At 60.3% G+C, this 57,042-nt stretch carries 53 protein-coding genes and 1 tRNA gene (1 of these 54 running past the window's edge); 26 read left to right on the top strand and 28 right to left on the bottom strand.

The genetic code is table 11. The features are described from left to right. Positions 1-318: 318 nt before the first annotated feature. Both CCANI_RS04085 and CCANI_RS04080 read right to left on the bottom strand, forming a co-directional pair. The gene (locus CCANI_RS04085) at positions 319-2,022 is read right to left on the bottom strand and encodes an amino acid ABC transporter ATP-binding/permease protein (RefSeq protein WP_146325185.1); all 1,704 of its coding nucleotides are present in this window, start codon (positions 2,020-2,022) and stop codon (positions 319-321) included. After that, the gene (locus tag CCANI_RS04080; protein ID WP_246118278.1) at positions 2,019-3,665 is read right to left on the bottom strand and encodes an ABC transporter ATP-binding protein/permease; all 1,647 of its coding nucleotides are present in this window, start codon (positions 3,663-3,665) and stop codon (positions 2,019-2,021) included. The genes CCANI_RS04085 and CCANI_RS04080 overlap by 4 nt, the downstream gene beginning before the upstream one ends. A gap of 2,105 nt (positions 3,666-5,770) precedes the next feature. Here CCANI_RS04080 and CCANI_RS04075 point away from each other — a divergent pair. Beyond that, the gene (locus CCANI_RS04075) at positions 5,771-6,595 is read left to right on the top strand and encodes an SDR family oxidoreductase (RefSeq protein WP_146325183.1); all 825 of its coding nucleotides are present in this window, start codon (positions 5,771-5,773) and stop codon (positions 6,593-6,595) included. Positions 6,596-6,618: 23 nt separating this feature from the next. Here CCANI_RS04075 and CCANI_RS04070 read toward each other — a convergent pair whose 3' ends face one another. Then, positions 6,619-7,680, bottom strand: coding sequence for a glycoside hydrolase family 16 protein (locus CCANI_RS04070; RefSeq protein WP_290211539.1), 1,062 nt, complete (start codon positions 7,678-7,680; stop codon positions 6,619-6,621). A 243-nt stretch (positions 7,681-7,923) separates the two neighbouring features. Between CCANI_RS04070 and CCANI_RS04065 the strand changes: the two genes are divergently transcribed. The 3 genes from CCANI_RS04065 to CCANI_RS04055 are packed head-to-tail and all read left to right on the top strand — an operon-like array spanning position 7,924 to position 9,939. Then, complete coding sequence (locus tag CCANI_RS04065; RefSeq protein WP_146325179.1) at positions 7,924-8,469, top strand: TetR/AcrR family transcriptional regulator; 546 nt, start codon at positions 7,924-7,926, stop codon at positions 8,467-8,469. A 1-nt stretch (position 8,470) separates the two neighbouring features. After that, on the top strand, positions 8,471-9,190 hold the full coding sequence (locus CCANI_RS04060; RefSeq protein ID WP_146325177.1) for an ABC transporter ATP-binding protein: 720 nt from the start codon (positions 8,471-8,473) through the stop codon (positions 9,188-9,190). Continuing rightward, complete coding sequence (locus tag CCANI_RS04055) at positions 9,187-9,939, top strand: ABC transporter permease (RefSeq protein ID WP_146325175.1); 753 nt, start codon at positions 9,187-9,189, stop codon at positions 9,937-9,939. The genes CCANI_RS04060 and CCANI_RS04055 overlap by 4 nt, the downstream gene beginning before the upstream one ends. Here the strand turns inward: CCANI_RS04055 and istA are convergent. After that, entirely contained in the window at positions 9,855-11,204 is a 1,350-nt protein-coding gene (gene istA / locus CCANI_RS04050; protein WP_290211538.1) for an IS21 family transposase, read from the bottom strand. The two genes, CCANI_RS04055 and istA, sit on opposite strands and share 85 nt — an antisense overlap. A 433-nt stretch (positions 11,205-11,637) precedes the next feature. Here istA and CCANI_RS04045 point away from each other — a divergent pair, with 433 nt between their 5' ends. From CCANI_RS04045 to CCANI_RS04020, 6 genes are all read left to right on the top strand, one after another. Continuing rightward, complete coding sequence (locus CCANI_RS04045) at positions 11,638-11,973, top strand: ArsR/SmtB family transcription factor (RefSeq protein ID WP_146323927.1); 336 nt, start codon at positions 11,638-11,640, stop codon at positions 11,971-11,973. After that, the gene (locus CCANI_RS04040) at positions 11,966-12,400 is read left to right on the top strand and encodes an SRPBCC family protein (RefSeq protein WP_146323928.1); all 435 of its coding nucleotides are present in this window, start codon (positions 11,966-11,968) and stop codon (positions 12,398-12,400) included. Before CCANI_RS04045 ends, CCANI_RS04040 begins: the two co-directional genes overlap by 8 nt. Positions 12,401-12,426: 26 nt before the next feature. Continuing rightward, complete coding sequence (locus tag CCANI_RS04035) at positions 12,427-12,786, top strand: nuclear transport factor 2 family protein (protein WP_146323929.1); 360 nt, start codon at positions 12,427-12,429, stop codon at positions 12,784-12,786. Between the two features lie 5 nt (positions 12,787-12,791). Beyond that, the gene (locus tag CCANI_RS04030; RefSeq protein WP_146323930.1) at positions 12,792-13,148 is read left to right on the top strand and encodes a TfoX/Sxy family protein; all 357 of its coding nucleotides are present in this window, start codon (positions 12,792-12,794) and stop codon (positions 13,146-13,148) included. 119 nt (positions 13,149-13,267) lie between these two features. Beyond that, positions 13,268-13,612 (top strand): VOC family protein, encoded by a 345-nt coding sequence (locus CCANI_RS04025; protein ID WP_186750160.1) that lies wholly within the window; start codon positions 13,268-13,270, stop codon positions 13,610-13,612. Positions 13,613-13,796: 184 nt separating this feature from the next. Beyond that, positions 13,797-14,954, top strand: a complete 1,158-nt coding sequence (locus CCANI_RS04020; RefSeq protein WP_146323931.1) for a glycerate kinase — start codon at positions 13,797-13,799, stop codon at positions 14,952-14,954. A gap of 729 nt (positions 14,955-15,683) precedes the next feature. Here CCANI_RS04020 and CCANI_RS04015 read toward each other — a convergent pair. From CCANI_RS04015 to CCANI_RS03995, 5 genes are all read right to left on the bottom strand, one after another. Next, positions 15,684-15,756 (bottom strand) — tRNA-Ala (locus tag CCANI_RS04015). Between the two features lie 145 nt (positions 15,757-15,901). Then, positions 15,902-16,954: a divisome protein SepX/GlpR gene (gene sepX, locus CCANI_RS04010; RefSeq protein WP_146323932.1), complete on the bottom strand. Its 1,053-nt coding sequence runs from the start codon at positions 16,952-16,954 to the stop codon at positions 15,902-15,904. A gap of 199 nt (positions 16,955-17,153) precedes the next feature. Next, positions 17,154-17,834 carry a GNAT family N-acetyltransferase gene (locus CCANI_RS04005; protein ID WP_146323933.1) on the bottom strand — a complete coding sequence of 227 codons (681 nt, stop codon included), beginning with the start codon at positions 17,832-17,834 and terminating at the stop codon, positions 17,154-17,156. Beyond that, positions 17,834-19,111 (bottom strand): molybdotransferase-like divisome protein Glp, encoded by a 1,278-nt coding sequence (gene glp / locus CCANI_RS04000; RefSeq protein WP_146323934.1) that lies wholly within the window; start codon positions 19,109-19,111, stop codon positions 17,834-17,836. The genes CCANI_RS04005 and glp overlap by 1 nt, the downstream gene beginning before the upstream one ends. Positions 19,112-19,152: 41 nt before the next feature. After that, complete coding sequence (locus tag CCANI_RS03995) at positions 19,153-20,070, bottom strand: UTP--glucose-1-phosphate uridylyltransferase (RefSeq protein ID WP_146323935.1); 918 nt, start codon at positions 20,068-20,070, stop codon at positions 19,153-19,155. An 82-nt stretch (positions 20,071-20,152) separates the two neighbouring features. Between CCANI_RS03995 and CCANI_RS03990 the strand changes: the two genes are divergently transcribed. The 3 genes from CCANI_RS03990 (at position 20,153) to mscL (ending at position 21,956) form a co-directional block, all read left to right on the top strand. Then, positions 20,153-20,719: a 5-formyltetrahydrofolate cyclo-ligase gene (locus CCANI_RS03990; protein ID WP_186750162.1), complete on the top strand. Its 567-nt coding sequence runs from the start codon at positions 20,153-20,155 to the stop codon at positions 20,717-20,719. 93 nt (positions 20,720-20,812) lie between these two features. Beyond that, positions 20,813-21,415: an SAF domain-containing protein gene (locus CCANI_RS03985; protein WP_186750164.1), complete on the top strand. Its 603-nt coding sequence runs from the start codon at positions 20,813-20,815 to the stop codon at positions 21,413-21,415. Between the two features lie 112 nt (positions 21,416-21,527). Then, positions 21,528-21,956 carry a large conductance mechanosensitive channel protein MscL gene (gene mscL / locus CCANI_RS03980; RefSeq protein WP_146323938.1) on the top strand — a complete coding sequence of 143 codons (429 nt, stop codon included), beginning with the start codon at positions 21,528-21,530 and terminating at the stop codon, positions 21,954-21,956. 1,256 nt (positions 21,957-23,212) lie between these two features. Here mscL and CCANI_RS03975 read toward each other — a convergent pair. From CCANI_RS03975 to rpmB, 9 genes are all read right to left on the bottom strand, one after another. Further along, entirely contained in the window at positions 23,213-23,536 is a 324-nt protein-coding gene (locus tag CCANI_RS03975) for a hypothetical protein (protein WP_146323939.1), read from the bottom strand. Continuing rightward, positions 23,536-24,090: a MogA/MoaB family molybdenum cofactor biosynthesis protein gene (locus CCANI_RS03970; RefSeq protein WP_146323940.1), complete on the bottom strand. Its 555-nt coding sequence runs from the start codon at positions 24,088-24,090 to the stop codon at positions 23,536-23,538. Before CCANI_RS03970 ends, CCANI_RS03975 begins: the two co-directional genes overlap by 1 nt. A gap of 30 nt (positions 24,091-24,120) precedes the next feature. Then, positions 24,121-25,980 (bottom strand): S1C family serine protease, encoded by a 1,860-nt coding sequence (locus tag CCANI_RS03965; RefSeq protein WP_246118183.1) that lies wholly within the window; start codon positions 25,978-25,980, stop codon positions 24,121-24,123. Positions 25,981-26,062: 82 nt separating this feature from the next. Continuing rightward, complete coding sequence (locus tag CCANI_RS03960; RefSeq protein ID WP_246118184.1) at positions 26,063-27,637, bottom strand: HAMP domain-containing sensor histidine kinase; 1,575 nt, start codon at positions 27,635-27,637, stop codon at positions 26,063-26,065. Beyond that, on the bottom strand, positions 27,634-28,326 hold the full coding sequence (locus CCANI_RS03955; protein WP_146323941.1) for a response regulator transcription factor: 693 nt from the start codon (positions 28,324-28,326) through the stop codon (positions 27,634-27,636). Before CCANI_RS03955 ends, CCANI_RS03960 begins: the two co-directional genes overlap by 4 nt. A gap of 378 nt (positions 28,327-28,704) precedes the next feature. Then, positions 28,705-28,953, bottom strand: coding sequence for a 30S ribosomal protein S18 (gene rpsR / locus CCANI_RS03950; RefSeq protein ID WP_146323942.1), 249 nt, complete (start codon positions 28,951-28,953; stop codon positions 28,705-28,707). Positions 28,954-28,965: 12 nt separating this feature from the next. Further along, positions 28,966-29,271, bottom strand: a complete 306-nt coding sequence (gene rpsN, locus CCANI_RS03945; protein ID WP_146323943.1) for a 30S ribosomal protein S14 — start codon at positions 29,269-29,271, stop codon at positions 28,966-28,968. A gap of 3 nt (positions 29,272-29,274) precedes the next feature. Then, a complete protein-coding gene (rpmG, locus tag CCANI_RS03940) occupies positions 29,275-29,439 on the bottom strand; it encodes a 50S ribosomal protein L33 (RefSeq protein WP_146323944.1) in 165 nt (54 codons plus the stop codon). Positions 29,440-29,442: 3 nt separating this feature from the next. After that, positions 29,443-29,679: a 50S ribosomal protein L28 gene (gene rpmB / locus CCANI_RS03935; RefSeq protein WP_146323945.1), complete on the bottom strand. Its 237-nt coding sequence runs from the start codon at positions 29,677-29,679 to the stop codon at positions 29,443-29,445. Positions 29,680-30,325: 646 nt separating this feature from the next. On the opposite strand from rpmB, the gene CCANI_RS03930 reads away from it, so the two are divergent. From CCANI_RS03930 to CCANI_RS03905, 6 genes are all read left to right on the top strand, one after another. Then, positions 30,326-30,592: a type B 50S ribosomal protein L31 gene (locus CCANI_RS03930; RefSeq protein WP_146323946.1), complete on the top strand. Its 267-nt coding sequence runs from the start codon at positions 30,326-30,328 to the stop codon at positions 30,590-30,592. Between the two features lie 15 nt (positions 30,593-30,607). After that, on the top strand, positions 30,608-30,781 hold the full coding sequence (rpmF, locus tag CCANI_RS03925; protein WP_146323947.1) for a 50S ribosomal protein L32: 174 nt from the start codon (positions 30,608-30,610) through the stop codon (positions 30,779-30,781). Between the two features lie 124 nt (positions 30,782-30,905). Next, a complete protein-coding gene (locus CCANI_RS03920; protein ID WP_146323948.1) occupies positions 30,906-31,829 on the top strand; it encodes a putative nucleotidyltransferase substrate binding domain-containing protein in 924 nt (307 codons plus the stop codon). Between the two features lie 53 nt (positions 31,830-31,882). Beyond that, the gene (locus CCANI_RS03915) at positions 31,883-32,545 is read left to right on the top strand and encodes a TetR/AcrR family transcriptional regulator (RefSeq protein ID WP_146323949.1); all 663 of its coding nucleotides are present in this window, start codon (positions 31,883-31,885) and stop codon (positions 32,543-32,545) included. Positions 32,546-32,647: 102 nt separating this feature from the next. Then, a complete protein-coding gene (locus CCANI_RS13625) occupies positions 32,648-32,845 on the top strand; it encodes a DUF8730 family Cys-rich protein (protein ID WP_146323950.1) in 198 nt (65 codons plus the stop codon). A gap of 3 nt (positions 32,846-32,848) precedes the next feature. After that, entirely contained in the window at positions 32,849-34,573 is a 1,725-nt protein-coding gene (locus CCANI_RS03905) for an FAD-dependent oxidoreductase (RefSeq protein WP_146323951.1), read from the top strand. On the opposite strand, the gene CCANI_RS03900 is transcribed toward CCANI_RS03905, so the two are convergent. Together CCANI_RS03900 and aldA are read right to left on the bottom strand one after the other, a co-directional pair. Beyond that, a complete protein-coding gene (locus CCANI_RS03900; RefSeq protein WP_146323952.1) occupies positions 34,570-35,442 on the bottom strand; it encodes an HpcH/HpaI aldolase/citrate lyase family protein in 873 nt (290 codons plus the stop codon). The genes CCANI_RS03905 and CCANI_RS03900 overlap by 4 nt on opposite strands. Positions 35,443-35,492: 50 nt before the next feature. After that, positions 35,493-36,932, bottom strand: coding sequence for an aldehyde dehydrogenase (aldA, locus tag CCANI_RS03895; protein ID WP_146323953.1), 1,440 nt, complete (start codon positions 36,930-36,932; stop codon positions 35,493-35,495). 380 nt (positions 36,933-37,312) lie between these two features. On the opposite strand from aldA, the gene CCANI_RS03890 reads away from it, so the two are divergent. Then, a complete protein-coding gene (locus CCANI_RS03890; protein ID WP_146323954.1) occupies positions 37,313-38,305 on the top strand; it encodes a putative endonuclease domain-containing protein in 993 nt (330 codons plus the stop codon). A gap of 1,107 nt (positions 38,306-39,412) precedes the next feature. Here the strand turns inward: CCANI_RS03890 and purH are convergent. The 3 genes from purH to CCANI_RS03875 all read right to left on the bottom strand — a co-directional run bounded on the left by purH (position 39,413) and on the right by CCANI_RS03875 (position 43,219). Further along, positions 39,413-40,990 (bottom strand): bifunctional phosphoribosylaminoimidazolecarboxamide formyltransferase/IMP cyclohydrolase, encoded by a 1,578-nt coding sequence (purH, locus tag CCANI_RS03885; protein ID WP_146323955.1) that lies wholly within the window; start codon positions 40,988-40,990, stop codon positions 39,413-39,415. A gap of 152 nt (positions 40,991-41,142) precedes the next feature. Continuing rightward, complete coding sequence (gene purN, locus CCANI_RS03880) at positions 41,143-41,724, bottom strand: phosphoribosylglycinamide formyltransferase (protein WP_146324016.1); 582 nt, start codon at positions 41,722-41,724, stop codon at positions 41,143-41,145. 31 nt (positions 41,725-41,755) lie between these two features. Next, on the bottom strand, positions 41,756-43,219 hold the full coding sequence (locus CCANI_RS03875) for a cell division protein PerM (protein WP_146323956.1): 1,464 nt from the start codon (positions 43,217-43,219) through the stop codon (positions 41,756-41,758). A gap of 314 nt (positions 43,220-43,533) precedes the next feature. Here CCANI_RS03875 and CCANI_RS03870 point away from each other — a divergent pair, with 314 nt between their 5' ends. Further along, the gene (locus CCANI_RS03870) at positions 43,534-44,265 is read left to right on the top strand and encodes a M23 family metallopeptidase (RefSeq protein ID WP_146323957.1); all 732 of its coding nucleotides are present in this window, start codon (positions 43,534-43,536) and stop codon (positions 44,263-44,265) included. Positions 44,266-44,356: 91 nt separating this feature from the next. Here CCANI_RS03870 and CCANI_RS03865 read toward each other — a convergent pair whose 3' ends face one another. After that, positions 44,357-46,837, bottom strand: a complete 2,481-nt coding sequence (locus CCANI_RS03865; protein WP_146323958.1) for a UvrD-helicase domain-containing protein — start codon at positions 46,835-46,837, stop codon at positions 44,357-44,359. A gap of 44 nt (positions 46,838-46,881) precedes the next feature. Between CCANI_RS03865 and CCANI_RS03860 the strand changes: the two genes are divergently transcribed. Continuing rightward, entirely contained in the window at positions 46,882-47,199 is a 318-nt protein-coding gene (locus CCANI_RS03860) for a chorismate mutase (protein ID WP_146323959.1), read from the top strand. Between the two features lie 157 nt (positions 47,200-47,356). Further along, a complete protein-coding gene (locus CCANI_RS03855) occupies positions 47,357-48,001 on the top strand; it encodes a DUF7822 domain-containing protein (RefSeq protein ID WP_146323960.1) in 645 nt (214 codons plus the stop codon). A gap of 1,066 nt (positions 48,002-49,067) precedes the next feature. Here CCANI_RS03855 and CCANI_RS03850 read toward each other — a convergent pair. Then, complete coding sequence (locus CCANI_RS03850) at positions 49,068-50,546, bottom strand: NAD-dependent succinate-semialdehyde dehydrogenase (RefSeq protein ID WP_146323961.1); 1,479 nt, start codon at positions 50,544-50,546, stop codon at positions 49,068-49,070. Between the two features lie 77 nt (positions 50,547-50,623). On the opposite strand from CCANI_RS03850, the gene pgi reads away from it, so the two are divergent. Together pgi and CCANI_RS03840 are read left to right on the top strand one after the other, a co-directional pair. Further along, positions 50,624-52,264 (top strand): glucose-6-phosphate isomerase, encoded by a 1,641-nt coding sequence (gene pgi / locus CCANI_RS03845; protein WP_146323962.1) that lies wholly within the window; start codon positions 50,624-50,626, stop codon positions 52,262-52,264. Between the two features lie 494 nt (positions 52,265-52,758). Next, the gene (locus CCANI_RS03840) at positions 52,759-54,270 is read left to right on the top strand and encodes a hypothetical protein (protein ID WP_146323963.1); all 1,512 of its coding nucleotides are present in this window, start codon (positions 52,759-52,761) and stop codon (positions 54,268-54,270) included. Between the two features lie 210 nt (positions 54,271-54,480). Here the strand turns inward: CCANI_RS03840 and CCANI_RS03835 are convergent, their stop codons facing one another. Together CCANI_RS03835 and CCANI_RS03830 are read right to left on the bottom strand one after the other, a co-directional pair. After that, entirely contained in the window at positions 54,481-54,867 is a 387-nt protein-coding gene (locus CCANI_RS03835) for a YccF domain-containing protein (protein ID WP_146323964.1), read from the bottom strand. A gap of 15 nt (positions 54,868-54,882) precedes the next feature. Then, positions 54,883-55,422, bottom strand: coding sequence for a lipoprotein LpqH (locus tag CCANI_RS03830; RefSeq protein WP_146323965.1), 540 nt, complete (start codon positions 55,420-55,422; stop codon positions 54,883-54,885). Positions 55,423-55,583: 161 nt separating this feature from the next. Between CCANI_RS03830 and CCANI_RS03825 the strand changes: the two genes are divergently transcribed. Continuing rightward, the gene (locus CCANI_RS03825) at positions 55,584-56,765 is read left to right on the top strand and encodes an MFS transporter (RefSeq protein ID WP_246118185.1); all 1,182 of its coding nucleotides are present in this window, start codon (positions 55,584-55,586) and stop codon (positions 56,763-56,765) included. Here the strand turns inward: CCANI_RS03825 and CCANI_RS03820 are convergent. Then, on the bottom strand, positions 56,715-57,042 hold the 3' portion of the coding sequence (locus CCANI_RS03820; protein ID WP_146323966.1) for a PadR family transcriptional regulator. 191 nt of this gene lie beyond the right edge of the window; the window shows 328 of its 519 coding nt (coding positions 192-519); its start codon lies off the right edge, out of view; its stop codon occupies positions 56,715-56,717. The two genes, CCANI_RS03825 and CCANI_RS03820, sit on opposite strands and share 51 nt — an antisense overlap.

The following is a 57,042-nucleotide window of genomic DNA, read 5'->3' as shown; positions in this document are numbered from 1 at the left end:
AGCCTCCACCCTAGAAGTTCTTCAACAATCAAGGGGCTTCGTGCCGCCCCACCGCACATCGTTTCTACAACAAGCTTTCCGCAGGCTTCCCCCGCGTACACAGTAAGGCGCACCACAGCGGGCAAATTAGCGAGGTAGCTTTTGTCTGGGTTACGCGTTGTGGAAAGCACAACAACATTCGAAATTTGCTTCGCTAGAACGGCAGCCGCCATGCCTACAGGCGAGGTCCCGCCCCGAATCAGGATTCGATCTCTAGGCTGAATATCCATACCCATAGTGAGTGACCCGTAAGCTGCTTGCAGCATTTGCGGCGGCGTATTATTCCGGCCAATCGCGGTGCAGCAAATGGTGCAATACGCCCCGCCGGGCCTGCAATTCTTGGGGTTTGCCCTGCTCCACGATCACGCCCTGATCCATCACGGCGACCCAGCTCGCGGCGCCGATATTGTCCAGGTCGTGGGCAATTTCAATCACCGTGACCTCGGGGAACGCCGCTTGTAGGCGGGATCGCACCCGCCCGACCAGCGTCGGATTCAGGTGGGCCGTGAATTCATCCAGCACCAAAACGCGGCCGCCGCGCAGCAACGCCTGGGCCAGGGAGAGGCGTTGCCGTTGCCCGCCGGAAAGCGCGGCTCCGCCCTCGCCTACGGGATCGGAAAGCTCAACTTCCCCATCGAGGCAGGCTACATACAAGGCATCGGTCAATTCCGCATCGCTGGCATCCGGCGCGGCTAACCTTAGGTTTTCCGCCACCGTCGCATTGATTGGGCGAATGTCCTGGGTGACCACCGCTACCACCGCCCGCAGGGCATCAACGTTGTAATCGCGAATATCTCTGCCATCCAGCAGCACCGCGCCGGAATCCACATCCCAATAGCGCAACAGCAATTTGGCGATGGTGGATTTGCCGGAACCCGTGGAACCAACCACCGTGGTCCAAGAACCCGGCGCGACCGTTAAATCAATATTGCGCACCACGGGTTTAAGTGCGCCATCGTACGTGAAGCTGACGTCGCGCCATTGCACGCCAACGCCGGGCCCGTGGGCTTCGATAAGCTCACCCCCATCCGGCAAATTCAAACCTGCGTGCGAAAGGCCCCACACTCGGCGCGCGGCCGCAAGTGATTGCGAAAGATGGTTACCTAAATCGGTAACTTCATTGATCATGTCCCAGCAACGCAATACCGCAAACATGGACGAAACGCTTAATGCCAAGTTATCGGTGGGCGGCAACAGCATCAGCACCACGGACATCCGAGCGGCCGCGATCAGCCCACCCCGCGCGCCCACGATGCCGCTGCGGCGAACAATGCTTGCTACCAGCGGGTTCTCCAATTCGGCCAGCTCGCGGTGCCGACGTTCCGCCGCCCCATAGCCCGTGACTTCGGCCACGCCGCCAATGGAATCCGTCACGTGCTGGGCGATCACGCCGCGCGCCCCGGTAACACCAACGGCATACCTATATGCGCTGGTATCCACGCTAATCGCCGCCGCCAACAGCAGAATCGCCGCGGCGACGAGCCCCTGCCATGGCTGCACCACGGCCACCCCGATCACCACCGCGATAGGCACCACCAAAGCGGAAATCACCGGCGCCGTCGTATGGGCGAAAAACACCTCGATCTGCGAGATATCGCGAGTGAGCCGAGTAAGCATATCCCCGCTACCCACCGCCTTATCGCCCGTACGTGCCATGATCGCGGGCGCTTGCGGATAAATATCGCGGAACACACGAATGCGTATCAGTTCGAGCGCTTTAAACGCCACCAAGTGCCCGAAATAATGTTCGAGGTACCGGAGGAATGCCTTAGCCAGCGCCAGTACAACCATGGTAATCACCACTGCGCGTAGGCTCAGGTTCCGCGCGATCAGCGCATACACCGGCACCACAAACAATGCGATCCCCAGCACCTGATTAGCAATCCGGCACAACGTGGACACGCCCAGCGGCGCCAGCACCGGTCGCGTGATACCGATTAACCACAGCACAAGTTGCCGCACGGTCGGGTTGGTAGTATTCATGACGCTTCCTCGATTTCCCCATGTTCCACGCGCAGCACACGATCCATATGGCGCAACGAACTGGTGCGATGCGTGACCATGACCAGCGTGTACTCCCGTCCGAGGCCAGTGATCGCCGCCAGGATTTCCCGCTCCGAGGCCAAATCTACGTGCGAAGTCGGCTCGTCGAGCAGCACCACGCGACGCCCCGAGACAATCGCACGTGCGAGCGAAATGCGTTGCGCTTGCCCGCCGGAAATACCGAGCCCCTGCTCGCCCAGCTCCGTATCCAGCCCAAGCGGAAACCGCCGAATCTCATCCGCCACGTGCGCGCGTTCCAGCGCCTCCCACATCTGCTCCTCGGTGGCATCCGCACGCGCAATACGCAAGTTATCGGCAATGGTTCCGCTAAACAGCCACGTCGTCTGCGCCACGCTTGCCGACGCCGCGCGCAACCCATCCCCCGTCTCACCCGCCACCACAACACCTCCCGCCTGTGGACGCAGATCCCCTTTAAGCAGCGACAATAACGTCGACTTGCCCTGGCCGGAAGGCCCCACGATGGCCACCCGCTCGCCCTGATTAATGGCGAAACTCACGCCTGCGAACAAGGGTTGCCCATAACCAAAGTGCAGATCCGATACCATAACAGCGGGCTCTGCGGGCGCTTGGTCCGCAGTGGGTCTTGGGTCTTTCGATGCGGTCGACTCGACGGTGCCGGGGCGCGCCCGCAGGAATGCAAAGATCCCGCGCTGGGCGCCAAGCCCGCTCATACCAACATAGAAAAACGCCCCGATTTGATCCATAGGTTCGAGAAGCAGAATGCTAAGGGCAATAAGGCAAATCGCTTGCCCTGTCGAATAATCCCCAGACATCGCCAGGGCGGCCGCGGTAGTGACCAACGCTAGGCTGCACGCGGCGTCGATAACCAACAAAATCAGCTGATTGCCCTTAAGCAACTGCATGATAGCCACACGGTTGCGCTCGCCGGTTTGCGCCAACTGCTCAGACACCCGGCCCGCAGCGCCCAAAAGCTGCAACGTGCTCAACGACTTCAACGCATCCATATACGCCGCAGCCAGCGCCTTACGAGCATCCTGCGAACCCGAAGACACCCGAGAAGCCAACTTCCGGAACCCCGCCACCAGCACTGGAACGATCAACAGCATGACCAAGAGCACCAGCGCCGGATACGAGCCGACATATGCTGCGATCACCGCGATGACCAGCAACGGAGCGGAAAACGAGGCAATCACCTGCCCCACAAAACCCACCCGCATCAACATCATCTTCTCGGCGAGCTCCGTGGCCAACGCCACCGTCGAACCGGTGCTAGTCGAGGCAGACTTGGCAGGGCCGGCGGCAAACACGGCATCAATAATTCGGTGCCGAATGCGGCTCTCCTCCAAAATCTGGCCGCGTGCGACGAAAACGTTACGAGCCAGGACGGCGACAAAAATTAAAACAAGGCCGAAAATGATGGGGAGTAACGACGGGCGCGCTGGGTAGGCGTCAATAATACTGCCCGCCCCGACCAAAGTCAGGCACATACCAAAAACGGACAGCCAAGTTAACACAACACTGATCGAAATTGTGCAAAGCGCCTGCTTACTCAGGCGATAAGGCGGCGGTTGATGAGCGCCTTTGGCTTGCCTAACTTTCATGGCCTCATGATAAATGAGCACTTCATTGCGAATTACACTTCCGCAAACTTTCAGCCAACTACGTTCTAAAACTTTCGATGGGTAGAAGATGGGTCAGCATAGTATCGAGCTGTTCGAATAGGCCTGCGTAAAAGTATTGGGCGGGTTTGGCCGGGGAAGGATGAACGCTTGGGCGAAGGCGGGGTGGGGTTGGGGCCGGTTGGGGTTGTGGCCGGTTGAAGCTGTGGCCGGTTGGGGCTGGGGTGCGTGGCCGGTTGGTGCGTGGCCGGTTGGGGTTGTGGCCGGTTGGGGCTATTGGGTTTCGTGAGGTCGTTGGGGCTATTGGGTTGTCCGAGTTTCTTGAGGTGCCAATTTCGACAGGGATCCCTATAAACCACGTGCGGCGATATCGGCGCGGGACGCGAAACACAGGGCTAGGATGCTGCGAGGGACGTAATGACAGCAGGTCGGCAGGCTAGGGAATAGATTGTGTGCTGCGCATGAAGTTTTTTACACACGAATCCCGGATTCTGTGTAATTTTCATCGTTGAGGGCAGCCCGAGGCCGCCGGCGCGATATTTTTTACACAGATTTCGGGATTTTGATGTAAAAAATATCGGTAGACACCGTTCAACTCCGAGCATGCCGATTAGTTGCGTGCAGCATACCATATCAAAATGGCGCGATTAACGGAAGTCGCCCATAGTTGACCAAGGGTAGCGAGTTTCGAGACCCCAGAGAGGCTGCTACAGCGAACATTTCAGTTGGTCAAAATATATAGCTTTACATGTGATGCTAGGCCGGAAACGACGCGACCAGAATTAGGTTTGGCGGGCGTTCGGCGGACGTCCGGCGGGACTGACGTCCGGTGGGACTCGGCCTGTCGGATTTTGTCGGGTTTCTAGCGCCGCCAATCTCACAACGCCAACCCTAGCGCCACATGCTATGAATTCATAGCCTTTATCGAAACCTGCGGCCTCTTATGGCATCGACAACACAAAATGAGGAACATATCCTGCCACCTCGGCGAGTTGACCGGCGGACCATCAACAGGAGCGACGCGAATCCACCCGTCGACGGATGGAAGCAATAGGTCGCGCACTTCACATGAAGTTTTTTACACACGAATCCCGGATTCTGTGTAATTTTCATCATCTGAAGCCGCCCAGGGCCGCCGGCGCGATATTTTTTACACAGATTTCGGGATTTTGATGTAAAAAATATCGGTAGACAACGTTCAACTCCGGCCATGGGAATGGATTGCCCACAACGAATGCGCGCTTCTTTTCGTCACTGTGACGTAATTCGGCCATACTTTAATATCCGGCGGGCAAACTGAAGGCCACAGCGGGCTTATTTAAACTGAGCACAAAATAGTAACGAGCTTTATTTCTAAAGACGCCGTCCGGCACCAACTCACCCACCACACATCCTACAGATTAAATTATGTATCCATATTGATTATGGCCGGTTGCCCACCTACCAATTGCCGGAACCGCAAAAGCCACACCCTTCTGCAAACACTACCTCGGCAAATACCCCCTCCATAGACACTCCCCCAGCGGAACAGGTCTACGCCACGGAACTCACCGCAACATAGACACCGACAACATAGACGAGTAATCGAGTTCTAACTAAAGGCCGCGCACGCCCCGCATGGAATTCTTGAAACACAAGCTTCGGATTCCACTGGCCAGCGCGGCGGACAAAGAACTCCCCCAACGGACAATCCACCCCAACTGACAATCCACCCGAACAGACAACCCGCACCCAGCGAACAAACCCACCCCCAATAGACAAAAAATACCCCTCCAACCTGCAAAAACATGCTGGAGGGGTGAGTTTTAGTTACTTAGCAGCCATCGGGGGCGCGATCAGGTCCAGCAGTTCATCCAGATCCCAAATGAGCTCCCAATCAAAGCTACCGAAATAGAAATTAAGCAACCAGGACATATGATCCTCCAGATCAAATTTTGAATTAGGACGATCTTAATAATAATCCTCGTCGATAATACGTGCCAAATTTGACACGTCATAAACCTACCCCGCCAGCCACCCACGCAAAATGCTCCACTGCCTTCCCCAATCTCCTCGCGCACCCCAAACGGTTTTGCTTTACTGGAGTTATGTCGTCCAACCTCGCCCGAGATCCGTTTCCATTGCGCGGTAAGAACGTTGTAATTACGGGGGTGAGCCGTCGCGCGGGTATTGGATTTGCCACCGCTTGTAGGCTTGCCGCTTTTGGCGCGAATGTGTTTTGCCATCATTTTTCCCCGCATGATGCCGAGCAACCGTGGGGCGCCGACAGCATTGACGCCGTGATGCGCGGAGTTCGGGCGCACTTGACGCCTGGTGCGCGTGGCGTCGATATGCACGCTGACCTCGCCGCCCCCGAAGCTCCCGAACGTGTTATCGAAGCCGCCGTCGCGGAGTTCGGCCAGCTTGACGCGCTCGTTTGCAATCAGGCGTTGTCGGGCGCGGACGGGACTCTCGAAAAAGTGAGCGCAGCGGAGCTTGACCTTCATTGGCGTATCGACGCCCGCGCCTCCCTCCTGTTAGCTCAAGCGTTCGCCGCTCGGCACGCCCAAGGCCGTCCCGCTTCCATTGTGTTCCTCACCTCCGGCCAGGGCCTTGGACCGCTGCCAGGCGAGGTAGCATGCGCCGCCGCGAAAGCTGCTCTAGCTGGCGTAACGGTGACCATTGCGGATGAGCTCGCGGACCGCGGGATCCGAGTGAACACCGTCAACCCAGGCCCGGTGGATACCGAATACCTCACCGAAGACATGTTCAATTATGTGCGGCCGATGTTTCCGTTCGGCCGCTTTGGCGAGCCCGACGACCCCGCCCGTTTGATCGCTTGGCTGGTTACCGAAGAAGCCTCGTGGATCACTGGGCAAATCATCAATACGGAAGGCGGATTCGCTAGGTGGCGGCCCCGCGGCACCGAATAAGTTTTCGGTATCCGAACGAGCGGCTATCGCTGCCAGACGCGTACCCAGTCGACCTCAAAGGGGCGGCCCGTGCCGGTGCCGAGGATGACGTTCATCTCGTTTTCCTGATCAAACATTGAGAAGGGGTTGCCCCGCGAGGTGTCGTTGCCATCGGCGTCGATGGGCTGCTGCATGTTTTCCTTTGCCTTTTCGCCGGTCCAATGCTGTTCGGCGATCAATTCGCCGTCAAGATACCATTGGACTTTCCCGGGTGCCCACAGCGTGCCGTAGGTGTGCCATTCAGAAAGGTCTAGGCCTTCCGCAGTGTGGGTGTTTTTCCTATTGCGTATTTTGTCCGGGTTTTCTTTCCCGTGCCAGGCCCAAATAGTGGACAATACTTCATTCGGGCGTTGCGACTCCGCGAAATCCAATTCGCAATAAGGGATTTTGTTTTCAGAGATCCTCTTGTGCGAAAAACTCCAAAACGCCGGCCAGCTATACCCGTTATCATCGGTGCCTTCCGTGACCTTAGGCACGTCTGTACGCGCTTCCCACCGCATGCGCGCCTCGAAGTACCCCTGCCCGAAGGACTGCCCCTCGCCTGTATTGGGGTCCCGGGTGGCAAAATTGTAGTTAAAGGTGCGGTGCTTGGGGTCGATGCGCAACACGGAATTGCTTACCGAATACTCGTCCTTAGTCGTATCCTTTTTCGACCACGCATCGATCCCCGCCGGGTACCACAGGAATCCCGAATCACCGGTGAGTTCGGTGTCGATGGTCTTGGTGGAATCGAAGCTATCATCCAACGCCAATCGCCGAAAGCCCTCGTCGGCGGCGACCGACGGGACCGCCTGATTATTCGGGCTCTTCGGGGATTGCTGCTTGCCGGGATTATTCCGGCTGGAAACCTGTTTGCCAAGGCCGCCGGATTGGCTCAGGCCCGTAGCAACCATTTCGGGAGATATCGTCTCCGAGACGGCCGGACTATAGCCTGCGATGCCGAAACAGAGGGCTGCGGACAAGAGCGGAACGACGATTCGGGTTTTCAAACGACGCATGGTCATAGACTCCTCATTGCCGCTCGGGGCCGGGGGGACGAACGGCATCTCTGCACTATGTCTCACATGTGCTTCCCACATGCGTCTCACATGCTACATCGCGTCGGGTATCAGCCCTGGTGCAACACGCTGAGGCCAACGCTTAAGGCCCGCATGCCCGCTCAGCTGGGTTTTACCGGACGGAAATCATCTATCAGCGGTAGAAAGCGTCCATTTATGGGAACAGATATGTGAACCACTGATTCGTGAGCGGATTGACATACGTATTGTTAGTGACTAACATTTTGAGCTATGGGACGATGGGAGCAGACGCATAAGTCGCTGCGAAAGGCTGCCCTAGAATTGTTCGCCGAGCAAGGCTACGAGGCAACCGCTACGGCTCAAGTAGCCGAACGTGCGGGCGTGAGCGAGATGACTCTATTCCGGCACTTCCCAACCAAGGAGATGCTGTTACTGGCGGACCCGTTCGACCCGCTCATGGCGGAGGCAGTACGAGCACGGCCCGAGCATGAGCCTGCAATGCGGGCGTTGGCCGAGGGCGTCCGTGAGGCGTGGAAGCAAGTTGATGTTGAAGATGCGCGGGCGCTTCGCGATCTCTTGCGGATTGTTGCTTGCACACCTAACCTACGAGGGGCGATCGAGCGCAACAGTGGCGAGACTGCGGAGGCACTGAGGGGCGCGTTGGTTGATCGCGGAGTGAGCGAGATGCAGGCGCATGTTGCTGTATCGGCGGTCATCGCTGGATTGAGTGCGGCGCTGCTGGAGTGGGCGCAATCAGAGCAGTCCTCATTGGATGCCACACTCACTCAGGCTCTCGATCTGCTGGGGGGTGCCTGACATGATCACGTTTAAGAACGTCAGCCGCGTATTCCCTGGCGGCGTGGGTGTGAGTGATTTGACGTTCACCATCGAGCCGGGAGAGATTGTCGCCCTAGTTGGACTGAACGGTGCAGGGAAAACGACGCTGATGCGACTGTCGCTGGGGATGCTTCGCCCGCAACGAGGTTCAGCAAGCGTTCTCGGGCACCCTCTAGACACAGTGCCTGCTAGGGCCTGGGCGCAGGTAGGTGCACTCATGGAGGTGCCGCTAGCCTATCCCGAACTGACCGTACGGCAGAACCTCCGCATCGCCTGCCTCCTGCGCGAGGCAGACCCCAGCCGCGTGCAGAAATCTCTCGCCGCGTGGGGACTCGATCCAGTCGCCGATCGCAGGTTCCGCCACCTCTCTCTGGGAAACCGGCAACGAGTCGGCCTGGTAGCCGCTATGCAGCACGATCCCCGGCTAATCGTACTGGACGAGCCGAGCAACGCACTCGACCCCGCCTCTGTGATTCTGTTGCGCGAACAACTGATCCATCGCGCTCAGCATAGTGCAGCGATCCTTGTTAGCAGCCACCACCTCGACGAGGTTGCCCGCATCGCCAATCGCGTGTTGCTGATGAACGCGGGGCGACTCATCGGAGAACTCGACACCACCGGGAATGACCTGGAACGCGCGTTTTTCAAGCGCATCCGCCAGGACGACGAACGACGACTGAGCGTGGAGGCCGTGCGATGAAAGTTGCCATCGAGATCGAAGCCCTAAAACTGATGCGCTCACCAATCGGGGTGATTGCCGCCCTGGCCATTGTGCTCGGTGTCTTCGCCCTGCTCGGTGGCATCACCGCTGGCGTTGCGGGTGGGAACCCGGAGTTGATCGCAAAGGCTGGTCCTGCGGCCACTTTAGATTGGAACGGCCTCCTTGCTGGGGCTGCGCAGATCATCGCTGTTGTCAGCATCCTCGGCTTCGGGATCGTGCTCGCCTGGATCTTCGGCCGCGAGTTTGCGGATGGCACCATCACTGGCCTATTCGCCTTACCCGTGCGTCGTGCCAAGATCGCATTGGCGAAGCTGACAGTGTACGCGCTGTGGGCCATCTCCGTCAGCGTTGCGCTCACGCTCGGGGTATTAATTCTCGGGCTCGCCTTCTCCTACGGCCCGCCGAGTGCCGAGGTCTGGGCGGCGCTTGGGAGACTACTCATCCTGGGGGTGCTCTCCACGGGCCTTGCTGTACCGGTTGCCTGGGTTGCTACGCTCACTCGTTCGCTGCCCGCGGCGGTCGGCTGCACGATCGCACTCGTCGTCATCGCCCAAGTTGGCGCCCTTGCCGGAGCAGGCGGCTGGATGCCGTTCGCCGCTCCCGCGCTCTGGGCTATGTCCAACGGTAGCGTAGTCACCGCGACTCAGCTCGGGCTGACTTTAGCCGTTCCTCTTGTGTTTGTGACGCTCACCTGCGTCGCTTGGTCACGCCTCCAACTCGACCGATAACCTGCGACCAAAGGAAGTGCGGATGAGGCTGTCCACAGGTTCTTGACATGGGCATGCGCTGGCGGACGATGGGCATCATCGATGATGTGACGTCGACGGCGGGAGTAGACACGCGTATGCGTTGCTACGACGTTATTGTTGTCGATGACCATGACCGAGCCCCTGGTGAGCTTGACCATGACCTTCCTGCCGACCAGCTTGTACGGCACAGAATAGAAGTGCTTGTCGACTTGAACGCAGATATTGCGTTGGACGGTGCGCTCGAGGTACTCCACGTCGGAATACGGCTCCTTGGGCAAGGCGGTCATAACCGGCAACTCATCTTCAACGAAGATCTCATACCGGGTAGTGCCATCGGCATGGGTGAAATCCTTGTTCAGCGCCTCGACACGCTCAGCAAGTGCCTCGCGCAGTTCGGCGAGGGTATGAAAGATTTCCTGCTCTAGATATCCCAGAACCCGCCGGTAGGAGATCCCCACGGAATTTTCGACAGCCCCTTTTTGCGTCGGTGACCACACATCGGTGGGAAAGACCGCCAAACCGTAATGCTTACACACTCGCGCGTACCTATCGGTCACAGCCCTGATGGTCTGGTTCCCATCGCGACGTGGCACGGTGGCGGTGCGGGCGTTATCGGAAATCAACAACTTTGGAGTCGCCCCGAAATACTCAAAGGCGGCAATATGCCCGCCGACCCACGCATCCATTTTCTCATTCAGCCACGCCGAAATATGGATCAACCCGGAATGCGGCAACGTTGCTACGAACAAATGAACCGGGGACTTTGCCCCGGTCACAGCATCAACAAGATACGCATAATCACCTGCCCAATCGACAAAAACCGCATAACCCGGCTTATGCGACAACACGGCCGCTAACGACGATTTCCCAGCAAAACGGGAAAACTGCGAGCAAAACGCCGAGTACGAATACTTCGCCAAACCCTCCCGGGCAGGCGGTGCAGCACAATAATTCTCCCACGCAAGACCCACCGTATGGTGCGGATACTTCCGCAAAGCCTGCACAACCGCAGCAAAATCCGGCTGGTCATACTTCTGCGAAACAACCTTACGTCCATCAGGCCGTAACGCATCGATATCATCCTGCGACAACGACCGAAACGATTCCCTAGTAATCCCCTCAGCAGCAATGATCTTACGAGCAGCAGAAACGTCCCGGTTCGAACACGACACCAACGACGTAATATCCGCGACCGTAAACCCGTCCAAGATCAAACCAATGATCTTCCCGAATTTCTCGGACAATGAACTCTCCCCACAATCAAGGAGCCAGTCACGGCGACATCGAATCTAGCCGCCGCCACTGTCAAGAATCCCGAAAAACAGGGTTACCAACAACGAATAATCGCCTTACCAGCTACGTCCAAACCCCTTACCAAAAAGCTGGTTCCTCCACCCGGACCTCAACCAATACCTGCCAATTCCACCCACGACAACGTCGACTAGGTCCACAACAACTGGACAGCGCTCGGCTTCCCCATCACGCTGGAAACCACCACCTTCGCGTTTGGCTACTCGTTCGTCGCCACCAACCCCGACGGAGACCGCCTCCGCGTCTGCAACACCAACGCCACTGGGTTCGCCTGAATATAGAGCACCTCTAGCGTCGGTATTCACATGTACTTGAGTACAAATATTCATTTGTGTTATCGTGGTTCACGAAATTTGGAGGTGACAAGTGGGCACGGCAAAGGCAATCGATGTTGACTTAGCGTTGCGCGCGCTGGCCGACGCCAACCGTCGCGCGATCATGAAGGTCATCCGTTCAGACCCCCAGCCAGTGGGCAAGGTGGCCCAGGTGGTGGGCTTGTCGCAGCAGACGACCTCCCACCACCTGCGAACGTTAGAACGTGCGGGTCTGGCCACGATCACGGCTGATCGTACTCGTCACCTGTACGCGCTGAACACGGACGGCCTAGCGGCTGTGCAGTCGTATTTGAATGGCTTCTGGCCTGGGAAGCTGGCTGCATTGAAGTCCGTCATCGAACAGCGAGAAGCAGACCAACATGGCTGAGTTTCGAGACTGGATCGAGATCGCGGCATCGCCTGAGACTGTGTTCGCGTACCTCACGACAAACGAGGGCATGACGGCATGGATGGGTCAGTATGCCGATCTTGACCCCACTCCCGGCGGCCAGTTCGCCGTCGACATTGCCGGCTACCCCGTCCGCGGTGAGTATCTAGCGCTCGAACCGCACCGACGCGTAGTGGTTTCGTGGGGCTTCCCCGGCAACGATGAACTTCCGGCCGGGGCCTCCATAGTCGAGTTCGAGCTGACCCCGACCGCGACGGGAACCCGTGTCGATCTACGGCACTTCAACCTGCCGGAGGTTGCCGTTCGTGGCCACACTGATGGTTGGGCTAACTTCCTACCACGCCTGCGCTTGGCTGGTGCAGGCCTCGACGCGGGCCCCGACCACTGGCGTCCTCTCACTAACTGACACGGATCACGAAAGGAACCCCACGCATGACATCACCGACTCCCTATGACATCGTCACGAGCTACCACCGGGCCTGGACCACATGCGACATCGAGACCGCCATGTCCTATGTTGCCGACGATATTACCTGCCGAGCCCCCGGCGTCGATCTGAACGGCAAGCAGGCCTACCAAGACTATATTGCTGCCTTCGCGCCCAACCTGACCGGGATCAGCGACATTGCCGAGTTCGCAGACGGTGATCGTGTGGCGTTGTTCTACTACCCACAGACCGCGACCACCGACACGACACCAGCCGCTGAGTGCTTCACGGTCCATGACGGCAAAATCGTCGACAGCGTGCTGATCTTCGACCCGCTCTCCTACCGCCCACCCGCCCAAGGTTGATACTGATGGCTGCTCCAACCCCGCCGCAACACGCTCTCCTGCAGCGGGTACATGACCTGATTGTCGCCGAGCCCGACGTGCGTGAAGTGTCGATGTTCGGCGGTCGCGCGATCATGGTCAACAACAAAATAATCGTCAGCGTCGGCAAGGACGGCAACCTCCTAGTCCGCGTCGACCCCACCAACCACGAGTCATTGCTGAACCAGCCAGGTGCCGCTCAAGCCGAGATGGGTGCGGGGAGAACCATGGGCCGTGGCTGGATCTCCGTCTACCCCGAAGCGCTCGAAGACGACCACCACCTCGCCTCCTGGCTTAGCACCGCCTTAATCTACAACCGCACCAACACAGGTGCCCAGTCATAAACGACTTCAGTGGCTTCCAAACGGGCCCATTTGAGTCCTTCACCGACCTCAGCCGCGACAACTCGAAAAGCTTTTAGAAAGCCAACCGGGATAGATGGCAGCAAGACGAGAAGGCACCCATGGCAGCGTTGATCGAAAAACTTGCCGCAGACTTCGGACCGCTGGGCGAGGGGCTCGAGGAATACAACCTCATCCCGTCCGACCCTAATGAGGAAACCACCCAGTTTTCTCTGGGCATTTACGTACCGGATGTCGATCGTGTCGTCGAGGCTGCTATCGCCCGCGGTGCGTTCCTGCGTGAGCCGATTGCGAATTTTGTATCAGGTGATCGGTTCGGCTCGATTCGCGATCCCTTCGGTATCCGATGGTCGGTCATAACTCGCGTCGAAGATCTCAGCGACGATGAATCCGCCCGCAGAGTCACCGCCTGGCTTGCGGAGTCAAGTAACCAGAAGCCTGAATAGGCAATGCTTACAAGCAGCCTTAAAAGCTAGGTGCATCCGTCAAGACATGCTATGACCCGCCCCACTCTCGACGCCGCGGAAACCACGACGTGACCGAATACGAGCGCATGAGCGTCGAATTCACGTCCAACCGAGCTGGGCCGCAGCACAGTACATTAGAGGTAACGGAGAGTGAGGAACCCCGATGAGGAAGATCGTGCTCGCGCCGGACTCCTTCAAGGAGTCGATGACGGCGCTTCAGGCTGCCCAAGCCATGCAGCGGGGAGTACAGCGGGTGCACCCAGACGCCGCATGCACTCTGGTGCCGATGGCTGACGGCGGCGAGGGCACCACGGGCGCAATTGTCGACGCCCTGGGGGGCCAGCTGCTTGACATCCCCACCGTGGACGCTTTAGGACGTCCTATCCTCGGCACCATCGGTCTGATCGAGGCGGAGTCGACCGTCGTTCTCGAGATCGCCTCGGCCGCGGGCATCGATCTCATCGCTCCAAAAGAACGTGACGTAGAGTTTGCGACGTCGCGCGGTGTCGCCGACCTAATCACCGCCACTCTTGAGACTGGTGCGAAGCGCCTAATCGTCGGTCTTGGTGGCTCCGTCACCAATGATGGCGGCGCCGGGATGCTCACCGGGCTCGGCGCGAGACTCCTAGACGCCGACGGCAACGAGCTCCCTCCGCAGCCGCGCGCCCTCAAGCATGTCGACCAGATCGACCTCAGCGAGCTTGATCCGCGCCTATCCCGAGTCCGGATCGATCTCGCTTGCGATGTCACGAACCCGCTGCTCGGCCCAGAGGGAGCAAGTGCCGTCTTCGGGCCGCAGAAAGGTGCCTCCCCGGAACAGATCCCTCGTCTAGATCACGCCCTCGAGGTGTACGCCACGGCGCTCGAGAGAGCCGTCGGGCACCGGGTACGCGACCACAAGGGTGCGGGTGCAGCTGGCGGGATCGGCTTCGCACTGCTCGCGCTGGGCGCTCATCAACGTGAGGGGGTCGGGCTCGTCGCCGAAGCCGTGGGTCTGAGTAAGCAGCTCGAGGGTGCCGACCTCGTTCTCACAGGAGAGGGCGCCATAGATGCCCAGACCCTCTCCGGCAAAACTCCCGCAGGCGTGGCCCGCCTCGCCCGCGCCGCAAACATCCCAGTGATCGCCTTCGCCGGCCGTGTCGACCCATCGGCAGACGCACTACTCGAACACGGCTTCATCGCCATCGTCCCCATCCTCCAAGCAGTGAGTGATCTCAACACAGCTCTCACCGAAGCCCCCGAAAACCTCGAACGCTCCGTCGCAACCTGCATGCGCCTTCTTGCAGCGGGCGCGACATGGGGCAATTCGTGCCCCGCATAATGAAGTAGCAACACGGCCTTCAGCCGACCCCGAAGGCTCCGGTACCCGGCAATCGGTAGAACCTGGCCCGGCCTGCAGCCCTGAATCCGGTCGGGCAGCCGAACTCCTCCACTAGGTCCAGCACAACTAGCTCGAAGTCCAATGCCTCACCCACTGCGCCCTGACTTTTTGGTGCGCTAGTCAGTGGGCCCAGATTCGGGTGCTCAGTGTCGATGATCTCGGAGTCCCCCATTCACGGTGCTCGTTTGAGTGAAGCATGAACGCCTAAAAAATACCGCCAGGATCAACTCGTTGTTGCTGCCGCGATAGGTGACGACCGCGTGCCGAAACCGTGAAAACGACATCGATTGTGCGCCACCAAAGCCCGCAGGAAACAGCCATGTACGATCTGCCTGCCTCCGTAGGATCTGCCTTGCTTTTCGAATCGGATTTACCTGGGAAAATGCGGCCGTGAAGGATCTGCCTCAGGCACATTTGCACACGATGAATAGCAGATATGAAGCAGCGTTTCACGCGGAGCTGTTTCGAATCGTACCCGACGTGCTCGACTTTGATGGCGAAGCGGAGGCCACCGTAGGCGGCGACTATGTAATCCGGTGCCAAACGCTTCGTTATATGTGGTGTCGCACCACAACGCGGGCCGTATTCACCCAAACAAGTCCATAACAAACAACAAGGCCCGCACCGAAGCCATCAAAGATGGCAAAAGTACGGGCCTTATCTAAGGAGTGGAGCTAAGGGGAATCGAACCCCTGACCTTCTCGATGCGAACGAGACGCGCTACCAACTGCGCCATAGCCCCAGTGGTTGTAAAGTTTACGCCTGCTGGCTGCCGGATAAAAATCTGCAGCCTAGCAGGCGTTTTCGGGCACCGCGCGGGCGTTAGACCACGACGGCGCGGGCGTTAGCTCACAATCGCGCGGGCACTAACCCACAAGACGCGAACGCTAACTAACACGGCGCGGGGTGCGGTAGTCATAGTCATCGTCGGTGTAGTAATCGGAGGACCTTGTGTATTCCAGGTATTCGAAGTCGGGGCTTTCATCGTCTGCTTCCAGCACCACGGCACCGGGGCGGCGGAGCCGCGCGGGGATGCCTAGTTCCTCGTCGTGGGCGTTGCGGACGCCGAGGCGGGCGCGGCGGAGTTGGCGGATTCGCCGTTCGCGGAGCTGGTTTTCGGCGCGCACCTGCTGGCGCAAAACGAACAGGTAGATCACGATTAAGCTCGCGGCGATGCTCGGGGCGATCCATGCCATGCCGCCGACGATGGCACCGATGATCGTGGTAATCACCAATCCGGCGATCAGGATCATAAAGGTGCGCTGGCGGCGTTGGTAGCGGCTGGTGCGGTTCGCGGCGTCGGCAACTGGGTCGTAGCCCCCGCGGCCACGGCGACGTTCGGCAAACGCCCGGTCCTCCTCGGTGAGTTCGAGCTCTTGTTCGTCGTCGGCGTAGGCTTCGGACTCGTCGAAGTAGTCCACCGGCTCGTCTTCGTCTGCGGCGGGGTGCAGGTAATCGGCGGGCGAGGTGTAGGCATCGTCGTAGCCATAGGGCTCGTCGCCATCCTCCCACTCGTCGGCGAGCTCCACGCGCTCGGTGACGCCTTCGGCGGCGTCCTGGGCGGCCACCTCTTCCGCGAGCTCCGCTTGGAATTCCTCTTCGATTTCCTCCGGCTGCTCGCGGTCGCGCTTGCCGGTGACTGCGGCGAGGAGTCGGCGGGCGCGCACGCTATGGGTCGGCTCGCCCTCGATAATCACCTCGGGCTCTTCGAAAGTCTCTTCTAGCTCTTCTAGGTCTTCTGCTTCGGCCTCTGCGCGGCGCGCCAGGCGGGGCCGGCGGCGCGGCTGCTCTATGTCTCCGCTGCCACCCTCGTAGACGACACGGGTGTCGTCGAATGCGTCGCCAGCGCGGCTGATCGGCTTCTGGCCGCGCAACACTAGAGGCGCAAGCACAAACAGCCAGACTGCCACGATGAGTCCGATCACCAATCCTCCGGACACTCGGGTACCCCTTCCGTCTTTTCACATCAGTCACTTCAGTTACCCGTTAACACTAGCGGTCTAGTCGAATGGTGCTGCGATGCCACGCCGGTTTTTTAGCACACAATACTTGGCAAGTTTGACACCTTTGATCGAATAAGAAACCACCTTTGCAAAGCCTGAAAAGTACTTATCTTTCCAGCTCAGCAGCAGTTTTCAATCACAGGATTCGGCCGGATTCACGCACGCGTTTTACGGCACTTTGTGTGAAATCATCGTCAGTGATGGCCACTAAGTGATGATCCCTCCATTCGCCATTTATGTGAATATTGCGTCTCAAAAAACCTTCCGTACGGAAGCCGCACCGCTCCAGGACTTTCCCGGAGGCAAGGTTCTCCGGAAGGTACGTGGCGGTCACGCGGTGCACACCCACCCGCAGGAACGCGTGGTCCAGGGCGAGCGCCAGCGCGGCCGTAGCCACGCCGCGGCCGGTCACCGAGGAATGCACCCAATAGCCCACCCAGCAATCGCTCACCACGCCGTGTTGGATATTGCCCATGGTCACCTGGCCAACGAAGCGGCCATCCAGTTCGATCGCCAGCGGAAGCGCCACGCCGGCGTCCGCCGAGGAGCGCAGGGAAAGCAACGTGCCCACCCACGCGGCTTTCGAATGTGCGCTCTTCCAACCGCCGGGCACGGTCGGCTCCACCGGCTCCAAGAATTGACGGTCGCTGATGCGCTGCGCCCGCCACGCGGAACCATCGCGCAGCGCCAAGGGCCGCAATCGAACAATTGCATAGTCGGGCAAGCGCACCTCGGGCGTTGCCTCCGGCCAGCCGGGGTGCCGCGGATGCCGGGTCTTGGGTGCGCGAGTCTGGCCGCGCCGAAAGGCTCGCACCATCATCGGCTCTGGGACAAGAAGATCACATCCACCTCATCACCGGGGCGAATCTCCACCACGTCTTCGGGAATCCGCAACATGGCGTTCGCCTCGCTCATACCCGCTAATAGGTGCGCGGGCGCGCCCGTGGCGCCGCCAAAGCCTTCCACCAGGTAATCGTGGGTTTCGGCGTCCCGCATTAGGCGCGCACGGATCAAACCGCGCCGCCCCTTCCGGGACTCCACGCGGTTCAAGGCGCGGGCGCGCACGATCCGCCGCGTGGCGTTGCGCTTGCCCAAGGACATTCGGATCAGCGGGCGCACAAAGGTTTCAAAGATCACCAAGGCGGACACCGGGTTGCTGGGCAGCAGGAATACCGGTATGCCTTCCTCGCCAAGCAAGCCAAAGCCCTGCACCGAGCCGGGGTGCATGGCCACGCGGGTGATATCGATATCGCCCATCTCGGCCAAGACCTTGCGGATCGGCTCGCTGCTCGAACCACCCACCGCGCCGGCGATCACAATGACCTCGCTGCGCAGCAATTGGCCTTCCACGATTTCCCGCAAGCGCCGCGGCTCGCCCGCCGCGATGCCCACGCGGTGCACATCCGCGCCGGCCTCCCGCCCCGCCGCGGCCAATGCATAGGAATTCACATCGAATACCTGGCCTAATCCCGGTTCGCGTTCGATATCCACCAGCTCATGCCCCACCGACAAGATAGACACGCGCGGCCGGGGATACACCAACACCTTGGACCTCCCCACCGCCGCCAACAAGCCGATGTGCGCCGGCCCCAGCAACGCCCCGGGGGTGACCGCTACGTCGCCAGGTTGGATATCGTCGCCGACCCGGCGCACGAATTCGCCCGAACGCACGGGGCGCTGAGCCACCACCCGCCGGGAGCCGCGATCGGACCATTCGAGGGGGAGCACGGCGTCGGCAAGCGCGGGCAAGGGAGCGCCGGTATGCACACGCACGGCCTGTTTCGGTTGCAAACGCAATGGCTGCTGGGAACCCGCCGCCACCTCGCCCACCACGGGCAAGGATACATCGCGCAGCTTCGGCCGCTCCTCGGATTCCTCGGACGCGCGAGGGGCCAACGGGCGTTCCCCTCCCACGTCGACGGCGCGCACGGCGTAACCATCAATGGCGGCCTGGGCGAACCCGGGCAGCGGGCGCGTCGCCTGGACTTCCTCCGCACACATCAAGCCGAGGGCCTCGGAGATGGCGATGCGCACCGGTTCGGGGGTGACAGCGGCGCGGGTCACCAGCACCAATTGCTCCTCGACAGAACGCATGTGCCCCTCCTTGTAAGGCGAACTAGTGTGCAGTGTTCGAATTACAACGTTATACCGCGTTCGCGCAGCATCCGGGCAATGGCACGCTGCAACCCAGGCCCATACGTGGGGTGATCCAAACCGAAGTCCACGCACGCGCGAATATAGCCACCGGGATTGCCCAGGTCATGGCGCTTCCCGCGGTGCACCACGATATGCACCGGGTGGCCCTCTTTGATCAGCAACTCGATGGCGTCGGTGAGCTGCAATTCTCCGCCCTTACCTGGGGTGATGCGGCGCAGGGCGTCGAAAATCGCGCGGTCCAGCAGGTAGCGCCCGGTGGCAACGTACGTCGACGGCGCCTCCTCCGGCTCCGGCTTCTCCACCATACCGGTGACGCGTTTCACATCCTCGTGCTCGCTTTCCTCGATATCGAACACGCCATAGTTGCTCACCTCGTCGAGCGGAACATCGAACGCGCACAACACGGAGCCGCCGTATTCCTGGCGCACATCCGCCATCGTTTCCATGACGCCCATGGGCAGCACCAGGTCGTCGGGCAGCATCACCGCAAACACGTCCTCATCATCGTCGAGCACGCTTTCGGCGAGCCCCACCGCGTGCCCCAGGCCCAGCGGACGCGGCTGCTCCACGGGGATGGCGTGAATCAATTCCGAAGCTCGTTTTACCTTGGCCAGCTGCTCGTCCTTCCCCCGCGCGGCGAGCGTTTCCTCCAGCTCAATGTTGCGCTCGAAATGCGCCAGCACCCCCTGCTTCCGGGGGGCGGTGATCACGGCGAACCGCGTGGCGCCCAAGCTTGCCGCCTCCTCGGCAATGACTTCGATGCCGGGCGTGTCCACCACGGGCAGCAATTCCTTCGGCACCGTCTTTGTCGCCGGCAAGAATCGCGTACCCAGGCCTGCAGCGGGGACCACGACCGTCTTTACTGCATGTTTATGATCGCTAATGGAGAGGGTCATAAAACTTAAGCCTACCGACCCCAATAGCAACACCGCGTACAATTGCAACAATTCTGGGTGTGTTTTCATTATGGTCAAACCCATGTCTAAGGCATTGTTACGGCACAACCTACTTTCGCGGCGCGCGGCAATAACTGCGGACCCCCAGCCACTCATTGCGCACATCTGCAATTATATCGCCGCGCACGGTATTGCCACCGCCGCCGCCTACGTGCCCACCGCAACCGAACCTGGAGGCGGACTCGCGCTTATCGACGCCCTGACTTCCGCAACCCAAACCCTGTACCTCCCCGCCATTGCCGCACAACGCCAACTAACGTGGGGAACCTACACGGCGCCCTCGGATTTGCGACGCGGACGCTTTAATATCCCCGAGCCGCGAGAAGCCCCCTGGGGCAATAATGTGCTCGCAAGCTGCGAATTGGTGCTCGTGCCGGGGTTGGCCTGCACGCCGGGCGGGGTGCGTTTGGGGCGCGGCGGCGGGTTTTATGATCGCGCATTGGCGGGGCTGGACCGAAGCGTTTGCGAGCTGGCGGTAGTGCTGCACCCATGGGAAGTGCTGGACGATATCGAGTTCGAACCGCACGATGTCTTGATGGACCGAATATTTACCGCTGAGGGAACCGTGCGATGCTCGCGTGACGTCTAAGAGGGTATGAAATTTGCGCTGCCACAACTGAGCACACCGGGTTGGCGGCGGTCGCGGGACCTCCGGCGGATCGCTGCATTTATCCTGCTAACCATGGCAATTGCCTTAACGTTTCACAGTCTGGCGGATCCGAATTCGCGGGTATTAATCGCAGCTCAAGATATTTCGGCGGGTTCCGAAATAACGGCGGAGGCGATTTCGCTGGAATCCGTTCCGGATATTCTGCGGCCCGAAGGAACGTTTCAATCTGCCGAGGAAATCGTGGGAAGCATTGCGGCCACTACGATTCGAAAAAAGGAGGTAATTACCCCGTCGCGGATCCTGGGTAACGCCCTCACAACCGAATTAGTGAGCAGTAACACAATCGCCCGCGAGGATGACCCGCCGACGATGGTTCCGGTTGTAGTTGCGGATCCCACAATCATTCCGCTGTTACACCACGGAGATACCGTGAATATCGTCTCCCAGGGCCAGGACGAGCATTCTCCGCGCGTTATTGCCGCAGGTGGGAGGGTAGTTTCGGATGGCATTTCAATGGAAAGCGAAACTCAAAGAAACAACTCCACAATACTCGTTGCCTTGCCACAATCCGCCGCGCATAGCGTTGCCGGCGCCTCCCTAAATACTCCTCTCACGGTGGTAATTACTGGGCCTCGCGCGAACAAATCTCAAATAAGAATGGACCCAGAACCATAACATCCGCTAAGGTTATCCATGTCCTTCGGGCACGTTTCTCAAATAACGCTTTCTCTGAGACTCACCTAAGCATCTCGTATATTTTTGCCACCAAATTCTTGAGGAGACTGTTATGCTTCAGGGCTTTAAAGACTTTATCATGCGCGGCAACGTCATCGACCTGGCTGTCGCCGTGGTTATCGGCGGTGCATTTACCGCAATCGTCACGGCCTTTACCGATAACCTGATTAATCCCGCGATTGCCGCCCTCGGATCCGCCGATGTTTCCGGCCTTGGTTTCCAGATCACATCAAACCCGGCAACGTTTATGGACTTTGGCAAGGTAATCACCGCCGCCTTGAACTTCCTCATTATCGCAGCGGTTGTCTACTTCGTGCTGGTGCTGCCCATGAACAAGCTGAAGGAGCTGCAAGACGCCCGCAAGAAGGTGGAGACGGAAGAAGACGTCCCAGTCCCGATCGAGGTGGAACTCCTTTCCGAAATCCGCGATCTGCTCAAGGAAGGCAACCCCAGCGCAGGCGCAACCAAGAATCCATTCTGACCCGCGCCTAGGCCACCAAGCGCCTTAACCTCCGCCCCGCACCCCTCCCCGGCGTGCGGGGCTTTCGCGTCTCTCGGTGTGCGGGTTTTCGCGTCCGGCGTGGGGTTTTCGCGTCTCGGCGTGGGGTTTTCGCGGACCGGCGTTCGCAGCAAAACCACCCCGACGACGAAGCTCAACCGCCGAAGCCTGGGCGCGCGGCATGCGTAAAACCTAGACGTCCGCAACCCGAACCACCCGCGCACAGTGCGAATCTGCCCGAGCCATCGGCCTGTGCGGATCTGCCTCAGGCAGATCTAACACGGCCGTTTCGCGTTCCTGCGGAAACGCCACCGCGCGGCAGTCGGCGTGTCGAATCTGCCTGACCGGGGGTTCCGCGGACCGGCGTGCACAGCAAAACCACCCCAACGACGAAGCCCAACCGCCAGAGTCTGGGCGCGCAGCGTGCATAAAACCTAGACGTCCGCAACCCGAACCACCCGCGCACAGTGCGAATCTGCCCGAGCCATCGGCCTGTGCGGATCTGCCTCAGGCAGATCTAACACGGCGGTTTCGCGTTCCTGCGGAAACGCCACCGCGCGGCAGTCGGCGTGTCGAATCTGCCTGACCGGGGGTTTCGCGGACCGGCGTGCACAGCAAAACCACCCCAACGACGAAGCCCAACCGCCAGAGTCTGGGCGCGCAGCGTGCATAAAACCTAGACGTCCGCAACCCGAACCACCCGCGCACAGTGCGAATCTGCCCGAGCCATCGGCCTGTGCGGATCTGCCTCAGGCAGATCTAACACGGCGGTTTCGCGTTCCTGCGGAAACATCACCGCGCGGCAGTCGGCGTGTCGAATCTGCCTGACCGGGGGTTTCGCGGACCGGCGTGCACAGCAAAACCACCCCAACGACGAAGCCCAACCGCCAGAGTCTGGGCGCGCAGCGTGCGTAACACCTAGACGTCCACAATCCGAACCACCCGCGCACAGTGCGAATCTGCCCGAGCCATCGGCCCTGGCGGATTTGCCTCAGGCAGATCTGACACGGCGGTTTCGCGTTCCTGCGGAAACATCACCGCGCGGCGGTCGGCGTGTCGAATCTGCCTGACCGGGGTTTCGCAAGCCCGTGTGCGCAGCAAATTCACCCCAAAAGAACGAGGCCCAGCACATCCCCAGCGTGCTGTCGTATTTAACCTGTGCAATCCAGGCGCCTTACTGCCGCCCCGCACATCCCCTCCCCGCGGTGTGCAGGGCTTTCACATCCCTTGCAGTGCTTTTAACTCTTCCCCCAGTGCGGCGGCATTTCGGAGCGCCAAAAGTCCTCGCTGAAGCCGCCGTGAGTTTCTAGGTCGGCGGCCGATCCGCCGCGCTCGTATCCGCGCTGCTCGTATCCTTCCGACGCAGCTCGCGGAGCGCCGATCCGCGAAGCTTTGCTTGGCAGATCGGGGCTTTTGTCCACACCCGGGGTCTGGCATTCGCGGACGGCCCGCCGGCGCCGGTGCTGGCGCCGATCACACCGATCCGGCCGGTCCGACGCCCCTTCCCCACGCCCAGCGGCCTCACCCGACGACGCCCCAGACCCGCCGGTGCTCGCAACCATTAGCCGCGCCGAAGCTGGTCGATCACGTGGTGCACCAATGGACCGAGGGTGGCCATGCCGTCCCTGATCGCCGCGCGCGAGGGCGCTAGGTTCACAATCACGGTCGAACCGGAGACCCCGGCGATGCCGCGCGAGGTGCAGGCATCTACCGCGCCGCACGCCAATCCGGAGGAGCGCAGCGCTTGGGCGATGCCGGGAAGGATCATGTCCAGCACGGACCTCGTCGCATCTGGGGCTTTGTCGCGGGGGCCTACGCCGACGCCGCCGACGGTGATCACCAGGTCGGCCCCGCCTACCACGGCGGTTTCGATGGCCTGGCGGATATCAATCCGCGTGGATTCGACATTAACCACGGCGTCGACGGTAAAGCCGTCTTCGTGCAGGAGTTCGGTAACCAACCGGTCGGTGTCCTCGCCGCTGGTATACAGATCGTCGGCAACGAGCACCACAAGGGCGCGGCGCAGCGAGTGCGACGCCTGGGCGTTTTCCTCCGCCCGCAGCACCTCTGGGTCGGGATCGTTGAGGTCGGATAAGGAAGAAATCACGTGGTCCATGGTGTGGTGCCCTTTCCGTAACTCGGGATACTACTGTTGAGGAAGCGTGACTTGAACGTCCCGTGTTTCCTTTGAATCCGGATTCATTACTTTCAGTGTGACAGTTTCTCCGAAATCTAGGGCGCGAATCGCAGCAATCACAGCATCTGTTTCGCCGATCCGCCGGTCACCAACCTGCACGATCAAATCACCAGCACTGATTCCAGCCTTTTCCGCCGGGGAATTCGGCTCCACGCGGGCAATAAGCGCGCCCGGCCCTGGGTAGCGCTGGTCCAGCCGCACACCAATCTTCGGATGGCTAATGCTGCCGTCTTTAATGAGCTGATCGGCGTATCGCCGCGCCTGATTCGCCGGAATAGCGAACCCAAGCCCCACGGACCCCTGCGTCTCGCTGTAGATGATCGAGTTCACGCCAATGAGCTGACCCTGCATGTTCACCAGTGGCCCACCGGAGTTGCCGGGGTTAATGGAGGCGTCGGTTTGAATGGCGTCGATAAACACTTCGCCGCTTTCATCGCCGATGCGCACTGGGCGGTTGAGCGCGGAAACAATTCCGGAGGTCACGGTGGCGGTCAACCCGTGCGGGGCGCCCACGGCGAGCACGGAATCACCCACCACTACTTCGTCGGAGTTACCAAAAGTAATCACCGGCAGGTCGCTCACGTCGCGGATTTTAATCACGGCAACGTCCGTCTCCACGTCCCCGGCCACCACGTCGGCTTCGTAGATAGAGCCGTCGTTGAGCAGCACTTCGATTTTGCCGCCGTCTTTGGCCAGCTGCACCACGTGGTTATTGGTCAGCACATGGCCGTCCGAAGAAATGATCGAACCCGACCCGGTGCCGCCTTCAGTGTTGTTCGCCACATAAATGGACACCACGGTGGGCAGCACGTTTTTGGCTACCTCGGAAACATTGCCGGGTTCCGACAGGCCGCTGCGTTGCGCGGGCGCTTCGTTGAGCGCGCTGATAGTATCGCTTACGGAGCCTTGACGCGATGCCAGCACAACACCGGTGGTTGCACCGGCACCAATGGCGGCTACCAGCATCAATGCGGCAAGCGTTCCAATGCCCACGGTCCGTTTTTGCTTCTTCGGCGGCTCCGCAGGCGCGGGTTGCGCGCCATTGTCGGCGACGGCGGGCGGTGGCGCAACAGGTGGTACGGGGGGCGGTGTCGCTCCCGAGATTTGCGGTGGTACGTTTCCTGCCGGTTGTTGGTTTCCGCTCAGCGGAGAGTTGTATGCCGGCGCGTCATCCGTGCTTTTCGACGCCGCACCCTGCCCACCCCCAGGCTGCCCTTGCTGCCCGTGGCGGTTACGCAAGTACGGATTCTCCGGGATGCTTGCCTGCGGCGCGGCGGCCTGGATACCCATCATGCCGGGGGCTACCTGCTGCGCAAACGCGCTGGTTGGGGCTGCGCTCGGCGGCAGGTGCGACCCGACGGGAGGCTGCGGCGGCACCGAGGGGCTCGGCGGGATTCCAGGCGCGATCGGCGGTACGGATTGTGGTGGCTCCCCGTCCGCGTCAGGGTTCGATTCACCTGTATCTGGCGTGCCGGAATCTGCTGTGCCGGAATCCGGTGTGCCCCAGGTAGGTGCGGCCGTCCAATCGGCGACGGGCACATACTCGGGGCTTTGTGGCTCAGCTGCTGGCTGAGAAGGCTCTTGACCTGGTTGCGGCCGCTCAAGGGAAACGGTTTCCTCGGTCCCAACGTCTTCCAGCGCCGGTTCCTCTTCCTCCGCGGCCGCGGCCGGTGCGGCCGGTTCGCTCGGGGCGGGTTGCGCCGCATCAGCAACGGAGGATTCGCTCCCCTGTGCTGTATCGGATTCGCTCGGAGAAACCTGCTCCTGAGCGTCCTTGTTTTGGGATTGAGATTCGTTCGCGTCAGTCATTATGAACCTTTCAACTGGGGCTGCGCTGCGACAAAGCCTACGACAACGCTACCAACACCAACGGGGGTACGGAAAGACCCCCTTAATGTTTCAGCTGCGAGCGTTTCTCCCACAACTGTGCGAAAAAGTCTTTTCGGCTCCCGTGTCCGCGAGGGGAACTCGACGGTTCTTCCGCTGCTGCTTTTTCGCCCGCGTCATCGTCTTCCACATCGGTTGCGCCGTCTGCGCGGGCGCCCGGCAACGTGACCCGCATCAAAGCGCCACCGTCATCGGATTCCTCCGCCACGATGGTACCCGCATGCCGCACGATCACTTGCTTCACAATTGCTAGACCGAGGCCGGAGCCCGGCATGGAGCGCGCCTGGATAGACCGATAGAAACGCTCAAACACTTTCTCACGGTCCTCCACCGGGATGCCCGGGCCGGAGTCCGCAAAGGTCAATTCCACCGAATTATCCGAAAGCTGGCGCATAGCAATGCGCACCACACCATTGGGCGGCGACCACTTCGCCGCGTTATCCATCAGGTTCAGCGTCGCCCGTCCAAGGGCAAACGGGTCACCGTACATGGTCCACGGAATGGTCTTCACCTCAAAGCTCACATCCGGGCGGCGGCGCTTCACGCGCTCCAGCGAGGTTTCCATGCATTCGCCAAGATCCAGCGGCTCCACCACCTGCTGCGGCCCGTCCTCGCGGGCGAGGTCCACCAGGTCGCCGATAAGCGTTGACATCTCGTCGATCTGCGCGATTACGTCTCGCTCTAGGTCGCGCCGGTCCGATTCGGAAATGCACGCCCCGTTTGATGAGTTCACCATCATCAACAGCTCCACATTGGTGCGCAGGCTTGTCAGCGGCGTTTTCAATTCGTGCCCGGCGTCCGCGACCAGCTCCGTTTGCCGGGTTCGCGAGGCCTGCAACGCGGCAAGCATATCGTTAAAACCTCTGGTAAGACGCGCGAGCTCGTCGTTGCCCTGCACGGGTATGGGGCGCAGGTCGTCGGTACGCGCCACGTAATTCACGGCGTCCTGCAAGCGGTTTACCGGCCGCAAGCCTGCCGACGCCGCGCCAATACCTGTTCCCAGCGCGGCCAGCACGCCGACGGCACCGACGAGGGTCAGCATCACGCCAAGCGAACGGGTGAGATCGTGCATGCTCTGCAGGTCTTGGGCCAAAATCACCGTCGCGCCAGCCTCGTTGTTCTTAGCCAAAATGCGTTCGGAACCATTGGTGCGTACGGTCATCTCCTTGGCGCCGGTAAGCACGTCCACCTCGTCGACGACCTGAATCGGATCACCAACGCCGGTCGGTGAGCCGGGCGCAAAATACGCCACCCGAATCTCGGGATTATAAGACTTAAACGAAGCCAGTTCCGGGCCAGGGCTAATCACAAAGTTAGGGTCGAAGCTGTTATACAGCAGCGAATTGGCCTTCTCCTCTAATCCTCGATCCACAGATCTGCTCAATGAAGAGCTCACTGAGAAAAAGGCGACAATCGTCACCAAAATCACGGCAATCGCAACCATCAAGGCTGTGACCAGCGCCAGCCTAAAACGCAGCGAAAGGCTCGTTGGTGACGACAACCCGCCCAAATGAGCGGGCGTCTGCGAGCCGCCTTCCGGATTGGTGAACTCACCGGAAGGCGGCGTACGGAGAATCACGGTGCGGTCTCCCGCAGCACGTAGCCAACGCCACGAACGGTGTGAATCAGACGCGGCTCACCTTCCGCCTCCGTCTTCCGCCGCAGGTAACCGATATACACCTCAAGCGCATTGCCGGAGGTGGGGAAATCATAGCCCCACACTTCCTCCAGAATGTGCGAGCGGCTGAGCACGCGGCGCGGATTGGCCATAAGCAGCTCCAACAGCGCAAACTCCGTGCGCGTCAGGCTGATCGGACGGGACCCACGGGTCACGTCACGCGTATCCGGGTTCAGGCGAAGATCCTCAAAAGCCAGCTCGGTGTTGGTGTTGGTGCCGATACCCTCGGCGGCGGCCCGGCGGAGCAAGGAGCGGACACGCGCCAGCAGCTCCTCAAGGGCGAAGGGCTTAGGCAGATAGTCATCAGCGCCGGCGTCCAGGCCTGCGACGCGGTCGGACACACCATCCCGAGCGGTGAGCACCAAAATCGGGCGATCGTCGCCGGTGGAGCGGAGGCTGCGGCACACCTCGAGCCCATCCATGCGCGGCATCATGACATCCAGAATGACCAAATCAGGTTGATCACGTTCAATTGCTTCCAATGCCGCCGCGCCGTCATCCGCAAGGGTGACATCATATCCATTGAAGCTCAGCGAACGCCGCAGCGATTCGCGAACAGCTTGCTCGTCATCTACAACAAGAATCTTCATACCCACTATTTTGCACATGTTCCCCCACAAAGTGCTGATGTATACCCGAAGAAACGATAAGAAAACACCCCCTTAGGAACATGTAGGCCCAGCCCAAAGCTAATGTCAGGCCGCGAAATGTTCTTTCTCAGACTCCCCCATTATTGTGTATAAAACACATTATTCTTAGTTGGTGATGAATCACCACATCATTCTCAGGTTTCAAATTGCAAGGCAATACGGGAACACAAATAGCAAAAGCCCGCGCCTTGCATTGTGATGCAAAGGCGGGGCTAGTACTGCCACGGCGTACCGAATACCCTACACCCGGAAAGTGTCTGGGCACCCAGCACGGCGGCTGCGCTGTTAGCGTGGTGTTCGTCCCAAATCCAGCTGTGCTTAACGGCTGGTGAACGGCAGGAGTGCCATTTCGCGGGCATTCTTGACGGCGGCGGCAACCTGGCGCTGCTGCTGCGGGGTCAAGCCGGTGACGCGACGGGAACGGATCTTACCGCGATCGGAGATGAACAGACGAAGGGTCTTGACGTCCTTGTAGTCCACCTTCTCAATGCCTTCAGCCTTGAGCGGGTTCTTCTTGGGGCGGCGGGACTGCTCCATCCGCGCCTTCTTCAAATTGGTGCGCTTCATTACAACTCCCTTTTACCAGCTGGACTTACGAACGCCCGGCAGCTCACCGCGGTGAGCCATTTCGCGGACGCGAACACGAGACAAACCGAACTTGCGGAGGTAGCCGCGGGGACGGCCGTCGGCGGCGTCGCGGTTGCGCACGCGGGACGGGGAGGCGTCGCGGGGCTGACGGTTCAGCTCGAACTGAGCGTCGAGGCGATCCTCGTCCGAGGTGTTCGGGTTCTTGATGATTGCCTTGAGCTCGTTGCGGCGCGCCGCATAGCGGGCGACGATTTCCTTGCGCTTTTCGTTCTTGGCGATCTTAGACTTTTTAGCCATGGATTATCGCTCCTCGCGGAATTCGACGTGCTTACGGGCGATCGGATCGTACTTCCGCAGGGTCATACGGTCAGGGTTGTTTCGCTTGTTCTTGCGGGTGACATAGGTGTAACCGGTGCCAGCCGTAGACTTCAGCTTGATAATCGGGCGGATATCGTTACGTGCCATCTGTTAGACCTTCTCCCCACGTGCGCGGATCTTGGCAACGACGGACTCGATACCGTCGCGGTCGATCACCTTCAGGCCCTTGGTGGACACGGTCAGGGTGATGGTACGGCCCTCGGAGGGCAGATAGAATTTACGACGCTGCACGTTGACATTCCAACGGCGGTTCGTGCGTCGGTGCGAGTGCGAGACGGACTTGCCGAAACCCGGCTTGCGTCCCGTGACCTGGCAAATAGCCGACATGGACTTTAACTTTCTCCTAGCCGCCCACATCATCGCAATGGCCGCAGCCGCACCAAACAAAACCACACAAGTATGTGTTCGGGGCGCGGCCATGCCAGCTGACGGGGCGAAAACGAATACTTCGACAACAGCAAGGGAACACCCTACCTGGTTTCCTGCGATTTACCTAATCGCCCGCTCAAGAACTCACCGCGAACTCACCGCGCGCAACCCGCCTCCCGGCCCTAACGCAGCCGCGCGGCATACGGCCCGCGCTTGATACCTCAATATAGTGCGCGGGCGGCGTACATAGTGCACGGCTTTTGCGTTCGCATGGGGCTAGCCACTACGCTTGAACGGTCGAACTTATTCCGGCTGTTCCTTACTCGCCAGCGCCACCTATTCGCACTGGCGAGCTAGGCTGTGGCTGCGGGATTTCGAGTTTCGGCGGTCTACGTTGTAGGATTCTGCGATGCGTACGTGACTGCGCGCCCCCACCACGAATAGTGGTAACGGCGTGCGGTCGGTGGCGTGTCTTGATTGGTCCTCGTTGCCTCGTTTTAGCGGCTTCGTGGCTTGCGGGCACCTTCGGTTTCCAGGAGGGGTTTCCCGACCGACAGCGCCCAGCACGCCGAGAAGCACTAGTACTTGATCTTTAGGGATGAGAATGAAGAAGGATATCCACCCCGACTACCACCCGGTGGTCTTTCAGGATGCGGGCACGGGTCACAAGTTCCTAACCCGTTCCACCGCGAAGAGCAATCGCACCGTGCAGTGGGAGGACGGCAACGAGTACCCACTGATCGTCGTTGATGTCACCAGCGAGTCGCATCCCTTCTGGACCGGCGCTCAGCGTGTTATGGACACCGCTGGCCGTGTTGAGAAGTTCCAGCGCCGCTACGGCAACCGCGCACGCCGCACCAAGAAAGCTTAAAGGAGGGAATAAGACATGGCAGTTCCAAAGCGCCGCATGTCCCGGGCTAACACCCATCACCGTCGTTCCCAGTGGAAGGCCCGCAATGTCGCCCTCCAGGAAGTGAAGATCGACGGCCGCACCCACCTGATCCCGCGTCGCCTTGTTAAGGCCGCGCAGCTGGGTCTGGTTGAGGTCGAGCAGTTCTAAGTTCTCGCTCTCGTCGTTTCGCAGCGCGATACTAGCGTTTAGCTAGCGTCGCGCTGTTTTGCTTGTGCCCGTCCCTTCCGGGCGAGTTTTCAGCTGCCGCGGATCGTGCGATAAGTTTAACCACGTGTTGCATTCTTCTTTGATCGACCTCGCCGAACAGGCGCCTCTGTGCCAGGACGCGCCCACCTTGCGCGGTGTGCTGGCGGAAGCCGCTGATTTGGCGCGTAACGCCGCCGATCATGCCACGGATGCCACTGCGATTGCGGGCTGGTATTCGGCTTTGTTGCGCGCCGCTTTGCAGTCCCCGGCCGCCCACGCCCTCGCCCCCGGCGGCACACTCACGCTTACCGGTGCCGCCGCGCGTGACGACGCCCTGCCTCCCTCACCACTCACGTGGCTCACCGTGCTCGAGCGGGACGACAATGTGCCGGACACCCGCCCGATAATCGAACTGATGCGCGGGGTGGGTTGTGTGGTTCTCCCCTCCCCATATCCGGCCTTTACCCGCGCCCAATGGCGGGATCGCATCCATGAGGCCTGTATCCATGAAGATAGCCAGGCGCTTGGCTGGCTCTACGATGCGGGCGGTGAGTTCGCGGAAGCGGTGGTGGACGCGACGTCGACAAGCAATACTGCGGCGTGTTTACTCAAGCAAGTAGTGCTACATAAGCCCCCGGCACTGCGTGTCAACGGCGGGCTGCCCGATCGCAAGGTGGAAATCGACGTCCCGCGCGACCTACTCTACCCGCTCACGCGCCTCACCCGCTGGGCGGGGCTGGCGGCCGGCTACCCCGGCGCACAAACATTCGAACGCCTCGAACATGCTCGGCGAGCGAACGTACTTTCGTGGGAGGAGGCGACCACGCTGGCGGAGGCCTGGCACGCCGGGCATGCGCTGCGGCTGCAACGCTGGATGTCCGGGCTCGGCGGGCGCGTTACCCACCTGGAGGACATGCCCCCGTTGCAGCGCTCCACGTTCGGCGCCTCGTGCCGCGCGGTTGCCGACGTGACACGGGCCGTGGCAGCCCGGCACAACATTGCAGCGTAAGATCGTTCGTCAAGCGCCTGACGGCAGGTGCAGGAAGGAAGCGTGCCGCCTCTATGGCTGGAGCAGTTGGTCGTCCGCGGAAGCAGAGCCCGCGACGTCGTGGGGATACCGCCCGCGACGAAATACTCGATGCCTCCGCGGAGCTGTTCACCACGCGCGGTTTCGCAACCACATCCACCCATCAAATCGCCGAAGCCGTGGGCATTAGGCAAGCCTCGCTGTACTACCATTTCCCGTCGAAGACGGAGATCTTTCTCACGCTGCTGAATTCCACAGTGGCACCGTCCACCGAGCTTGCCGAACGCCTCATGTCCTCCGATGCGGATGCCCCGCTCCAGCTGTGGGCGCTCGTGGCGGCCGAGTCCCGCCTGCTGCTTTCCACGCGGTGGAACGTCGGCCGCCTCTACCAATTGCCAATAGCAAATTCTGACGATTTCGCAGAGTTTCACCGGCAGCGTCGCGAGCTGAAGGACACCTATCGTAGGCTCGCCGCCGCGCTGACCGATGCCGATGATCCCCGCCTTGACCTGCCCTTCCTTATCGCGCAAAGTGTTGTGGAGATGCGCCCCAACGATGGCACCGTGCCCGTACCCCTGCAAACAGGTGTGCTACCGGAGACGTCGATAATGCTTGCCGACGCCGCGCTGGCCGTGCTCGGCGCCCCCCTCCCCGAGCAGCGCGTGGAGCGTTGCCTCGAACTCATTGGCACGGTATAAATAACCCCCAATGTGAGGTAGTTTTCGGGGCTGTGGGAATATAACCCGGCTGAAGTGCACTGATTAGCTACAGTACTGAAAACCTACCAGGAGGTTCCTGTAATGTGTCGTGCAACCACTTGCCCGGATTGTAAAAAGACGACGTGGACCGGCTGCGGCCGTCACATTGACCAAGTGATGGCGTCGGTTCCGGAATCCCAACGCTGCCACCACAAACCCACTAGCTCTGCAGAAGCCGCGGCCGCGCAACCCGCACGCCGGAGTGGTGGCTTCTTGGGCGCGCTTTTTGGAGGACGATAATCCATGACACGCACCATCATCGTCGGCGGGGTCGCCGGCGGCATGTCTACCGCCACCCGCCTACGCCGCAATGACGAATCCCGCGAGATCGTAATCTTCGAACGTTCCGGCTATGTCAGCTTTGCCAATTGCGGGCTGCCGTACCATATCGGCGAGGTGATTCCCGAGCGCTCCTCGCTGCTGCTGCAAACCCCGGAATCCCTGCGCGCCCGCTTCAATATCGACGTGCACGTCCGCCACGAGGTCTTAAGCATCGACCCGGCAGCGCGCAGCGTTGTGGTGCGCGATCTGGAGTCCGGCGAGGACAAGGTTTGGACCTACGATGACCTCGTGCTGGCCCCCGGTGCCCGCCCGAACACACCGCCGATCCCCGGGATCGAACGCGGGTTTGCATTGCGCACGGTGGAGGACCTAGACCGCATCAAGGAGCGCGTCGATGCCCTGGCTGGCGAACACCACCCCGACAACGATGCGGCCGTGGTGATCGGCGGCGGTTTTATCGGCGTGGAGGTGGCCGAAAACCTCGCCCGCCGAGGCCTCGATATCACGCTGGTGGAGGCCGCGCCGCAGATCATGACGCAGCTTGACCCAGAGATGGCCGCCCGGGTGCGCCGCACCATGGAGGAGCATGGCATTCACGTGCTTACTGATACGCTGGTCACCGAGATCGGCGAGGATTCCGTCACCGCCCGCACCGCGGCCGCGGAAGGCCGCCCGGAGACCGAACATACGATCCACGCAGATATCGTGATTACGGCGATCGGCGTGACCCCGGATTCCCACCTCGCCATCGACGCTGGCCTCAAGCATGACGCCCGCGGCTTTATCGTCATCGACGAATATTGCCGCACCAGCGATCCGCACATCTATGCGCTTGGCGACGCAGTGACCAAGCGGGACTTTATCACCGACGCCCCCGTCCCCTTGCCGCTGGCCCAGAACGCCAACCGCCACGGCCGCATCGTCGCCGATGTCTTGGCCGGCCGCGAGGTAACCACCCAGCCGGTGCTGGGCACCGCCATTATAGGCATTTTCGATACCGTCGCGGCGACGACCGGCTGGACCGAAACGCGGCTGCGTTCCAAGGGCCGGCCGTACCGGGCGATCCACTCGCACCCGATCAACCACGCCGGGTACTACCCAGGCGCCGAAGGCATGACCCTCAAACTCCTCGTCGATCCGAACACAGATGCGATTCTCGGCGCGCAGGGCGTGGGCGGCCAAGGCGTGGATAAGCGCATCGATGTCATCGCCACCGCCATTACCGGCGGGATCACCGCCAGCGCCCTCGCCGACCTCGAACTGGCGTACGCGCCACAATTCGGTGCCGCCAAGGATCCCGTCGCCCTGCTCGGCATGATCAATGAAAACCGCGCCACCGGCGACGAAGCCGTCCAATGGCACGAGCTGCAACAACTCATGGCTGATGGCGTCCCCCTTATCGATGTGCGCACCCCGGGCGAAACAAAGACGGACCCGATGCCCGGCGCCGTCAATTACTCCCTCGACGAGATGCGCGAAAACATCGACGAAATCCGCAACCTAGCCAAGGACGGAAAGGTCATTGTGACCTGCCGCGTCGGGCAACGCGGCCATGTCGCCGCCCGCCTGCTGCGCAGCCACGGGATCACCGCCGCAAACCTCGATGGCGGCTACCTCACCTGGGCGGATGGCCGACTAGCGCTCGACTATATGGCCAATCCCACCAAGCGCGCCGGTAAGCACTAGCGAGCCGCCGAGTCCTCGCCTTCGGCAAGCACCTCCGCCAAGGCGAGCACCCGGTGCGCCTGGCTGATCAGCGGGGCGTCAACCATTTCGCCCTCCAGCTGAAACGCACCGGGATAATCCGCGGCCGCCGCCACCACTTTGCGCGCCCATTCCACCAGGCCAGGTTCCGGTTGATACGCCTTGCGCACAAGGGGAACCTGGTTGGGATGGATGCAGGCGCTTCCCGCAAACCCGGAGCGCGCGGCGTCGATAGCCTCGGCGAGCATACCTTGAGGGTTGCGGAAATCTGAGTGCACGGCGTCGATACAAAACTTCCCCTCGGCGCTCGAATGTATGTGCATAAGTGCGCGGGTGAGGCGCATGGGATCGCGGTACGGCCCCAGGCGATCGCTGGGCGCCCCCTCGTCGGGTTGCAGCCGGGAATGCGTGCCACCTAGCAGCACGGTGAGATCCTCCGCGCCCCAGAACAGGCCGACCACGCTCGGGTGCTTCGCTATCGCCGCAAGGTTCACAACTGCTTGCGGGGTTTCCACCATGGCAATCACTTGGAACCCGGCGAGCTCGGCGGGGATTTCATCATACACTTTTGGCACCATGACCAGCGTGTATTCGGTTTCGCGGACCATGGCCACGTCTTCCGCAAACCCGGGATCCGTCGGCCCACACACGCGAACAATCGTTCGAGCCGGGTCAAGGTTGGACGTGCGGATATTCGCCCGCGCCTGCTCCCGCGAACAATTCCCAGCGCCGTCTTCAAGGTCTAGGATCACCATGTCCGCCTTCGCGGCGGCCTTTGCAAACAGCTCCGGGCGATTCGCGGGTGCGAACAAAATTGCGGGTCCAACGATAAGGTGGTGCGTCTGATTCATAGTTCCGATTATGCCTAGGACGCACCCCTCATCATGCGCTTTTCGCGCCCTTACTTATCGTAGGTTTGGATATAGGTGACGTGCGTCTCCACATACTCCATCAGGCCGTGCTTGCCGTCCGCGCCGCCGATGCCGGAATTACGACGCCCAGCGTGGAAGCCCTGCATCGCCTCGAAATTCTCGCGGTTAATATAGGTCTCCCCGTACAGGAGTTCGCGCGACGCCTTGAGCGCCTTGTTCAGATCATTGGTAAACACGGAGCTGGTCAACCCGTATTGGGACGCATTTGCGATCGCAATCGCCTCCTCCAAGTCCGCGACCTTCACCACTGGCAGCACCGGGCCGAAGATTTCCTCACGCGCGATTTCCATGTCCGCCGTGGCGCCCGACAGCACGGTGGGCTGATAAAAATTACCCTCCCCCTTATCGACGGCGCGACTTCCGCCCGTTTCCACCTTGCACCCGGCCGCCACGGCTTGCTCGATCATCTCATCGAGTTTATCCAGGGCACCGGCGGTGATCAGCGGTCCCATGTCCAGGTCTAGGACCCGGGAGGGGTCGCCGTACTTGGTGCCGGCCATCTTGCCCACCAGCTTTTCCAGCAATTCATCGTGGACGGATTCTTCGACGAGGACCACCTCGGCGCAGTTGCAAACCTGGCCGGTGTTGATCACACGTGAGTTCCAAATGGCGGTGGCCGCGAGGTCTAGGTCCGCATCGGCGAGCACGATCGCCGGAGCCTTGCCGCCGAGCTCAAGGTTCACCCGGGTGAGGTTCTTGCCCGCCGATTCCATGATGCGGCGGCCGACGCCCACGGAACCTGTCATGGACACGAGGTCCACATCGGGATGCGTGGTCAGGGCCTCACCGACCACGCTTCCGGACCCGCCGACCATATTGAACACACCCGCAGGCAGCCCAACTTCTTCGACGAGCTTGCAGAATTCGAACGCATTGATGGGAGTTTCCACACTTGGCTTAACCACAATGGTATTGCCGGTGAGCAGCGCCGGGGCCATCTTGCGGGCGATCAGGAAGAACGGGAAGTTCCACGGCAGGATACCCGCCACCACGCCGAGCGGCTGGTAGGTAAGCAGAATGGTTTCGCCCGGACGATCGGAAGGGATCACTTCCCCTTCGATGCGGCGCGCCCAGCCCGCCATATAGTCGAAGTAGTCCGCCGTAAACCGCACTTCCACCTCGGCCAAGGCGCGGACCTTGCCTTGCTCTTCCACCAGGTAGGTGGCGAAACGCTCCACATGATCACGCAGCTTGGTGGCCAACGCGGTGAGGTATCCCGCGCGTTCCGTATTGGTCAGGGCGGCCCAGGCCGGTTGCGCCTTGCGAGCCGCAGCCACCGCAGCATCCACCACCGCAGCATCCGACTTCGGGACGAGCGCCAACACCTCCCCGGTGGAAGGGTTGGTCACCTCCATGGTGTCCGGGCTGGCGACAAACTTGCCGTGAATAAAGTTCTCATACGTAATCATCGAGGGGCCTTTCCTGCTCGTCGGTTCACGAGCCAAAAGCTAGGGGAATAAGGATGGTTCGCATCAGCGCTGGTCCACCCCAAATCTTAGCCAGCACTTCATATGCAGCGTGCGATATTTCACAAATCCCTCCCCCCATCGCGCTGCCTTAACTGCCACCTCGATTTACACCTATATATAAGCGACATCATTCACTGAGTAGCGCCGTACCATTTCCCCTGCAGTGGTGGACGGCATTGTACCCGTTCGCCGTGCTGGGTGCCACCTTGTTACCACTGAAACCCTACGTACCTGTGGATAGTTTCAAGTTATCCACAGGTTGGCGGGGCGTGTCTGGAAAACCCTGGGTTTTGTGCCGTTTTGGGGTTATCACTGGTGCTATGGGTTTGTTTCAGCGTCGCACCAAATTGCTTGATACCTCTTTCATCAACATCACTCGCAGGCTTGCCATGCCGCGTGGGTACTGTCGTGCTTCCCGGGAGGTGGAGTGGGGTTCGCGGTATCACCCGCAACGTCTGGGGTTTGCCGCCCCGATCATGCTGCGGGCCCGGGCGCATTTCACCCAAACCCCGAATGTCATTATCGGCGGCTGGGCCGCCGCAGCCTACGCCGGGCTGAAGTACTGGGTGGATGACGCCCACATCACCGTACATGTGGCCAGTAATTTCCAACGCAGCCACAGCGTGTTCGACGCCACCCGCCGCAGGCTACGGCCAGGCACCAGGGTATGGACACCGGATCAAGAACTACCCGGCATGCAGGTCGTCGCCCCCGAATACGCCCTGGTGGATTGCCTGATTGATCTGCAGCGCGACCGCCACTCCTGGTGGGTCTACCAAGTACCCAACCTTGCTAACTGGGAAGTCCGCGCCATCCAACTCATCGACGCACTGCGCGCATGCACCACACTAAACTTCCAGCTGGTGCGCGACATCGCCCGCAATATCTTCAGCGCCCGCCAGCTGAAAAAACTGTTGAACCTGTCCCGCACGGGTGCCCAGTCGCCCCCGGAAACCGTGTTGCGGTTGATTGCCGAGCAGCTGCGCGCGCACCTGGAGGTGCAAATCCCGATCTATGATTCCGGTGCGCTAGTCGACGACGGCTCACCCCTGCTCACCGTGCTTGATTCCGGCTGGCCCGATATCCGCGTTGGTTTATTCTACGACGGTGCCCACCACCTCCAACGTTGCCAACGTGACTACGATGCCAAAGTGTTAATCCGGCTACGCGAACTCGGCTGGGAACCACTACGTATCACCCACGGACTACTCAACAAACCCCGCGAACTGATCACCACCCTGCGCCGCGCCATCCACCGCGCCGAAACCAACACCACACACACGCCAAAACCCGACGCGAATCCGAACGGCTGAATCCTCACGCCGAATTCTCACGGCCGAATCCTCGCTGCACCACCCCAGTACTGCGGCTTGTTTACCGACCCGCCTCGTTGCTGCGCGCCCACCACACCCCTGTAACCCCCACGTTGAAGCGCCCCCTTTCCCCAGCCACGAACAATCTGCCTGGCCGCGGTCCGGCCCCGTCACATCTGCCTGACTCCGCCAGATTTGCCTGATTGTTGGGCCGAGTTTTCCTGCGGAAATGCGGCCGCGTTACATCTGCCTCAGGCACATCTACCACGGCAGGAAAACCAGGCAGATCCTGCACAACACACCAACAAAAGGCCGCTGGGTGCAACGCACTGCTGCACGCGAGAGGTCACGGACGACTCGAACACGCTGGAACGACATCGATTGTGAACCACCGAAGCCCACACCCAACAGCCTCGTACAATCTGCCTGGCCGCGGTCCACCCAGGTCACATCTGCCTGGCTCCGCCAGATTTGCCTGATTTTTCGGCCCAGTTTTCCTGGGGAAACGCGGCCGCGACGAATATGCCTCAGGCAGATCTGACGCGGGGTGGAAAGGCAGGCAGATTCTCCACCACCCCGCCATGCCGCTGGGGGCAGCTCATTTTTGTCGGCGATTGGTCACGGCCGCTGCACCCACGCTGGAACGACATCGATTGTGAACCACCAAAGTCCGCACTCGCCAGCCACGCAGAATCTGCCTGACAGCTGTCCAGCTATGTCACATCTGCCTGGCCGCGCCGGATCTGCCTGGTTTTTGGGCCGAGTTTTCCTGCGGAAATGCGGCCGTGACGAATCTGCCTCAAGCAGATCTGACACGGCAGGAAACGCAGGCAGATCCGCACCACCACACCAGGTGATGTGGCGAGTTGGGGGCCGGAATTTTCCGCGCTCAGGGCCGACGATTCTCCCGGTCAGGCAGATTCGACACGCCGGTCGTCGCGCGATGGTGTTTCCGCAGGAACGCAAAACGGCCGTGTTACATCTGCCTCAGGCACATCTGCAACGGCAGGCAGTGCGGGCAGCGTTCCCGTTTAGTCAAAACAAGCCCCGTGAATAGACCCTTAAAGGTCCCCCCGATTACGCGCCGCCTGCGCGCTAGCGCCGAGGTCAGTGGGCGAAGTGGCGGGCGCCGGTGAGATACATGGTCACACCGGCGGCGTTCGCGGCGGCGATTACTTCGGCGTCACGGATGGAACCGCCGGGTTGCACCACGGCACGAACCCCTGCTTCGGCGAGGACTTCAAAGCCGTCGGCGAAGGGGAAGAAAGCATCGGATGCTGCGACCGCTCCGGTGGCGCGTTGTTCGTCGCCGGCGAGGGTGTTTGCGCGGGTGACGGCGAGTTTCGCGGCGTCGACACGATTGACTTGGCCCATGCCTACGCCCACAATGGCGCCATCTTTCGCAAGGACGATCGCATTGGACTTCACCGCACGTACGGCTCGCCAAGCGAACTCAAGTTCGGCAAGGGTTTCGGGGGAGGCGGGCTCGCCAGCGGCAAGGGTCCAGTTCTCTGGGTTGTCACCCTCGGCGTCGATAAAGTCGCGTTGCTGCAACAACAGGCCGCCGGAGATTTCGCGCCCCTCGGCCCACTCGCGGTTCGGCGCCGCAACCTCAAGCACACGGATGTTCTTCTTTTGGGACAACAGTTCCACCGCACCCTCTTCGTACGAAGGTGCGATGATCACCTCGGTAAAGATCTCCGAGACCTGCTCCGCCATAGCGACGCTTACCTCGCGGTTCGCGGCGATCACGCCCCCGTACGCAGACACCGGATCGCACGCGTGTGCGGCTCGATGGGCGGCGGCGATGGAATCATCGGACACGGCAATGCCACACGGGTTGGCGTGCTTGATAATGGCCACGCACGGACGCTCGTGATCCCATGCCGCCCGCCAAGCGGCGTCCGAATCCGTGTAATTGTTGTAGCTCATTTCCTTGCCGTGGTACTGCTTGGCCTGCGCCAATCCCTGCTTGCCGTGCTCGGTGTATAGCGCGGCCCGCTGGTGCGGGTTTTCCCCGTAGCGCAGGGTGTTCGCGCGGCTATACGTACCGCCGATCCAATCCGGAAATTCGGCGTGATCCCCGGTTTCCAGGCTTTCGCCCATCCACGTAGCCACGGCGACATCGTAGGAAGCGGTGTGGCGGAAGGCGTCGACAGCCAATGCGGTACGTTCTGCGCGGGTGAATCCGCCGGCCTCGAGGGCGAGCTCGATATCACCGTATTTTTCTGGGTCCACGACGACGGCGACGGAAGGGTGGTTCTTCGCGGCGGCGCGCACCATGGACGGCCCGCCGATATCGATCTGCTCGACGCACGCGTCGAAGTCCGCGCCCGAGGCCACCGTCTGCGTAAACGGATAAAGATTTACCACGACCAGTTCGAAAGGTTCGACGTTAAGCTCGCCGAGCTGATCGAGGTGCTCTGGCTTGCGCGTGTCGGCGAGGATGCCCGCATGAACGCGCGGATGCAGCGTTTTCACGCGACCTTCCAGGCATTCCGGGAAACCGGTGAGCTCTTCCACCGGGGTGACTTCAATGCCGAGCTCCGCGATCGTGGCGGCCGTGGACCCAGTGGAGACGATTTCCACACCCGCAGCGTGCAAGACGCGGGCAAGGTCTGCAAGCCCCGTTTTGTCATAAACGCTAATAAGGGCGCGGTGAATTGCCTTGCGGTCGGTGCTCATAAACAGTGCAACCCTTTCATTATTTGTTAGTTCTCACCATCGACGATCTTAATGCCTGCAACTACTTACATAGCAATCCCCTTTTAATGCATCCAACGTTCTATGGAAGCACCAATATTGCTGCACACGGGCAAACTCCAGCGCCGCGCACCCTACGCACCACGCTTATCGACGCCGCCGACACCATACACGCCGGGCGCGCGCAACACGTCCACAATGAGTTGGCGTTCGGCCACTTTGATGCGCTCGTGCAGGGTCGCCTCCGAATCCTCCGGGAGGACATCCACCGCAGCCTGCGCAATGATCGGGCCGGTGTCCACGCCTTCGTCCACAAGGTGCACGGTCGAGCCGGTGATCTTCACCCCGTAGGCCAGGGCGTCGCGCACCGCGTGGGCACCGGGGAAGGAGGGCAATAACGCCGGGTGCGTATTGATCACTTTGTTCGGAAACCGCTCCAAGAAGCCCGGGCCGAGGATCCGCATAAAACCGGCGGATAGCACCAGGTCTGGGTTGTAGCCGGCCACGGCCGCGGCCAATTCGAGGTTCCAGGCGGCGCGGTCAGGTTGCTCCGCGAAGGCGACCACCGTAGTGGGGATCCCCGCCTGCCGGGCCCGCTCCACCGCCGGGCAATCCTTGTCCGCAACCGTGCCGACCACCCGGTACGACTCTCCCTGCGCCGCGACTATGGATTGCAGCAAAGTGCCAGTACCGGAAACGAGGATCACCACATTCATTGGTGCGCATTGGTTGCTCACCCCAGAAAGTCTAGCCGCCTTGGGTTGTGTCCTTGGAATCGGCCGGCTCGTCTCCGCCCGCCTCGGCATCCGCGTCCGGTTTTTCGGCAGAATTGGCAGCGGTGTCGGCAGCGGTGTCCTCAGCGGAGCCCGCATCCGGTTCCACATCCGGTTCCGTGTCGGGGTCTGCCGCATCTGCCACGTCCGCCCCTGCGTTCGAGTCCGCGCCCGCCGCCGCAGCCTCCGGTTCGGCGTCCGCAGCCTTCTTCGCGCGGCGGGCTTCCCGCGTGGTTTTTTCCTCTATATTGTCCTCCGATTCCGCAGCATCCGCGGCATCTTCCTCGAATTTCGGCCCGAGGACGCGATGCACCACCACGGCCAATACGGAGGTGCCGGTAAGGAAAAGCGCGGCCAGGCAGGAGGTCAGCCACACCAAGGAGCCGACGTGCCCGAAAGCGCCGAGGGTACCGCTGCCCAGGTACACGGCGATGGCGGTAAACAGCATGATAAAGCCACCGGCGGCGACGAATTCGGCGATGGGTTGGTCGGTGTTGCCCATGCGTCGGTACGCGAGCACGGCGGCGATGACCAGCGGGATCACCAGCAGCACCCACGCCCAAGGCACCACGCTGGCGGGCACGGCGGCAAAGAGCGGCATGGGCGGGAGCGGCACCAGGTGGGCGCTAAACAGGGAGACTGCGCCGTCGCTGATATGGAATTCGGAGCCGAGGAGCACGGCCGCCGCGAACATGGCGGCGTTCGGGAGGTACAGCAGGCTGAGCGTGACGACGCCCGCCGCCGCACCGGGCGTCGAAAAGTGCCGCATAAGCTCGCTCAACGTCTGCCAATGGAAGGCGAGGGAAATCACCACGGTGGCGGCGCCGGCGAGTGCGAGCCATTTGAGGTAGCTGAGGGCGAAGAGCGCGGCGTCGACAATCGTGCCGGGGATGGCGATGCGGCGGGCAAGGGCGCGCCACAACCTGGGCCCCATGCCGCAACCTAACACGCAAAGGTGCATCACTAGGGTGCGCACAATCGCTTCTCCGAGCGAAGGGGGTTTGACGGGGAGGACGGAGGAGGCGTCGTAAAGCATGGCCACAGCGGTTAGGGTCAGCAAAATCGGAATTCCCACCGTGCACAATGCAAGGAGTTGCAGCTCAAACATGCTCACGCGGTCTTTTACGGAACGGTAAACCCGCCGCGCCATCACCCAACCGAACAGTAGTGCGGGGGCAAGCGGGAGGATGCCTACGCTCGCACGTTCGCCTGATACCGGCACTAGGTTAAGGGCGAGCCAGGATTGCGCCACGGTGGCCGGCAATGCCACCAAGGAAGTCTCGGTAAACATCAGTCCGGCGAGCGCCGCACCGACCAAAATCAGTATCGTTATGGCTACCGGAACCACAATTGTGACCAAAGTCGCTTTTAGGCGATCTTTGAGTTGCGGTTCGGCCTGTTTTGGCGGCTGCGCTTGCGTGGTATCGGTACGTGGCACACGATGGGTTGTCCGCAACCTAGAATTGCGGCCACTGCCCCGTGTTTTAGGGCTTCTGCGGTCGCGTTGCTGTGGGCTATTCTTTCTATTCATCGATGCTTACTTTGCCACTATCTAGGGCGCATCTGGGGGACCCACCCCCAACACCCCCAGGGCACCTGAAATCCAGTTAAATTACGCGCCGTTGGTCACATCAGTAACTTTGATAACTCACTGGGTTGCCCGTAGTAGATCGAACCGTTATCATCGAAACCTGTTAGTAACGGAATGGTCACAAATTGCGATTGTGGCTCATGCGACAGGGAGAAATCTAGATGAACACGACTCATCGGCGGTCGGGTCGGTCTGGCGGGCAGCACCGCAAGCAGACCGTATCTACCGGCACAAAGAGCCGGGTCGCGATGGTCGCAATGGCGACCGGCGCAGTCTCCACCGCAGGTGTTGGCGGCGCTGCAGCGGCGCACGCGACGCAACCAGATACGGTGACCCAAACGCCTGAGTATCAGCTCACCTCGGATACCGCCCTTGGCTCCAGCGAGGCAGCACCACAGATTCTGGCTATTGCGGAATTCAAGCCGGTGGCAAACCTCACCGATCAGCTAAACAAGGCAATTCAGTTCAACGCTGAACGTGCCGCCGCTGATGAGGCAGCACGGGCGCCCCAGACCGCACTTCCCGCATCTGGCAGCTTCACCTCGCCCTTCGGTCCTCGTTGGGGGAGTTTCCACAACGGGATCGACATCGCGAACGCTGTTGGCACCCCAATCAACGCCGTCATGGATGGCACCGTGATCGACTCCGGCCCGGCTTCCGGGTACGGCCAGTGGATCCGGATCCGCCACGATGACGGCGCTATTTCTGTGTATGGCCACATGGAAACATTGGACGTTTCCGTGGGCGAGCGCGTGGTTGCTGGCCAGAAGATCGCAGGCATGGGCAACCGTGGGTTCTCCACCGGCCCGCACCTGCACTTTGAGATCCACCCGGACGGCCAAAGCGCTGTTGACCCTGTGCCGTGGCTTGCGGCACGTGGCATCAACGTCTAAATCTCCGCTAAGTAGCGACCTCCTCCTTCCTCAGGTGTCCGAGGTCGCTTCCGCGTGCCCGCGGTAAGGCGGAGGGTGCCCGCAGGCTGGATTAGAGCTTTTCCATGGGTAAATTGCCGATGAGCATCAGCCGAACAGTTCCCGCAGAGCCGAAATCGATGGTCACCGTGGCCGCCGGGCTGCCCGGGTGGGATTCGATCACGGAGCCGAGCCCGTATTTTTCGTGGTTGACGCGGTCGCCCACGTTGAGCACGAGGCTGCCGCCGGTGCGGCTCGCCGCTTTGGGCAGCCGGGATTTCTGCGCACGCGGTTTCGGCTGTCGGAACGCGGGCGCGCCCCACTCCAGCGGCGGCCAGTCGGTGTCGCCGCCGGTGTCGTAGCCTGGGAATTGAGGTTCCTCACGCCGCCATTGCACCAGGTGCTCAGGGATTTCCTGGAGAAAGCGCGATGCGGGGTTGGCCGTGGAATCGCCCCAGGAGCTGCGGATTAAGGCGCGCGTAAGGTACAAGCGTTGGCGGGCGCGCGTGATGCCAACATACGCGAGGCGGCGTTCCTCCGCGAGTTCCTGCGGTTCGCCCAGTGCGCGCTGGTGCGGGAATTGGCCGTCCTCCCAGCCCGTCAGGAATACCACGGGGAATTCCAAGCCCTTCGCGGTGTGCAGCGTCATCAGCGTGACCACGCCCTGCCCTTCCTCAGGTAGCTGGTCCGCGTCAGCCACCAGCGAAACGCGCTCCAGAAAGGCCTGGAGCCCGGCGGGAGCAGCTTCGCTACCTTCCTCATAGGCGAGGCGGTTCGTCGCCTCTGAGGAGAACTCACGGGCCACGGACACCAACTCGTTAAGGTTATCCAGGCGGGCGCCGTCCTGCGGGTCGTTTGAATTCTCTAGGCCCGCGCGGTATTCGGTGACGTCCAGCACGGCCGCGACCACCGCCCCGATATCGGTGAGGCCCGTGTCTTGGTCCGTGTGCTCGACGATAGTGTCCCGCAACCCATCCATCATCTCGACAAAGCGTGCGATTGCCTTGCTGCTGCGCGGGGCCAAGAGCTCCACGTTGCCGGCCGCGGCGTCGAGAAGCGACTGACCAAAACTAATGCCTTGCTGCTGCGCGTGCAGGTTTACGGCGGCAAGCGCGCGATCGCCGATGCCGCGGCGGGGCGTATTAATAATGCGCTGAAGCGATACCGAATCGTCCGGGTTTTCTAATGCGCGCAGGTAGGCGACGATATCGCGGATCTCCTTCCGCTCATAGAAGCGAGTGCCACCCACCACTTTGTAGGGAATGCCCGTTCGAATGAACACGTCCTCGAGCGCGCGGGAAGAATTATTGGTGCGGTACATCACCGCGAAATCGCTAAAGGAACGCCCCTGGTCCACCAGCGAATCAATCTCGGAGGCGACAAATTGCGCCTCATCGTGCTCGTTGTCCGCAACATAACCAATTACCGGTTCGCCCTCCCCCAGCGCCGTCCACAACTTCTTCTCGCGCCGGTTCTGGTTTTGCGCAATCACCGCATTCGCCGCCGACAAAATCGTCTGCGTGGAACGGTAATTCTGTTCTAATACAATGGTGCGCGCCTGTGGGTAATCACGTTCGAATTCCTCGATATTGCGGATGGTTGCGCCGCGGAACGCATAGATAGATTGATCGGCATCACCCACCACGCACAACTCGCTCGGCGGAACCTGTTTCCCCTGGTCAGCGGTGCCCACGAGCGACGCCAATAACATATATTGGGCGTGGTTCGTGTCCTGGTATTCGTCGACGAGAACGTGGCGGAAGCGGCGTCGATAATATTCCGCGACGTCCGGGTGCCGCGTGAATACGCCGACCACTTCCCCGATCAAATCGTCGAAATCCACGGCGTTGGCCGCGCGCAACCGTTGCTGGTACACCTTATATACCTTGGCGACGGTCAACTCCCACGGGTTCCGCGTCTGCGTCGCCTGCGCCATCGAATCCGCTGGCGAAATCAACTCGTTCTTGCAAGCGGAAATCGCCGCCGCGAGCCCACGCGCCGTGAACTTCCGGGCGTCCAAATCCAGGTCCTTGACGATGCCGGAAAGCAGGCGCTTCGAATCGTCCGCATCATAAATAGTGAAATTCGTGTTGAGGCCGGGGACCAGCTTCGCCTGCTGCCGCAAAATCCGCACACACGTGGAATGAAACGTGGACACCCACATGCGCTCCGCGACGGGCCCCACAAGGTCCGCCACGCGATCGCGCATCTCCGCCGCCGCCTTATTAGTAAAGGTAATAGCCAAAATCTGGCCCGGGTGCACGCCGCGGCAGCCAAGCAGATACGCTATACGGCGCGTCAACACCGCCGTCTTGCCGGAGCCCGCGCCCGCCACAATCAACAACGGTGCGCCAATGTGCTCCACCGCCGCCCGCTGCTGGGGGTTCAGGCCGGCCACTAAAGTTTGCGCTGGGTTCGTTGGGGGTGTGGGGTGGGCTTGGGGTGTGGGGTGCGTTGGATGCGCTTGGTGAGCTTGGGGTGTGGGGTGCGTTGGGTGCGCGCTTGCGGAAGTGGGTGATGTACTGGGAAAAGGTGAGGATTCATGCGTGCTCATAATGGTTCCAAACTACCCCACACGAACGTGGCAAAATGTTCGGTATGAACGACACGCAATCTTCGGCCGCCCGCGACTTTGAAATCCGCATGCCGAGCGGCACCGACGACCCGCTCTCCGACGCGGAAATCCAACAATACCGTGAGGAAATCAACCGGTTGGACCGCGTAATCCTAGATGCCGTGAAGCGAAGGACCGAAATCTCCCAGGCTATCGGGCGGACCCGGATGGGTTCCGGCGGGACGCGGCTCGTACACACGCGCGAAGTTGCGATTATCAACCAGTTCCGCGAAGAGCTCGGCCCCGAAGGCCCCGCCCTAGCGAACGCCCTCCTCCGGTTAGGCCGCGGTCGCTTGGGGTAGGTGCTGCGGGTGCCCATTTGTATGGGAAATTACTCCGGTTTGGTGGCATTGCGGAAACGCGCGGCCAATAATATTGCTACGCTTGGTACGCGGAGAGCTTAGCCTCTTTTAAGCTGTCCAAGTACTTCCCTATTCGCAAGACAGGAAGGCCTTAATTATGGCGAACCGCACGTACCTTTATGCCGAACGTCCCCGCGAAAATGGCACCACAGCAATCATTTCCGTCGGCGAATTCAGCAGCGGCATTCCGCTAGCCTACCAATTGCTCTGCAGCGTGCGCGCGGAGCGCGTTTCTTCGGCCATTCACGGCGACAACCAAAAAGACGAGGACACCGGCGAATTCGTCGGCCCGATTGCCATTCGCGCCTCCTTTACGGAAGGCCGCGAAGCACTCCTTCGGTTTATGGAGCGCTTCGCCGAGGTAAACAGCAAAAACCTGCACTTGCCCGAAGACTTCGTAGCGGAAGAATTTGCTGGAACCCGCAAGGAATTGTTTGACGAGCGTTTCTCAGGGTGCACGCATTTCCGGATGGAGCCCGGCGAAGTATTTGAGCTGGTCTGCGACGGCCTCGCCGACTTCGAGCGGGAGGCGGACAATCTCTTCAATTCAGTAAACACCGTCGACGGGGACATCGAACGCGTTATTAAAACGTGGGAGTCCGGCGAATTCGAACCTTACCGGTCCGCCCAAGATCTTTTCTACTCCCTTGGGTTCGGCACGTGGAGCGATGTTCTCTTCTTCCAATTCAAAAACCCCGAGGACGCCCAAACCGACAAGCCCGACGGCGCCCAAACTCCGTAGCTTGGCGGTTGGAACTGATCACACGCGATAAATACCCCAAATCCCGAATCGCCATAGCAGCCCAGCTGAGGCCTTGAAACCCGCTACCCTTGGTCGACTATGGCCAAGTTCCGTTAATCGCGCCATTTTGATATGGTAGGGTGTACACAACTTATTGGCATGTCTGGAGTTGAACGATGTCTACCGATATTTTTTACATCAAAATCCCGAAATCTGTGTAAAAAATATCGCGCTGGCGGCCCTGGGCGGCCCCGGATGATGAAAATTACACAAAATCGGCGTTTCGTGTGTAAAAAACTTCATGTGAAGTACGCGACCTACCCCCACCGCCGGCCAATAGCCCGACGACGGGCCAGATTGTGTCGTCATCACCGATGGTCCGCCGCCGCGCGCCAAACCCGACTCGATCCAACCCGCACTTCTGCCTAGCCTGCGCCACAATCCGGGAAGGGTTTCAGTGAAAGAGATGAATTCATAGCAGATTATTTGTGTGGCGGCGGTTCGCGCCAAGGCTGGGTTCGGAAGTTTGGCGAGACTAGAAACTCCACAAAATCGCCGTCAGCCCGGCGCCCACCAACCCCAATTCTGGGCGCATCGTTTCCGGCCCAGTGACAGATATGAAGCCATATATTTTGACCAATTGAAACAAACGCAGTAGCAGCCCCTCTAAGGACCCGAAGTCCGCTACCCTTGGTAGACTATGGCCAAGTTTCGAAAAACGCGGCATTTTGATATGGTAGGGCGTACACAACTTATTAGCGCGGCCAGAGTTGAACGGTGTCTACCGATATTTTTTACATCAAAATCCCGAAATCTGTGTAAAAAATATCGCGCTGGCGGCACTGGGCGGCCCCAGATGATGAAAATTACACAAAATCGGCGTTTCGTGTGTAAAAAACTTCATGTACGGTGCACAACCTATCGGTTTGGCTGAAGGGCCCACTGAATGCAGGTAGCCCGAGGCAGATTCGGCAGGCGTCTCAAACCTAGCAGGCGAGGCAAATTCGGCGGGTGGTGCAGGTAGCGATTCAGTGGGTAATGCAGTGAGCGCGCAAAAGCGATGGGGTTAGTCCAAGGGCAGGGCGATGTATTTCGTTTCGAGAAATTCGTGAATGCCTTCGAATCCACCTTCGCGGCCGATGCCGGATTCTTTCACGCCACCAAAGGGAGCTGCTGGGTCGGAAAGCGCACCGCGGTTGATCGCCACCATGCCCGCCTCAAGGGATTCGGCGACTCGCAGCGCAGCATTCGGCGAACCGAACACGTATGCGGCGAGCCCATAGGGGGTGTTATTGGCCTTGGCGATCACCTCCTCTTCCGTCTCAAAGGTAGTGACGCTAATCACCGGGCCGAAAATCTCATCGTGGTGGATCGGCGACGATTCGGGGGCATTAATCAACACGGCCCCCGGGTACCATGCACCGCCTTCGAATTCAGGACCGAACGCCGGGGTGCGCCCGGCCCACACTAACCGCCCGCCACGGGCCACCGCGTCGTCGACAAGCGTGCGCACGGTTTCCACCTGGTCGGCGCCGGAAAGTGGGCCGAAATTGACGTCTTCTTCCCAGCCGGGGCCGAGGGTAAACGTGGCCATTTCTGCGGCGACCTTTTGTACGAACTCGTCGGCAAGGGAAGAGTGAACAAGGAATCGATTGGCGGCAATGCAAACCTGGCCGGCGCCGCGCATCTTCGCGATCGCCACCTCTTTAGCGGCTAGGTCGATATCCGCGTCGGGCAAGACGATATAGGGGGCGTTGCCGCCGAGCTCGAGGCTTACCCGCAGCGAATGCTTCGCCGCTTTAATCGCAAGTTTTTGCCCCACAATCGAAGAACCGGTGAAGGTGAGTTTACGCAACCCGGGCTGGTCTAAAAGCGAGGAGATTCGGGCGGCGCGGGCCGAGGGTAACACGCTGACAACGCCATCTGGCAGCCCAGCTTCCTTTAAGAGCCTTGCTAAAAACAGCATGGTTAACGGTGTTTTTGAAGCTGGTTTCACAATCACGGTGCACCCTGCGGCCAACGCCGGGCCTAGTTTGCGCGTACCCATAGCAAGCGGGAAATTCCAGGGCGTAACGGCTAAAACCGGACCCACCGGTTCTTGCCGCACAAGGATTCGAGCTGTTCCTGCGGGGTTCACGCGGTAGTCGCCACGAATGCGCACGGCTTCCTCGGCGAACCACCGGAAAAACTCGGCACCGTACGCCACTTCGGCCCGCGAATCCGGCAGCGCACGGCCCAACTCGAGGGTTTGCAAAAGCGCCAATTCCTCGGCATGCGCATGTATTAATTCGAACGTACGATAGAGAATTTCCGAACGCCGTCGCGCCGGAGTATTCGCCCAGGTTTTCTGGACGTCAAGCGCGGCGCGTAAGGCGGTGTGCGCATCCTCCGTAGTCGCGGAGGCAACGTGCGCGAGGGTTTGCCCTGTCGCTGGGTTTTGTACCTCCAGCACTCCGCCGTCTGAGGCGGCCGCCCAACGCCCCGCGAGGAACAAATCTTTGGGCGTGGACGCAATCAATGAGTGGATTTGGGATGGCTTTACCATGACCCCCACACTAGATGCTCTCGGACTACTGTGGGTAAGAGATAACACTTGTAATGAAACCCACACGAGGAGACAACATGGCAGCAGACATCACAGCCACCGCACAATGGAAGGCGTTGGCAGCCCACCACAACGAGCTCAGCGAGACCACGTTGCGGAACCTTTTCGCTGCGGACCCCGAGCGCGCAAGCAAACTGACTTTCGACGCCGCTGGCCTGCACGTAGACCTGTCAAAGAACCTCATCAACGATAAAACCGTTGAGCTTCTTTTAGACCTCGCTGAAGCGGCAAAGCTCAAGGAACATACCGAAGCTATGTTCAATGGCGAGCACATCAATAACACCGAAGATCGCGCGGTCCTACACACCGCGCTGCGCCTGCCGGTGGAACGCGACTTGAAGGTCGACGGGCAAGATGTTGCGGCGGATGTGCACGAGGTCCTTGGCCGCATGCGTGACTTTGCACACGCTTTGCGCTCCGGCGAATGGTTGGGCCACACCGGTCGTACGATTAAAACGATCGTGAATATTGGGATCGGCGGTTCCGACTTGGGCCCCGCCATGGCGACGCGCGCGCTACGGCATTATGCCACCGCTGGGATTTCCGCCCGTTTCGTGTCCAATGTTGACCCCGCCGACCTGGTAGCCACGCTCGAAGACCTGGATCCCGCCTCCACGCTCTTTGTTGTTGCCTCCAAGACCTTTACCACGCAAGAAACTCTCGCCAATGCCCACGCCGCGAAGCGCTGGCTGTTGGATGCCTTCGACGGCGATGAAGCGGCCGTCGCAAAGCACTTCGTTGCGGTGTCCACGAACGCGGAAAAGGTCGCTGAGTTTGGCATCGACACCAATAATATGTTCGGATTCTGGGACTGGGTCGGCGGCCGCTACTCCGTGGATTCCGCGATCGGGCTGTCGCTGATGGCGGTGATCGGTCCCATGGACTTCATGCGATTCCTCGCCGGCTTCCACGCCATGGATGAGCACTTCCGCACCGCTCCGCTGGCCGAAAACGTTCCCGCACTGATGGGTCTGCTGGGCGTCTGGTACGGCGATTTTTACGGTGCCGCCACCCACGCCGTGCTGCCATATGCGCAGGATCTGGCGCGCTTCCCCGCCTACCTGCAGCAGCTCACCATGGAGTCCAACGGAAAGTCTGTTCGACACGATGGCACGTCGGTGAATTGCGATACCGGCGAAGTGTACTGGGGCGAGCCCGGCACGAACGGCCAGCACGCGTTCTTCCAACTCATGCACCAAGGCACTCGAATGGTCCCCGCCGACTTCATCGGATTCGCGCGGCCGAAGCAAGATTTGCCCACCGCGGACGGCACGGGCAGCATGCATGACCTGCTCATGAGCAACTTCTTCGCACAAACGAAAGTCTTGGCGTTTGGCAAGACCGCCGCGGAAATCTCCGACGAAGGCGTCCCCGTCGAACTGGTGACCCACAAGATGATGCCGGGGAACCGGCCCTCCACCACCATCTTGGCGGAAGAATTAACGCCCGCCGTATTGGGCGCGCTTATCGCGCTGTACGAGCACATTACGTTCGTACAAGGTGTCGTATGGGACATCAATTCCTTCGATCAATGGGGCGTTGAGCTGGGCAAGAAGCAAGCCGGCGATCTGCTGCCAGCCGTCACGGGCGAGGAGCAGCCGGATTCTGGCGATAGCTCCTCCGACGGCCTGATCTTGTGGTACCGCTCCAAGAAATAACGAACGCGGTTTCGGCCGCTAAGAGGACTCCCCGTTGCGGATGCGGCGGGGAGTTTTTGGTGAGGACGTTGGGCTGGGTGCGGGTGTGGGCCACGGGAGCGGGCAGTGATAGAGCAGCCGCCGACGTACCCCCATTTTCGGTGTAGTTTCGACCATACATTCGTTAGTGGCCTGCGTTTGGCTGTACTGCGCAAATCTCGGGGGCTGCACGCGGCCAACTCGCGACTTTCCCATGGCCCAATTCAATAGCATGGCATATATCTTTCCGAGTTCTCGCGGGATTAAATAGAACAACCGCGCCAAATAAGGATATTCGGGCGTTCGCAATTTGTTTACGCGCTTCATAACTACATATTTTGACAGTTCTGGAAGTATCAATTCACGGGTTCCCACAGTGCCACATTTCGAGTGCTACACATGCCGTTCGATAAAACACACATGCTAGAATTAGGAAACCCAAAGACGGCCTATGTGATAATTGAGGCAATCCTGAAATGTCCGATTCTAAATTCCAAACTACGCAGAAGCTCACAAGCAAACCGGACAGCGCAACTGTGATCGAACTCCCCGAAAATTCGGCGGGTAATGACACGTCCTCCGCGCTGGCGGTCAGCCCTTCCGGCTACGCAACGGCCGTCACAAACGGCAGTTCAGCGCAGGCCGTGCATCATGTGACGGCAACGCCGCAACAGCCGGCAATGGAATCTACGACCGCATTCCAAACAATGGCTTCGTTTTACCAAGCGGAGCAAGGTAAACAGCGCGGAACCGTAGTCGTTCAGATCATTCTATTTTTGGGTACCTTCTTTATTTTTTCGTCGAATTTCAATCAATTCGGCACCTTCTTTGGCGGCCCTGAGCCCAACCCTCCATTCGCCATCACGATTACAATTATGGCGCTATTTGTGGGCATTTCCGCGTACCTGAAATCCACCGCTTCGCGGGCGGAAACAAAGATTAAATCTACCCTGGGTAAACTCCGCCCCTCCGGCTCGCCGCCGGAACGCACCGAGCGACCCGAACACTATGTGAAAAATGCAGCCCAATATGTGGTTACCTTTAGCAAAGTTGATTCCACGCTGCGCTTCCTGCAACACACGCTGATCTACGCGCTTACGGTACTTTCCGCAATTTGGGCGGTATTTGCGTGGCTCTCCCCCACCAGCCGTTTCGAATCAATCGCATTTGCGCTCACCTGCATTCTGGTCGCCGGAATTATCCACATTATTCTGAGCATGGATTTCTTTGGCTACGACGATGATGTGCAAAAACTGCTGCGTACCATCGAGAACGATTCCAAGTATTCTGCGTTATTGCAATGGGCCAAGATCCCCACGGAGGATCAGGAACAGCGCAAGGTTGTGCAGATTTCCAATCCGGAGTGCGAGAAGCTTCCGCCTGCCATCTCGTTGAGTTTCCTGCGCTTTATTCTCGTGTACGGCCTTGCCGCGTTCTTTACCGGTCTGCTTAATATGGTTTTTGCGGAAAGGCTCCTGAGCGAACCGATTTCGGATGTGTTCACGCTCACCATTATCACGTCGCTGATCGCCACCCCCATCATGGTGAATTGCATGAAGCGTTTGCGCTTCCCGCTGCAACTTCGAGAACGCTACCTGCTGAATAACCGTCCGCTGCTGGTGCTGTTCTTTATCGCTGCGATGTTCATTTTCATCGTTCCGATCTTGGCCATGTCCGAGGTACTAGCAACGGAATACAACGTGCAGCCACCGGTCGGCCTCATGCTCATGCAGATGTGCTTCACGCTGGTGATCCCCATCGGCCTTGGCATTCTGGAAAGCACACGCTACGCGCATGCCGCCAATCAGATCTTGCGTGGCACCATGACCCCGTACACGTCGTGCATTACATTGCCGTGGCGGCCCGACCGCCCGGTGCTGCTGAGCACGATTCCGCGCAAATTCCTGCAGGAAGTCCTTACGATCAAGAAGCAATTGCAGGATCATATCGCCGATAAGGAAACGACGATGCGCCCGCTGATTTCCTGACACGAGCGCCCGCACCGCGCACCCACCAGACCACCCACCGTGCCCTCGCCGAACACACCAAACCCGCCGAACACCAAAATTGGGGCTGGCTGCATGCGATGCAGCCAGCCCCACATCCCGTTCTACCCGGACGGAAAAAGGAACATCCAAGAGCGATTGTAGAAAATTAATCCGCGGCATGTAAGGCTTCACGCCCGCGGGCTAACCCCGCTAAAACAACCCGCGCTCCGAAGCCACGATTTGCTTGCCAAACGGGAAGCAGGTCACCGGGATCATTTTCACGTTCGCAATCGCCAACGGTATTCCAATGATCGTGATCGCCTGCGCTGCCGCGGTCATAATGTGCCCGATGGCGAGCCACAACCCGGCCACCAAGAACCAGATCAGGTTCGACAGTCCTGCCAATGGCGCCACACCGGGGGCGTCCACCACTTCCCTTCCGAACGGCCAGAGGGCGTAGTTTGCCATGCGGAAGGAAGCCACACCGGCTGGGATGGTCACCACGAACAGGCAGGCCAGCACCCCAAAGAACAGGTAGCCGATGGCCAGCCACAGGCCGCCGGTGATCAGCCATATGATATTCAAAATGAGTTTCATCGATGTTTCCTCACATCACGCTGGGCACACAATACGTGTTTTCACGGTGGCTGGCAGCTCGGTGTTTTCGTGACCTTCGTGCCTGCCATTGCCTTCGATCACCCAGGCGGTTCCGTCGTTGGTCACGGTCGCTTCGGCCCGCGTGCGATCGTCGATTTTCACGTTTAATGTGTGGGTTTTTATTTGTAGTTCGCCCAACGCCGGCCCGGCATCGGGATTGTCAATTGTCACGTCGATTTCGGCGCTGTTTTCTACGCCGCCCTCCAGTTTCAGGCTGGGGCCGTCTGGGGTGCACACCACCGGCGTGAATTGTTCGTCGAGGACATTGCCGTCCACTTCCACGCTGACTTCCCCGGGCCCGGCTTCGCTCATCACGGCCGGCGGCGAGGTTTTTGTTGAGGTATCTCCGATTGCGGCGGTGCTGGTTTCGCTGGACAGAGCGGAAGCGGATTCTACCCCCGATTGGGCTTTCCCGAGTTCTGATTCACCGTCATTACATGCTGCCATTCCGAACGCGACGATGAGCATCATTGAGATCATCGCGGTTTTCTTCATGGTTGTAAACCTCCTGATGGTTCGCCTCTCCAGCCCCACGTTACTCAGGTTGCCTGCCCCTAGCTAGCGCCTTTGCAACGAAGGCTATAGTTATACGAGTGCCTCAACAGCGAGTTTCAGCCCCACGCGATCACAGGTTTATCGCACTCATTGCAATATTTTTGACTGCTCTTAACCTCCGCGCCGCGGTTACCGCTTTGCCGCCGCTGGTGCCCCGCATTCAGGAATCCCTCGGCGTCGGCGGCACTTTGATCGGCGTGCTCGGCATGATCCCCACCGCGATGTTTGCGCTCAGCGCGTTTAGCACGCCATTGATGCTGCGCCGATTGACGCTCCACAGCGCGCTGATCCTAGCGATGCTCCTCACCGCCGCCGGCCAAGTGCTCCGTGTGCTCGGCCCGTCGTTCGCACTGTTGGTCGTAGGTTCGATCCTCGCATTATTCGCCGTGGGTGCCACCAACGCCCTGATGCCCATCGTGGTTCGCACACATTTCCCAAACCGGGTTCCGGCGTTGTCCACCACGTATATGGTGGCGATGCAGATCGGCATGTCCGTCGCTCCCCTGTTCGCCGAGCCGCTTGCGGTTCGCACAAATTGGCAAATTTCGCTGGCGTCGTGGGCGGCCCTTGGGATGGTTGCTGCGCTGGCGTGGGTTCCGTTGTGGCGCCGTCGCCCGGCCGCGTCGCCGGTTCCTGCTGCGGGTTCGTCGCGGCGTCGATTAGCGGTGTGGCGAACTTCCGCCGGCGTGGGCATGGCCGTGATGTTCGGTTGCACCAGCCTTACCACGTATTCGCTCATGATTTTCATTCCACGCATTTATGTCGACGCCGGCGCCCCCGTGCAATTCGGCGCATTGATGCTGGCCTGGTGGTCCGCGCTGGGGTTATTGTTAGCGTTTATCGGACCGTGGTTCGTCGCGCGTTTCGACGACCCGTTCCCCATCGTCGCCGGTTTTGGCGCACTGTTTATTGTGGGCAATGTGGGCATGGCGTGGGATGCGATGTCCGCCCCATGGGTTTGGATCACGCTCTCCGCGGTGGGCCCCTGCAGCTTCCCCATGGCGCTGACGCTCATCAATTTCCGCGCCCGGACTGTCGACGGCGCGACCGCATTGTCCGCGTTCGGGCAAGGCGCCGGCTACACAATGGCGTGCGTCGGCCCCCTTGGATTCGGACTCTTGTACGACTACACCGACAGCTGGATGCCGCCCACGATTTTCACCTCGATCGCGCTGCTCTGCATGATTGCGGGGAGCTGGTTCTGCACGCGCAATGTGCATGTAGAAGACCAGCTATCGCAAATTGTGGCGAAACCAGTCGAGGCTGAATTGGTGGGTCGCTAAGCCGTACGCGAGCACCGCCCGCTGGTACATCGCCACATCCGATAAATGTTTCGGAACCTCCGCCTGCGCCACCTGCCCCTCAAGCTTCCGCAGCCGCACCAAGCTCTGCAACAGCCCGTGCTCGATATTGTCCAGGATCACGCCGCGCTGGTCGGCGGGCACGAAGCCAAGGAAAAACAGCCGCGCAAGCATGGCCGGTTCCGCGTTCCCCAACGGGATTTTGGATCGCATCCATGTGTGAAACTCGGCATTGCCAGTTTCCGTAATGCGATAGGTT

This window comes from Corynebacterium canis, from assembly GCF_030408595.1.
Taxonomy (GTDB): domain Bacteria; phylum Actinomycetota; class Actinomycetes; order Mycobacteriales; family Mycobacteriaceae; genus Corynebacterium; species Corynebacterium canis.
Note: the sequence above shows the minus strand (reverse complement) of the source record. Positions and strands in the feature narration are given on the sequence as shown.

What these genes read in the sequence shown, in the direction of transcription:
- aldA (WP_146323953.1), bottom strand. Translation starts at nt 36,932, where the DNA reads ATGATTACGTATGAGAACTTTATTCACGGCAAGTTTGTCGCCAGCCCG.
- CCANI_RS04040 (WP_146323928.1), top strand. Translation starts at nt 11,966, where the DNA reads ATGGCTGAGTTTCGAGACTGGATCGAGATCGCGGCATCGCCTGAGACT.
- CCANI_RS03970 (WP_146323940.1), bottom strand. Translation starts at nt 24,090, where the DNA reads ATGGACCACGTGATTTCTTCCTTATCCGACCTCAACGATCCCGACCCA.
- CCANI_RS04070 (WP_290211539.1), bottom strand. Translation starts at nt 7,680, where the DNA reads ATGCCGTTCGTCCCCCCGGCCCCGAGCGGCAATGAGGAGTCTATGACC.
- CCANI_RS03840 (WP_146323963.1), top strand. Translation starts at nt 52,759, where the DNA reads ATGTCCGATTCTAAATTCCAAACTACGCAGAAGCTCACAAGCAAACCG.
- CCANI_RS03930 (WP_146323946.1), top strand. Translation starts at nt 30,326, where the DNA reads ATGAAGAAGGATATCCACCCCGACTACCACCCGGTGGTCTTTCAGGAT.
- pgi (WP_146323962.1), top strand. Translation starts at nt 50,624, where the DNA reads ATGGCAGCAGACATCACAGCCACCGCACAATGGAAGGCGTTGGCAGCC.
- rpmB (WP_146323945.1), bottom strand. Translation starts at nt 29,679, where the DNA reads ATGTCGGCTATTTGCCAGGTCACGGGACGCAAGCCGGGTTTCGGCAAG.
- CCANI_RS04005 (WP_146323933.1), bottom strand. Translation starts at nt 17,834, where the DNA reads ATGGTGCGAGCCTTTCGGCGCGGCCAGACTCGCGCACCCAAGACCCGG.
- CCANI_RS03990 (WP_186750162.1), top strand. Translation starts at nt 20,153, where the DNA reads ATGTCTAAGGCATTGTTACGGCACAACCTACTTTCGCGGCGCGCGGCA.
- CCANI_RS03870 (WP_146323957.1), top strand. Translation starts at nt 43,534, where the DNA reads ATGAACACGACTCATCGGCGGTCGGGTCGGTCTGGCGGGCAGCACCGC.
- CCANI_RS03900 (WP_146323952.1), bottom strand. Translation starts at nt 35,442, where the DNA reads ATGAATCAGACGCACCACCTTATCGTTGGACCCGCAATTTTGTTCGCA.
- CCANI_RS03865 (WP_146323958.1), bottom strand. Translation starts at nt 46,837, where the DNA reads ATGAGCACGCATGAATCCTCACCTTTTCCCAGTACATCACCCACTTCC.
- CCANI_RS04025 (WP_186750160.1), top strand. Translation starts at nt 13,268, where the DNA reads ATGGCAGCGTTGATCGAAAAACTTGCCGCAGACTTCGGACCGCTGGGC.
- CCANI_RS03860 (WP_146323959.1), top strand. Translation starts at nt 46,882, where the DNA reads ATGAACGACACGCAATCTTCGGCCGCCCGCGACTTTGAAATCCGCATG.
- CCANI_RS04035 (WP_146323929.1), top strand. Translation starts at nt 12,427, where the DNA reads ATGACATCACCGACTCCCTATGACATCGTCACGAGCTACCACCGGGCC.
- CCANI_RS03985 (WP_186750164.1), top strand. Translation starts at nt 20,813, where the DNA reads ATGGCAATTGCCTTAACGTTTCACAGTCTGGCGGATCCGAATTCGCGG.
- CCANI_RS04075 (WP_146325183.1), top strand. Translation starts at nt 5,771, where the DNA reads ATGTCGTCCAACCTCGCCCGAGATCCGTTTCCATTGCGCGGTAAGAAC.
- CCANI_RS03855 (WP_146323960.1), top strand. Translation starts at nt 47,357, where the DNA reads ATGGCGAACCGCACGTACCTTTATGCCGAACGTCCCCGCGAAAATGGC.
- CCANI_RS04080 (WP_246118278.1), bottom strand. Translation starts at nt 3,665, where the DNA reads ATGAAAGTTAGGCAAGCCAAAGGCGCTCATCAACCGCCGCCTTATCGC.
- CCANI_RS03915 (WP_146323949.1), top strand. Translation starts at nt 31,883, where the DNA reads ATGGCTGGAGCAGTTGGTCGTCCGCGGAAGCAGAGCCCGCGACGTCGT.
- rpmF (WP_146323947.1), top strand. Translation starts at nt 30,608, where the DNA reads ATGGCAGTTCCAAAGCGCCGCATGTCCCGGGCTAACACCCATCACCGT.
- CCANI_RS04060 (WP_146325177.1), top strand. Translation starts at nt 8,471, where the DNA reads ATGATCACGTTTAAGAACGTCAGCCGCGTATTCCCTGGCGGCGTGGGT.
- CCANI_RS04030 (WP_146323930.1), top strand. Translation starts at nt 12,792, where the DNA reads ATGGCTGCTCCAACCCCGCCGCAACACGCTCTCCTGCAGCGGGTACAT.
- rpmG (WP_146323944.1), bottom strand. Translation starts at nt 29,439, where the DNA reads ATGGCACGTAACGATATCCGCCCGATTATCAAGCTGAAGTCTACGGCT.
- CCANI_RS04065 (WP_146325179.1), top strand. Translation starts at nt 7,924, where the DNA reads ATGGGACGATGGGAGCAGACGCATAAGTCGCTGCGAAAGGCTGCCCTA.
- rpsN (WP_146323943.1), bottom strand. Translation starts at nt 29,271, where the DNA reads ATGGCTAAAAAGTCTAAGATCGCCAAGAACGAAAAGCGCAAGGAAATC.
- CCANI_RS03850 (WP_146323961.1), bottom strand. Translation starts at nt 50,546, where the DNA reads ATGGTAAAGCCATCCCAAATCCACTCATTGATTGCGTCCACGCCCAAA.
- CCANI_RS03965 (WP_246118183.1), bottom strand. Translation starts at nt 25,980, where the DNA reads ATGACTGACGCGAACGAATCTCAATCCCAAAACAAGGACGCTCAGGAG.
- CCANI_RS03835 (WP_146323964.1), bottom strand. Translation starts at nt 54,867, where the DNA reads ATGAAACTCATTTTGAATATCATATGGCTGATCACCGGCGGCCTGTGG.
- mscL (WP_146323938.1), top strand. Translation starts at nt 21,528, where the DNA reads ATGCTTCAGGGCTTTAAAGACTTTATCATGCGCGGCAACGTCATCGAC.
- CCANI_RS03905 (WP_146323951.1), top strand. Translation starts at nt 32,849, where the DNA reads ATGACACGCACCATCATCGTCGGCGGGGTCGCCGGCGGCATGTCTACC.
- purH (WP_146323955.1), bottom strand. Translation starts at nt 40,990, where the DNA reads ATGAGCACCGACCGCAAGGCAATTCACCGCGCCCTTATTAGCGTTTAT.
- purN (WP_146324016.1), bottom strand. Translation starts at nt 41,724, where the DNA reads ATGAATGTGGTGATCCTCGTTTCCGGTACTGGCACTTTGCTGCAATCC.
- glp (WP_146323934.1), bottom strand. Translation starts at nt 19,111, where the DNA reads ATGCGTTCTGTCGAGGAGCAATTGGTGCTGGTGACCCGCGCCGCTGTC.
- CCANI_RS04020 (WP_146323931.1), top strand. Translation starts at nt 13,797, where the DNA reads ATGAGGAAGATCGTGCTCGCGCCGGACTCCTTCAAGGAGTCGATGACG.
- CCANI_RS03955 (WP_146323941.1), bottom strand. Translation starts at nt 28,326, where the DNA reads ATGAAGATTCTTGTTGTAGATGACGAGCAAGCTGTTCGCGAATCGCTG.
- CCANI_RS04055 (WP_146325175.1), top strand. Translation starts at nt 9,187, where the DNA reads ATGAAAGTTGCCATCGAGATCGAAGCCCTAAAACTGATGCGCTCACCA.
- rpsR (WP_146323942.1), bottom strand. Translation starts at nt 28,953, where the DNA reads ATGAAGCGCACCAATTTGAAGAAGGCGCGGATGGAGCAGTCCCGCCGC.
- CCANI_RS03975 (WP_146323939.1), bottom strand. Translation starts at nt 23,536, where the DNA reads ATGGTTGCGAGCACCGGCGGGTCTGGGGCGTCGTCGGGTGAGGCCGCT.
- CCANI_RS13625 (WP_146323950.1), top strand. Translation starts at nt 32,648, where the DNA reads ATGTGTCGTGCAACCACTTGCCCGGATTGTAAAAAGACGACGTGGACC.
- CCANI_RS03995 (WP_146323935.1), bottom strand. Translation starts at nt 20,070, where the DNA reads ATGACCCTCTCCATTAGCGATCATAAACATGCAGTAAAGACGGTCGTG.
- CCANI_RS03830 (WP_146323965.1), bottom strand. Translation starts at nt 55,422, where the DNA reads ATGAAGAAAACCGCGATGATCTCAATGATGCTCATCGTCGCGTTCGGA.
- CCANI_RS04085 (WP_146325185.1), bottom strand. Translation starts at nt 2,022, where the DNA reads ATGAATACTACCAACCCGACCGTGCGGCAACTTGTGCTGTGGTTAATC.
- CCANI_RS03890 (WP_146323954.1), top strand. Translation starts at nt 37,313, where the DNA reads ATGGGTTTGTTTCAGCGTCGCACCAAATTGCTTGATACCTCTTTCATC.